Origin of the sequence: Shewanella sp. BC20 (assembly GCF_003129585.1) — a bacterium.
GTDB classification, from domain to species: Bacteria; Pseudomonadota; Gammaproteobacteria; order Enterobacterales; family Shewanellaceae; genus Shewanella; species Shewanella seohaensis.
In genome coordinates this window covers 1-57671 of sequence record NZ_NHRI01000008.1, presented here as the reverse complement: position 1 = coordinate 57671, position 57671 = coordinate 1, and the positions used below count along the sequence as shown (strand labels likewise).

The following is a 57671-nucleotide window of genomic DNA, read 5'->3' as shown; positions in this document are numbered from 1 at the left end:
ATTGTATCGCCATCACTGTCATCATCTAACCAGTTTGGTATATTATCATTATCCACATCTAAATCACGTTCAGTACGACTCTTGAATACATGGTACTCATTACCATCCAAGATCTGATCATTATCGGCATCTTGACGTGTAGAATCCATGCCAAGAGCTTGCTCTTTTATATCATCTACTCCATCCCTATCATTATCCACAAATGCTAAGGCATTATATGTGAAACTTGAGTCATTATTCCCATTTTTATCGGATATACTCAAATTATAATTTCCAGCGATGGTAGGTCTAAACATAATAGCATCACCAATTCTGCCGGAGTATTTTATAGCAATTGACTGAGTTTGTAATACATTTCCGTTATCGGTAATTATTGCCATTCTTGGATTAAATTTTGGCTCATCTTTAAATAGAACTATACTTATCGAAATATTTTTTTCTATTTGCTCCTGAGATATGTTGAATTTAAAGTCATCAATATCAATTGAGTCACTGATTGCTCCTTCTACGCTGAATGGGAATTCATTGACAAGTGTTGCTTGTGCAACGTTATTATTGAACTCTTTTTCAATAACCACTGAGAAATGATGTTTGTCTTTATTAAACGGATAATCATCCAATTCATCTGGCACCCCATCACCATCTTCATCTTTATTTTCCCATGTGCCGACAAAATCACTCGGATCTGTTGGGTCAGTTGGATCCGTTGGGTCGGTAGGATCGGTTGGTGTAGTAGGATCTGTTGGTTTATTAGTTCCTTCACCTGGCTGTAGATCTTCGTTACAACCACTTAGACTTAACGTGCTGGCGATGAGGATAGCCAGCCAAATCGATTTATACTTCATTGTCGTAGTTCCCTTAACAATCTTCCTAGTTTGAGTTTATCTTTGGTTAAATAATCGGTTTGATGTCGCGCTAATATCTAAAGGGGCTTTGCATACGCATAAGTCCTTGTGAGACCAAAGCGAGGTATATATCACCTGTCGCTAGGCCTATTGCGTTACAGGCAATTTGGTCGCTGTTTGGTTGATATAATGGTGAAGTCACTATGCTTTTTATTACATAGTTGGCGAATGGCACTATGAGTTTTTGACACCAACGAACTTCAATTTGTAATAAGTTGGCATCTTGGATATTTAGGTTTCGATCCTGGCTAATATTCACAACTTTTGGGTTGCGATACATCAAGTTATTATTCGGTATTTCATATACGTATCCATTGGGATATTTACTCCTAACTTTGAATTTATCAAAGACTGCTCGGTCAGGGCTTAAGATGCGTATTTCGCTTTGGATTGCGGTAGCGGCTTTTGCAATGACAACCGCTTTCATAATATCGGCCATATCAGTGCCATGGGCATAGAGTGGCATCATGCCTTCAGCTAAGCCTTTGCGGATCTCTACTATATTGCCGTTATACAAGGTTCCAGCACGGACGGCCTTTATCGTGGCAGCGTCTAATGTGCTTTTGGCGGAATAGATAAATCCCCATTGAGCGATTAGCATCATTGCTACCAGTATGATAGGCATCAAGAAGGGCAGACTAAGGTTGAATTCAACCATGGACTGGCCTCGTTGTTTATGTCTGAGCCACTTCATTGCACTTCCTGTGGCTCTGGAGAGCGATCATTACTCTGCAGACTGTTAAGGGCATCGAGTAATGCATTGATTTGTCGCCCAGCGGGAGTGCTGTTATCCCCCTGACGTTTTGCTGAAGCTAATACTTGGGTAGCTTGTTTTAGCCTAACTAAGCTTATGTTGTACCAGGCTTTTTGGTTTTCAGGTTCGAGTTGCAAACAGCGCATATAGGCTTCTATTGCAGCGTCATGGCGGCTTGTTCTTGTATAAATATTCCCCAATCTAAACCATGCTGGGGCGTAATTCGGGACGCTGTTGAGTACTTCTAAATACAAACTTTCTGCTTGGTCTAACATTGCCATTTTATAGGCTTGCTCAGCTTCAGCCTGTATAGCCACGATTTGTGTATTGTTCTTCGTTTCTTGTTGCTCTGTGGTCGAGGCACATCCTGTGAGATTGCTAAGACCCATAAAGCAAAGTAACAAGATCAGTTTAGGTGCCATGTTAGAGCCGCTCCCTTGGTGATGTTTTTTAATGTTGTTGTGCCAGCAAGAAGCTCAAGTACCTTAGTGGCACCTAAACACGCACTGGCTCTATAGGGCTTGAGATGGGACTCAATCTTGATGACGATGTCATGCTTATCCAAGTAGACAATGTCCAATGGGTAAGACATGCCGAATGTATGAACAGAATTACAAGGTGAAATCAGTAGGCCTTGCGCAGGTGTCAATTGCTGTCGTCCTAATAAGCCGCGTAGACGAAGCCATGGCGTATCGGCGATAAAAACATGAATATTTTCACCAGTTTCCGTTTTTAGTGTGGCATGGGGCATTTTATAACTCATACATAAACTTCATCGCGATTGGGAAGGCTAAAATCATAAATGTGACTGGGAAAATGAACACAATCAGTGGAAAAACGAGTTTTACTGGTGCTTCTAAAGCTTTTTTCTCGGCTCGCTGAAATCTTTCTACTCGCCGTTGATCCGATTGAATTCTGAGCGTGTGTCCAAGGCTTGCCCCCGTTTTTTCCGCTTGGGCGAGTGCGCTGACTAGACTATTGATTTCAGTTACTTGGATTCGATTAGCCATATTGCGGAATGATTGAGCGCGCGACATGCCTGCACGCATGTCGCGGATAACTTTTTCAAATTCAATTCTTAGTGGCCCCGCTGGACCACGTTCAACGGCTTGGCTAAGTGCGCCAGTCATGTTCAATCCAGCTTCAATCGACATTGTTAAGTAGTCGAGATACACAGGGAGTGCTTTGACAATTTGGCCTTGACGCTTTTTACGCAGATCGTTGAGTGTCAACACTGGCAAAAAGTAGCCCAAAAGAGCCGAAAGAAGGATGTACTTGATACTCATACTGTCGAGTAGTAAGCAGCATATGAAGGTCAAACTAACAGAAAATAGTGTGCTTATGATTCTAATCGCAAAATATTGTTCTGCCGTTATCATGTAAGACAGGCCAGATAACTGTAATTTTTTGGCGACGCGCTCGAGGTAATCTACGCTAAGATTCTCACTGATATAAAACGCAAATAAGCGCACGAGCGGCCACAATAATTTGAGACCGGGTGATAGGGGATCCATAAACTCGCGGTTGTCGGCAGGCACTCTTCGGTAAATGCGGATGCAACTGACGGCCAAAAAGACCACCGAGAGAGTAAAGACGCATATAATGAGATTGATCATGCTGTATTGCCTCCTTATACATCAATGGCGACAATTTTGCGGATAGACATGTATCCGCTAATGAGCATGATTGTGATAAGAGCGATAAGTGCCCATCCCATTGGTTCGGTTAGGATTCTGCCCATGGATTCTGGCTCCATGTGATAAAGCACTATGCCGATGAAAACTGGCAGGAGCGTCATCACAACGCCCTGCATTTTTCCCTGCGAAGTCAACGCATCGATTTTCCCTTCCATTTCAATCTTACGTCTCAAGGTTGCCGATAGTCTGAGTAATACTTCTGCGAGATTTCCGCCAACTTCCCTTGATATTTGCATCCCTGCGACCACCAATTGAAACTCATCTTCTGGGATGCGCTTGAGCATGTTATCTAAGGCTTGGTTGAACTCGACCCCAAGTCGCTGCTCCCGAAGGAATAGTTGAAACTCCTGGCGTATGGGCGCTTCCATTTCTTCAGCCATAAATTCAATCGCGGTACTTACGTTAGAGCCTGACTGCATCGATGAGGCGATCATGTTAAGTCCGTCGGGCAGTTGATGAACAAACTTTCGGCGGCGACGTTTATGGAGAAACCGATAAGCAAATCGCGGGATTATAGCCAGTAAAATGCTGATTAATATGCCAATTACCCAAGAGCCTAAGAAGATTTTTAGCAGTATCGGCACCGATATAAGGGTGAGCATGTTGAGCAGAAATAATTGACGAGGTTCGATAAATAAGAACATGTCAAACAGGTTTGCTCTGGCAGATGTCGTAAAGGTCTCTTGGTATCTATGGCCGAGTTTTTCCGACAGATGTTTCAAAGACCATACTAGGAGGGTGACAGCTAGAAAGACGAGGGCTGCGGCAATGAATGCGCTATTCATATCGAGTTTCCTTGTCAAATATATCCAGTTGGACTTTTACACCTTGTCGACGTAGTTGCTCGTAGAACTCTGGCATAGTGCCAGTTGCGGTGTAGTAGCCTTGGACTTTCCCTTGTTCATTAAATCCGGTTTGTTCAAACTTAAAGATCTCTGATAGTTGCACTATCGAGCCTTCTAAGCCTGTGACTTCGCATATGCTGGTGATACGTCTGGATCCATCGGAAAAGCGAGATTGTTGAACTATGATGTTGACCGCAGAAGTAATCTGTTCTCGGATAGCGAGCACGGGTAAATCCATCCCTGCCATCATGACCATAACCTCTAGGCGGGAGATACAGTCTCTTGGTGAGTTTGAGTGAGCCGTCGTGAGTGAACCATCATGGCCTGTATTCATTGCTTGCAACATGTCCAACGCTTCGCCGCCGCGGCACTCACCGATCACTACTCTGTCTGGGCGCATCCGTAAGCAGTTTTTGACTAGATCTCGAATTAATACCGCGCCTTTACCTTCTTGGTTCGGAGGGCGAGCTTCTAGCGAGACTAAGTTAGGTTGATACAGTTGAAGTTCGGCGGCATCTTCTACAGTAACAATGCGTTCGTTATCTGGGATGAAGTTTGATAGTACGTTGAGTAATGTGGTTTTTCCCGAGCCTGTTCCGCCGGAGATAACAATGTTGCGCTTCTGCTTTACCGCCATTTCGAGAAAACTCGCCATAGCGCTGTTCATTGAGCCAAATTTTACGAGATCGTCACAGCTTAAGCGCCGTTGCATAAATTTTCGTATGGTAATGCAGGGGCCTTTTAAGGCTAAAGGGGGAATAACTGCGTTGACTCGGGAGCCATCTTTCAAACGAGCATCCACCATAGGAGAGCTTTCATCGATTCGTCTTCCTATTGGGGTTACGATGCGTTCAATTGCGCCCAGCACGGCTTGGTCATCGGAAAAGGCAATGTCAGACAAATAGAGCTTGCCTGCTTTTTCGTAAAAGATTTGATCGTGGCTATTCACCATGATTTCGCTGACGTCAGGGTCGGCAATCAATGCCTCTAATGGACCTAAGCCTATTGTTTCATCAAGGACTTCTTTAACTAACGAACTGACTTCGATATCAGCGGGTAATCTAAAATCGGCGATAATTTGGTTGATGAGAGATTCACTTTGAGTGCGTAATTCGGTATCACTCATCTCGTTAACGTTCACCCGACGCAGATCCATCAGCTTGAGTAGTTCAGTATGTACCTTACGGCGCCATTCGTTTCTAATCCTGATCTTGTTAACCAGTTCATGGTCGATTGCCGATGTTTGCTCTACTGCTGCCTGAGTGGTTACTGAAGCTGGTGCACTCTGCTCGTGAGGAATGTTAATTCTGGCGTGAACGTGGCTTGCGGTGGCGTCATGCGATGCTGAGTGCGCCTCATATTGCGGATCGCTGGTATGTACCCTTAGTTGATAATCTCCTACCTGTATTGTGTCGTTAGTGGTAATCGGTCCATAGGATTTATATTTTTTGTCGTTAACTCTAAGCCCCGTAATGCTTTTATTATCTTCAATGAAAATACCATCTCTATCTTGCCTTAAGGTGGCATGATGTTTAGAAATTTTAAGTCCACGGAGAACAATGAGTTGGCTAGGATCTTTTCCTATTTGACACTCGGAATGAATGCATTGGAATTCTCCTACTTTGGTCCCCTTGGTTGTGCTGACGATGACGCTAAACATGCTTGTCTCCTAATCCTATCCCTAATCTAAGATGTAAAACGCTTCAAGCTTGGTTGCGTCCTCAGCCATCTCTAATCCTTTGGCGAGTTGTTTTTTGTGGCTTTCTTCTTCAGGGAAAACGATAGTAGGGGTGACGAATATGACTAACTCCGTTTTTTTGTCTTTAAAATCTCGAGACTTAAATAATTCGCCTAGAATTGGAATGTCGCCTAGTAAGGGGAACTTATTAACTATTTTGGACATTTCACTATTCACTAAGCCGGAAATAACAATAGTTTCATTATTTCTGACGTTAATGACTGATTCGGTACGTCGGGTCAGCATGCCTGGGATGCCATCGATTGACATTGAAGGATCGATTGAGCTGACTTCGGCCATGACTTTAGAAACGATATTTTGCTCGTCATCGACTAGCGGTTCTATGTCGAGTTTTATGCCGTATTCTTTAAACTCGACATCGACAGCACCAAGACCATTCACACTGCGTATCGGGAATTCGCCACCGGCTAGAAAAGTTGCTGATTCTCCACTGCGAGTGGTGAGGTTTGGCTCAGCCAACATTCTGGCATCACCCTTCTCCGAGAGTAGTTGGATTTGTGAGCCTATCCCTGTAACGATTCCAAAGTAGCTCCAGCCTCGAGTATCCAGTACGCCGATACTCTCGGTAATTGCTTCGCTGATAGCACCAGAATACTGACCCGGAGAGGCAACACTAAAAATGGGGTTTGCACTAAAAGCTTTGGCTGCACCATAAGCGGGGCCTGACATGGCGCTTTCCCACTTCACACCAATATTGTTTAGGGTTGATTTGTTGAACTCAACGATCTTTACCTGCATTTTGACCATTGGGGCTAATGTCTTAGCAAACTTTAGATATTTGACTAAAGACACGATATTAGGGCTTGCCTCAATTATTTTTTCTAACTGCTCTTTTTGTTCGAGATCCGCTTCGCCTTGAACGACTATGAGTCCGTCAGACTCTGTGACTGTGAGTGATGGGAACGCAGCTAACATGGTTTTGACGGTCTGAATGGTGCGTGATGCATTGTCTTGGGTGACGACTACGCTCAACTTGATAAGTTTGCCGTTTTTTTGCCATAGCTGCAGGTCTGACTCTCCCGCCGTTTCGCCAATGAGTAAGACTCCTTTATTGTCTACAACTTTAGCGCTGATGATTTTGCCATTACCCACTACGATACGGTCTACATCTGTTGCTTTATAAAGTTCAACGGCTCCCACATAGAGTTTCAGTGGGGTGTTGTTGTGTGCATAGCAAATGTAGGGAGCCGAAACTAATACCCAAAAAAGGATAAATATCTTTTTAATATTCATAGCGCGGTTTTATGCTCTTGTTGGCTGAATTGTTTATAGTGAGTCTGTGGGAGGGGATATTCCTGAATGGTGGTAGTGATGCCACCTCCACCAGTAATGACTTCAACTTCTTGATTAAATGAATTGATTGTATTTTGAAATAATTGCCCTTCATGTAGAGAGACAAATTCAAGGGGGCGATCTTCATTTTGATTACGCAATAATGTCACGAAGCTACCTTTTAGTTTTGCAAGGGAAACTCTTGCTGCATCTTCAACGGATAGCGCTAAAGTCACAGTGTTATAGGCATTTGGATTATCGTAAAGGGTATCTACTAATTCGGGATTGACATCAATACTTTGTCTTCCGGTTGCTAGTACGGTGACATTTTCTAATAGGATATGTAATTTATTACGTTCTTCACTTGAGGATTCATCTTTGTAAGAGAGCAGTAAATCGATGTGATCAGATGGAACCAACATGCCCGCATTTGAATTAATATCGTCAATATTGATAGTGACGGCTCTTTCCCCGTCTTTTAGCATATCGGAAAATTGTGAAATTCGTTGTCCGGGGAGATAGGTCTTTAATAGTGGGCGACCAGGTGACATTGGCTCGAGTAATATTTGTCCCTCAATTTCACCAAATTGACTTGGATGAATAGCCTCTAATGGTAAAGTGTCAGCTTGAATGCTACGAACAGACATATTTTGCTGCGAAATAATATCACCTTTACGTAACTCTTGTGTTGCGACAACGACATCTGCCATTTCAGTGTTATCTTTGGATAGTTCAGCTCTCAATTCTTGTTCTTTAACGATGAAATAGTTCTTCGTTGCCCAAGCGCTAACACCACCCAGAATGAGTGCAATAAGGAGTAAAATCCAATTAAAGTCTAACGATTTAAGTTTCATTAAAATACCTGAGTTTAATTAGGGAGTGCAGATAATGACTTGGCATAAGCAAAGGCGGTATACCACTCTCGAAGTGCCTCAATGCATATTTCCATGATGTTCTTTTGATTTTCTAAAGGAACCAACAAGGCGGCAACTAAAGCTCCGCAAACAACTAAGTATTCAATGCTGGCTTGACCTTGAGTAAAGGTTTGAAACTGTTTCATTTATTGTCTTTCCATGACTTGATTTGCAATTATATAGGTCACGTCATTTTCTTTGTTGAAACTTATGTCTACAACATCAGTTCCCTTGCTGAGTTGTAGTGCTGCGGTACCTATTGATGCCTCTAGTAGTCCAATATTTTCAATCCAACCTTGTTGCAGAAAGTAATTTCGATAGAAGTAATAGTTGGTGCTCACACTTTGTTTGCTAGCAATAGTGAGAGTGCGTCCATTTTTGTAAATATCATTAGAATGAATGTCTGAAATCACATCGCTATTCATTAGGGTCGGAAAGCTATTTTTCCTTGCCTGATGCAGTGACTGTTCATCCATATCTTTTGTGATACCAACATAAGCAATTACACCATCAAAATTGTTCTGTATTCTCACTGTAAGTAGATAAGGCGGTTGGAGGCTGTTAATAATGTAATCGCCGTTGAACATTCTGGCATCGAAGCGAAAACTGTTATTTTTCCAGAGATTCTTAAAATAACTCGCAGTCATCATTTGGCTTTGCTTATCTGTCATTAACCATGTTTTCATGGGATAACCATTATGTGTCATGTTATCTGCGACAATTTCAACTTTAGCCGTATCAGGAAATTGGATCTCTGGCCAATCAGAAGATTGTGCCATGCCAGAAAATAGTAACGTGGTAAGGAACAAGTATTTCATGCACTATCCTCCACAGTTAGCTGTGCCATATGTGCACAGTCTGTTTTGAGGCAAAATATTAGGTTCAACATACCCAAACTTAAGTTTACTGGGACTAAGCTCTTTGCCGAATGGTATTATCTCAAGTGCTTTCTGGGCAGCTTGTATTAATCCCATATCCATCGTTTTGGTTAGTACTAAGCGTTCTACGCGATTTTTGACATGATGAGGACCTGCAGCATTCCAACCTGAAGCGAGTAGGGCGCTACTGCCCTGAACTTTTAGATCTAACTTATCAAATGGTGCTAAATAGAAATTTTCCATTTGATGGTTAACTTTTGTGCGATAAAACTGGTCTGTTTCAAGGTCGAATCCCGTATAGGACAATAGGCCTACTGCTTTCTCAACAGCGCTACCGACATTACCGGGCAATTCCTGACCACGATTTGATTGGGTCACTCTATCGAGCTCATTGCTATTTTGAGGCGTTTCACTATGTGATTTAATCGCTATTTGTTGAGCGTCATCTTGTTTTACTTGGTGCTTGAGCATTGGGTGTACTTGTTTTGACCAGTCCCATGCTTGCTTATTCGTGCTGCTTAGTTTGATGCCATCCTGTTGATAAAGTCGCCATGGGATTTGCTTGGCGAGATCGATTTCGGTCTTTTTTGCCAGATAGAGATCCGAGCGATTTGGTAGGCGACTGGGTGCACTTTCTTTCCAGACAGTACGTTCCCAAGCAGTATAGTGTGATGCTTGCTCAACTCTATGTTGGACCCCAGTGAGCTTTGCCATAAATGGCAAAAGTAGCAATAGCGGAACAGCAACATAGGTTAAGCCGATAACTGATTCAACAAGGGCTTGCCCTGTTTGCTTGTGACGTACAGTCATTTACAAAGCCCTCGTTAATGCCAGCACAACACTACGCTCAGTACTTGTTGAATCGGTTAATCGAGTTTGCCAAAAGGGGTTATATAGGTTGCCATATTCATGTCGGTTATCCGAGCGACTCCAAGAGCTTGATGTGAGCATTAAATCTCTTGGACGAGAATAATAAACCTGCGCAGTTGAGAGGGCATTTAAACGCTTGCCGAGCATTTTCTCATTTAATGCTGGGTTAGTGTTTTGCTCTCCAGCTTTTACCGAGCTTGTGGTGCCAACATCTTTCTGTGGTTTAGAAACAACAATAGCGATATTGCTAGTTTGGTCTCTTTCTTTGGCAGAGTTAGATAAGCCAAAGAATGGTTGGATACCGCTATATCCACCATTAGTTTCCTCATCCTCTTCTGCATAGCCAGATGAAGTTCGGTTCCTATCGCGACTATAGCCCCATGATTTATTATCGCCAGATTTGCTGATACTTGTTTGTCTGTTTGAGCGAGTTGAAGCCCAGCCTAGTGGCATTTCTGTTGGACGGCACCATTTCCTCCCGAATAATCCACAACCCCTCGTCCTCATATGGGTGGCTATAGTATCCATTGCGGTCCAAGTTTCAGCTTTATTTTTTCCATTAGAAATTAAATCGCTTCCACCCGCTTTTTGCGTATTCCACTTAACAAATAATAGGTTTTTTGTCCATAGGCCGTTTAGCTCATAGGTTCGTTTACGACTGAAACTATCCCTAGAATCAAGAGTAACATTTATAAAATCATTATATTGTGTTCTGTTACTTTGATTATTTCTTGCATGACGTTCTTGGAAACCTACCCAGAGATCTTTTATATCTCCTAGCATTTGTGGATTTTGCATAAGATCTAGCTGCGCTTTAGGATCATTGGCTTTAACAATGTCACTTGCTGTAGACATTGTGGAGACTAAACCGGCATAGTGGATAATTTGCTGCGACTGGCTTAATACATTTAAAATAATATCTTCGGTATTGACCATGAATTTTATGAAAGGTTGAACCCCTGTATTTACTGCCTTAATTACTTTGTCTACTGCCGCAATAGCCTGACCAATATATGGGACACTACAGAAATAATCGCAGGCTGTTTCTGAAAATTGCTCTGTCATATTAAACCAAGATGACAGGCCAACAAGTTGTGCGATTGCAACTTGATTCGCAACTGCAGCTCTATTGGTATAGGCCTTATAATTAAAATCGCGAGCTGCAATTGTAGCAACGCTATAAGCTGTATTATCTGCGGTATTTTGTAGCTTGGTACTTTTGAGGTTCAATTGAGCGGAATTGAAGCTAAACAGCACTACCATAATCGCAAATGACATGAGAATGAGGGACAGTACCATGGCTTGTCCCTTTTGTTGAATCAGCATCTATCACAGTTCCTTTGCTAGTGCATATTCCCTATAAAACTAAAAATTAATCTTTACCACCACCGCCACCACTCGATGCGCCGCCACTAGCGCTATTTGCACCTTGGTCGTAGTTGCCTAGGTTATATTGTTTATTCGCTACACCAGCTCCTGCAGTTGCAGAGTCTTTTGCATCGCTGATTTGTTGACTAGCAGAATTTCCAGACATTTCCGCTGACAAACCCGCTACTTGATTACGGATGGTTTGTCCAAAGAAGCTGTAAACGCCAATTGCAGCTACTGCGATTAAAGCCACTATGATGATATATTCGGTCATGCCTTGACCATATTGTCTTTTTAAGATCATGATTTAAAATCCTTTTTAATCTTGAATATAAGCCGAAAACCCATAGGAATAAACAATGGCAAGAAGAGTATTTATGTACTCTTCTTGCTGTTATCGTTTATTTAGTGCCAGCAGCACTGCTATTGGCCGCTTTATCGTAGTTACCTAAGTTATATTTTTGATTCGCTACACCCGCTCCTGCAGTTGCAGAGTCTTTTGCATCGCTGATTTGTTGACTGGCAGAATTTCCAGACATTTCCGCTGACAAACCCGCTACTTGGTTACGAATGGTTTGACCAAAGAAGCTATATACGCCAATTGCGGCTACCGCAATTAAAGCAACGATAATGATATATTCGGTCATGCCCTGACCACGGGATTTTCTTTTTAACATAATCACTCCATTGATGAATTAATATACGGCGTATATTTTTCCCTGCGTAACAAATGAACACAATCAACCATAAGTATTAAGTTATTTCAATTTGTTTCAAGTGTATTTTTGATAGCTACATGGTGTTTTATGAATCATGATTAAATGAGAGGTTTACTTCGTTTGTAGTACTTAAGTTGAGCTGTAAAATTTGTTTTTATTATTGTTGAGAGTATTTGTTGTAGGGGGATTTAGATATTTTAGCAGTAATATGTGCTCAATAGCCCTAATGTTAGTCTCATTATATTTATATGAATTGTCATTCATAAGTATTAACTTGCTATGTGTTTCTTATGGGCCATTCCGTTTAGTGTTACTTTTCGCAGCAGTATTTCTATGGAGAGTAAATATAGATGCGTGTTTCTAAGCGGAGTTATTTAGTGGGGTTATTGGCTATGTCGACGAGCCTAATGCCTTTGTCGTTAATGGCGGCGGATGAGGGGTTATTTACGCCTTTTCCTACGGCGAAATTAAAGGATGAATTGACGCGCCATTATGCCGAATATCCCTTTATTATCAGCGCGGGTGAACAAAGGTCTGACTATCGTTTAAAGCCTATCTTCGGTCAGGTCCATCAGCAAAAATACAAATTAGCGCCCGAATATAGCCCTGCACATATTCTCGACAATTACCGTGAGCAGATTAAAAAGCTTGGTGGCGAAGTCCTATTCGAGTGTCTGCTTGAGGCCTGTGGTGATTCTCGCCTATTGGAAGAGCAAATTGCGCTGTTGGATGGCGTTATTGGTGTTGAAAGTGGTTACTTGTTTGCTCGAGTGAAGAATGAGCAAAAAGAGTTTTATACTGCCATACAAGCCGCAAATCTGAAGAGTTCTGCGGGTATTCATATTACGACGCTCGAGGTGATCCCCGAGCCGCTAGATTTAGTCACAGTTAATGCTGCATTTTTGCAGCAGGCGCCTAAGCAAATCGAGTTTAAAGATAATCAAAAGAAGGATAAGAACGGCGCAGAGGATCATCCGCTTATCAGCCGCCTAAAGGGAAGCTATATCCAGGACTTTAAACGCCAAGGCTTTGCCAGCACAGTATTTGTGTCTTCAATGGATGCAAGCAATAAGCCTGTGCTGGTGGAGCGTGCGGGTAAGTTGACTCAAAATGGCTATTCAATACCAAAGGAATATTCGGGTTACGAGGTGTTCACTAACTACAAGGTGGCATTGACTAAACTCGGATTCGAGACGCAATTTGAGTGTCAGGGAAAGGCCTGTGGTAGGGAGGATAGGTTTATCAAAGCCATCGATTCTCTAGTGAACATTGGTAACGAAGACAGCCAGTTTTATGCTTGGTATACCTTAACGCGCCCCGAGGGGAATGTGCATGTGAGCACTTATACCATTGGTTATATCGGCGGGTTATGGACCGACCTGCGGGTGTTAGAGGAGACTGAGCTTAAGGATGATCGCGTGGGGATAAATCTTGAGGCGCTAACCGACCAAATCGAAGCCAAGGGGCATGTTGCCTTAGAAGGGCTGCTATTCGAGTACGATAGCGACAAGTTGTTGCCCGAGGCGCAGCCCGTTGTCGAGGTGCTTGCCAGTTACTTAAAGGCAAATCCTAAGCGTGCATTTTATGTGGTGGGTCATACCGATGACAAAGGTAATCAAGCCTATAACCAAGGTCTATCCCAACGCCGCGCGGTGGCGATTGTGAAGTTATTGACCACGAGTCATGGTATTCAAACTCAACAATTGGAAGCCGTAGGCATAGGTGAACATGCTCCCGTTGCTAGCAACAGTGATGAGGCGGGGCAGCAGCAGAATCGCCGTGTGGAGTTAGTACTAAGATCGGATACTAAGTAAGCCCAATCGTTTGACTCAATATAAATAAAAATGGCGTCAGCTCTTGTCGAGTTGGCGCCATTTTTGTTTACCTGTGATAGCTCAGCCGACGTCTCTGCCAAGCGATATTCAGGCTAAGGCTAAGATAGTGCCGGGAAGGAGAGCGAACTGCCAATTCCTAATGGCAGGCCTAAGGCCCAATAAGCGAGTAAGAAACCGCTCCAAAGCAGCAGAAAACTGATTGAAAACGGCAGCATCAGCGCCACTAAGGTGCCAATGCCTGATTCCTTAACGTATTTTTGGCAAAACACCACAATCAACGGAAAGTAAGGCATCAACGGGGTAATGATATTGGTCGACGAGTCGCCAACGCGGTAAGCGGCCTGAGTCAAATCTGGCGATACGCCCAGCTCCATTAACATCGGCACCATGATGGCTCCAATCAAGGCCCATTTGGCCGATGCCGAGCCGACTAATAGATTGACGAACGCGGTGAGAAACACAATCCCGACTAATGTTACGCCCATAGGAAGGGCCAATTCTTTCAGCGCCAACGCGCCTTTAATCGCCATTAATGCGCCTAAATTGGATTGACCAAAGGCATAAATAAACTGGGCGCAGAAGAAGGCCATGACGATGTAATAACCCATGCCACTCATGGACTTACTCATGCCTTGAATAATGGCTCTGTGGTTATTCGCCGTGCCCGCAACGTAACCATAAACTATGCCAGGTACGAGGAAGAACACAAAAATAATCGCCACAATGGAGCGCATTAAGGGAGCCGAGGCACTGGTTAGCGCGCCATCGGTACCACGCCAGGCAGAGTTGTCACCATAGGCGGTAAACACCAGCCCTAAGGCGCATAACAACATGGCACCCATCGCGAATTTGAGACCACGGCGCTCATGGGGCGCCAGCTCATCAAGCGTTGGCAGCGTACTGGGATCGCCATTCACCGCCGTGTTTTTTAGGCGCGGCTCAATCACTTTATCCGTTAAGAACCAGCCAACTAAGATAATTAACACGGCAGAAGCCGACGTAAAAAATATATTATTCAGTGGGTTAATCGTTAATGTGGCGGCCGCTGGGTCGGCGGATAATCTGGCCGCGGCCTGAGTTAAGCCCGCTAACATAGGGTCAAGGCTCGATGGCACACCCACGGTCGCAGAAAAACCGCCTGATACGCCAGCAAAAGCGGCGGCAATACCGGCTAGGGGATGACGACCCGCTGCATAGAAGATCACCGCGCCGAGTGGGATAACCAGTACATAACCCGCATCAACCGCGACATGGCTGAGGATACCTACGGCGATCAATACCGGGGTGAGTAACATCTTGGGTGTCACCGATAAAATCGAGCGCAGGCCAGCATTAATAAAGCCAGTATGCTCAGCAACGCCAAGCCCCAGCATAGCAACCAGCACGACACCGAGCGGCGGGAAAGTCACAAAAGTGGAGACTATGTTCGAGGTAAATGCAGTCAGTGCGCCGCCTTCGAGCATATTCACGACTTGAATGGGGTTGCCAGTACGAGGGTCGATTTCATCAAAACTGACACCCGATAATCCCCAAGAGATCAGCCAGACTAGGCCAAGAAACATCGCAAATAACACCGCCGGATCGGGCAGTTTATTGCCGACGACTTCAACTCCATTGAGAAATCGCTGGAATCCAGTGACAGGTTTATGGTTTTCCATTTGGGTGCCGCTTCCTAAAAAATGATGATTGTTATCTGTGATTATAAAAACGCAGCATTAATTTAAGCTTGGTTTAACTAATCGATAAGAAATAAAACACATAAAAATCTATCGCAGTGACTTTAGTACGGCTGGTTCTTAGCCATAAAATCAACAGGCAAATAAAAAGCGCTGGTTCATCGCTGAACCCGCGCTTTTTTACTCAACAATGTATTTGATTACATTATCTAAATGAATCCGCTACCCGCTTATGCCTTTGGGCCAGCGTTACGGATGGCATCTGACACTTGGTACTTAGCGAAGTTCTTAGTGAAGGCTTCGGCCAGTTTTTGGGCGTATTCGGCGTAGAGTGCCTTATCGCTCCAAGTGTTCACTGGGTTGAGTAGGTTTGTGTCTACACCGGGTACCGCGACAGGCACGGCCAGATTAAGTGTCTCTAAGTGTACGGTTTCGACGTTTTTCAGCTCACCGCTGACAATCGCATCGACAATGGCGCGCGTCGTTGGGATATCGAAACGTTTACCAATACCGTGTGGGCCGCCAGTCCAGCCAGTGTTAACTAAGTACACTTGGCTACCGAATGACTCGATACGCTTCATCAGCAGCTCTGCATACACGCCCGCAGGACGTGGGAAGAAAGGTGCGCCGAAGCAAGTAGAGAAGGTTGACTGAATCGCCGAGGTTGAACCGATTTCAGTCGAACCGACTTTAGCGGTGTAACCAGAGAGGAAGTGGTAAGCCGCTTGCTCTTTGCTCAGGATAGAAACCGGTGGTAATACGCCAGACACGTCGCAGGTTAAGAACACTACTGCGTGCGGCTCGGCGCCACGGTTGTCTTCTTTACGCTGAGCGATATGCTCGAGAGGGTAAGCCGCGCGGGTGTTTTCCGTCAGGCTGCTGTCTTTGTAGTTAGGTACGCGGTGTTCGTCCATTACCACGTTTTCCAGCACAGTACCGAAGCGAATCGCATCCCAAATCACTGGCTCGTTCTTTTGGCTCAGGTCGATACACTTGGCGTAGCAGCCGCCTTCGATGTTGAATACGCCGCCTGGTGCCCAGCCGTGCTCATCGTCACCGATCAGGAAGCGTTTTGGATCCGCAGACAGGGTGGTTTTACCCGTGCCTGACAGACCGAAGAATAGGGTAGTGTCGCCATCTTTACCTACGTTTGCCGAGCAGTGCATTGGCAATACGCCTTGGGCTGGCAGCAGGAAGTTTTGTACAGAGAACATCGACTTCTTCATTTCGCCAGCGTATTTCAGGCCCGCTAGCAACACTTTGCGCTCGGCAAAGTTCAAGATCACCGCCGCATCTGAATTGGTACCATCACGCTCAGGAACACAGACGAAGTCTGGCGCGTTAATGATTTGCCATACAGGCTTGTCTTGACGGTTAAATTCTTCTGGGATGATAAAAAGGTTGCGGGCGAACAGTTGGTGCCAAGCGTATTGAGTCGTCACACGCACTGGCTGGTAATGTTCTGGGTCTGCACCGACTTCGAGGTCAGATACAAACAACTCTTTATCGGCGAGGAATGCTTCTACACGCGCCCATAATCCTTCAAAAGCACCGGGTTCAAATGCTTGGTTGACGGGTCCCCATTCGATGTCAGCCGCTGAACTGGGTTCTTTTACAATGAAGCGATCGCCAGGAGAGCGACCTGTGCGGGTACCAGTTTTAGCAACCAGCGCGCCGTTTGCAGTCAATTCACCTTCGCCGCGTAGCAGGGCAAATTCGACCAGTTGTGCTGTTGAGGGGTTGTAGTGAACGCGGTTTAATCCATCCGCCATAGTGAGGTCTCCATTGACTTGTATTTGTAAGGTTATTTTTTTATCGATCGTCTGCCGATTTTGTTTTTATTTATCGCGCTAGTCGTGCTAGGCGACAAAGTGTGCCGATTGTATCCTATCCGTGGGTAAAGTGTGAGCTGGATCATTGAGGCGGTACAAAAAAGGGCACCCTAAGGTGCCCTTTTAACAGTCAATTTTGACTTACTGCTGGGTATTTGAGCCAGTGCCGTTGGCATAAATGGCTGCGATATCAATGCCATCGAATACGTATTTCGCATTGCAGTATTCACAGCCCATTTCGACCTTACCGTCTTCGGCCAGAATGGCTTCGACTTCGGCTTGATCAATCGTTTTGATCGCGGCTGCGCTGCGATCACGTGAGCAAGTGCATTTAAAGCTGACTTCGATAGGATCGAATAGACGGACTTCTTCTTGGTGATATAGGCGGTGCAAGATGTCCTGCGCATCTAAGGTGAATAACTCTTCCGCCTTGATGGTCGCGGTCAGCTGACACAAATGCTCGAAGTCGGCATTGTGGTCTTCTTGGCTTGGCAATACTTGCAGGAACATACCCGCAGCTTGTTTACCGTCGGCAAATAACCACAGTGCAGTAGGTAATTGCTCTGACTGGTTAAAGTAGTCTTCAACACAGGCGGCTAAGGTTGGTTTGTCGAGGGCGACCACGCCTTGGTAACGCTCACCTTCATCCGGTGTTAAGGTGATAACCATATAACCTTGGCCAAACAGATCGGCAAGGCTTGCATCGTCGGCTAACTCACCTTCCCAGCGCGCAATACCGCGTAATTGCTGTTGGTTATTGCCATTGATCACCGCCAGTGATACTGGGCCGTTACCCTGCAGCTGCACGCTGATATCGCCACTGAATTTTAAGGTGGCGGTTAACAGCGACGTTGCCGCCAGCAATTCACCCAGCAGGATTTGCAACACGGATGGGTAAGCGTGTGAGCCAATCACCTGTTGATAGCTGTCTTGTAACTGTACGAGTTCACCACGCACATCGGCATCGTCGAACAGGTAGCGGTTTAAAATATCTTGTATCATTTTGTATCTCACTGTTAGGTAACTTTTACGTAATTCTTAGCATTCTTTAAAACGGATAAGTTGGCGTCGTTGCTTTTTATCCGGTTTATGGTCGGGCGCAGGATTATTGAGAATATTCAATCGTCTTGCTTCGGCATTTACCGCACGCTTGGCCACACTGGCGGCCGTTTCTTCGTACAATTCCTGCGCAATCGTCGCGCTTTGGCGCATTTCAGATAATTTTTTTATGACGATCTCTTTATCGTCATATCCCTGTCGTATCTTAAGGACGGCACCTATCTCGGCATTCTTACTAGATTTGGTGCGAGCACCGTTGTAATGTACTTTGCCGCCGTTGATCATTTCTTTGGCAATGGCACGGGTTTTATAAAAACGTGCGGCCCATAACCACTTATCGAGTCGAACGCTGCCACTGTCGCCTGAACTTTGCGTCATAGTGTCTCCAAGATAAAAGCTCGATGAGCTCACATGCTGAGCAATAAAATGCCTAAGTCGCATTGCGATGATGTTAAAGGGTGGTGCGCTTCACACCCTTTTGAGGCGGGCAAAGTTAGCATAAATGGCCAATTTTCGCCAATTGCAATACTGTTATGGGCTTGTTGCCAAATGCGGCCTAGGTTAGCATGTGGCGAACATTATAAATTTTATAATCAGAACAGAGACCTGTATTGAGGGTCCACATAAATATGGATTTATTAGATAAAGTTATCGCTAAAGCTGTAGGTATCCCGCATAAGCCATTGAGTCAGGTTGTTTTCTGGTTTGGTTTTATTCTGAGTTTACTCTTAGCCGCGCAAATTACATGGAAACTCGTACCTAGTACCTCATCCCCAACGGCTTGGTCGCCAACGGCTGTCACGACGACGGGCAAAGGCGCTGGGCAAGTTGATCTTGCGGGATTACAGCAGCTTGCACTGTTTGGTAGGGCCGATGCCAAATCGGATAAACCCAAAGTGGAAGTGGTTGAGACTGTGACCGATGCGCCTAAAACTTCCCTCTCTATTCAATTAACGGGTGTGGTGGCTTCAACCGCCGATCAAAAAGGCCTCGCGATTATCGAGTCCAGCGGTAGCCAAGAAACCTACAGCCTAGGCGATAAGATCAAAGGCACTTCGGCGTCGTTAAAAGAAGTCTATGCCGACCGGATTATCATCACCAACGCGGGCCGTTACGAGACCTTAATGCTCGATGGTCTGGTTTACACCAGCCAAAGCCCCGCGAATCAGCAATTACAAAAGGCTAAGACTGAAAAGGCCGAAGTGGTTAGCCGCGTTGATCAACGCAAAAATACTGAAATTTCCCAAGAGCTGGCCGAATCCCGCAGCGAACTCTTAGCCGACCCCAGCAAAATTACCGATTACATCGCGATTTCTCCCGTTAGACAGGGCGAAAACGTCGTGGGCTACCGTTTAAACCCGGGTAAAGATGTGAACCTCTTTAAGCAAGCGGGCTTTAAACCCAACGACCTTGCTAAATCGATTAATGGATACGATCTGACAGTAATGAGTCAGGCGTTAGAAATGATGAGCCAATTACCTGAATTAACTGAAGTTTCCATCATGGTTGAGCGGGAAGGACAATTGGTTGAAATCATGTTTAGTTTGCCGCAATAACACGCGTTAGAGGAAAGTAAAATAATGAATAACAAACGGATTCGACGCAAACTGATTGCTGGAGTTGTGGCTGGCGCCACTATGCTGACCTCGCAATTTGTTTGGTCTGAACAATATGCGGCCAACTTTAAAGGCACTGATATCCAAGAATTTATCAACATCGTTGGTAAAAACATGAATAAAACCATCATTGTTGACCCGACCATTCGCGGCAAGATCAACGTGCGCAGTTATGATCTGCTCAACGATGAGCAGTATTACCAATTCTTCCTTAACGTGCTGCAAGTCTACGGTTATGCCATCGTCGAGATGGAAAACAACGTCATCAAGGTCATTAAAGACAAAGATGCGAAAACCGCAGCGATTCGTGTTGCCAACGACAACGACCCAGGTTTAGGTGATGAAATGGTCACCCGCATCGTGGCGCTGTATAACACCGAAGCCAAACAGTTAGCGCCGTTGTTACGTCAGCTAAACGATAACGCTGGTGGCGGTAACGTAGTGAACTACGACCCATCGAACGTACTGATGCTGTCAGGCCGCGCCGCTGTAGTGAACAAGTTAGTCGAAATCGTTCGTCGTGTAGATAAACAAGGTGATACCTCGGTACAAGTGGTGCCGCTCGAATACGCCTCAGCCGGTGAAATGGTGCGAATTATCGATACCCTTTACCGCGCGACAGCTAACCAAGCGCAGCTCCCAGGGCAAGCACCTAAGGTTGTTGCCGACGAGCGCATTAACGCCGTCGTGGTCAGTGGTGATGAAAAGAGCCGCCAACGCGTGGTTGAGCTTATCCATCGCCTCGATGCCGAGCAGGCTAGCACGGGTAACACTAAAGTACGTTATTTACGTTATGCCAAGGCTGAAGACTTGGTTGAAGTGCTGACCGGATTTGCGCAAAAGCTTGAGGGTGAAAAAGATCCAAGCGCCCAAGCTGGCGGTAAACGTCGCAATGAAATCAATATTATGGCTCACACTGATACTAACGCCTTAGTGATCAGCGCCGAGCCAGATCAAATGCGCACTATCGAGAGCGTGATTAACCAACTCGATATTCGCCGCGCTCAAGTATTAGTCGAAGCCATTATCGTGGAAGTTGCCGAAGGCGATAGCGTCGGCTTTGGGGTGCAATGGGCAGCTAAAGCGGGAGGCGGTACTCAGTTCAATAACTTAGGTCCAACCATTGGCGAGATTGGCGCCGGTATTTGGCAGGCCCAAGATAAAGAAGGTACCTACATTACCAACCCGAGCACTGGTCAGGTGATCGGCCAAAACCCTTCAACTAAGGGTGATGTAACCTTACTTGCTCAGGCCTTAGGTAAAGTGAACGGTATGGCCTGGGGCGTTGCCATGGGTGACTTTGGCGCATTAGTACAAGCTGTGTCGGCCGATACCAACTCGAACGTACTGGCAACGCCTTCGATTACGACTCTAGATAACCAAGAGGCCTCGTTTATCGTCGGTGATGAAGTGCCGATTCTGACCGGTTCTACCGCCAGCTCAAACAACAGTAACCCATTCCAAACCGTTGAACGTAAAGAGGTTGGGGTAAAGTTAAAAGTGGTTCCTCAGATCAACGAAGGCAACGCGGTTAAGCTCGCCATTGAGCAAGAAGTTTCAGGTGTAAACGGTAACACGGGTGTGGATATCTCCTTCGCGACTCGCCGTTTAACGACCACTGTGATGGCCGACTCAGGGCAAATCGTGGTGCTCGGTGGTTTGATTAACGAAGAAGTTCAAGAAAGTGTCCAGAAAGTGCCATTCCTCGGTGATATTCCGGTGCTCGGACATTTATTCAAGTCTTCTTCCAGTAAGAAGACCAAAAAGAACCTGATGATCTTCATCAAGCCCACCATTATCCGTGATGGTGTGACTATGGAAGGTATCGCAGGCCGTAAATACAACTATTTCAGAGCATTACAACTTGAGCAGCAAGAACGCGGCGTGAACCTGATGCCAAATACTCAAGTGCCAATTCTGGAAGAATGGAATCAATCTGAATACCTGCCGCCCGAAGTGAACGACATTTTAGATCGTTACAAAGAAGGCAAAGGGTTAGATACCCAGATGCGTAAAACGGACTCGACCCTCAAGTCGCTGGATGAAAACAAGAACAAAGACAAAACACAATGAGTGAAATACAAGTAACCCAAGTCGAGGATTTAAGCCTAGTTTCTAACGAACTAGGGCTTGAAGCCGAAGGTGATGAGGTATTTCGCTCCAGCAGCAAAGAGCGTTTACCCTTTGCCTTTGCCCATCGCCATGAGGTGATTTTAGCCTATGGCGATGATGGCGCCTTGAACCTGTTTTACACCGCCAAAACCCCATTAGCGGCCATGCTCGAAGCGCGCCGCTACTCGGGCGCGGATTTGCCGCTGGTCTTGCTCGAGCCGGGCAAGTTTGAGGCGAAATTAACCCAGGCCTATCAAGCCAACTCCTCCGAAGCGCAGCAGCTGATGGAAGATATTGGCAACGAGATGGATTTATTCACTCTCGCCGAAGAACTGCCGCAAACCGAAGATCTGCTCGAAGGCGATGATGATGCGCCTATTATCAAGCTGATTAACGCCTTGTTATCTGAAGCGATTAAAGAAGAAGCCTCGGATATCCATATCGAAACCTACGAGAAGCAGTTGGTCGTGCGTTTCCGTATCGACGGTGTGTTGAAGGAAGTGCTTAAACCGAATCGTAAGCTGTCATCCCTGTTGGTATCGCGGATTAAGGTCATGGCGCGTCTCGATATCGCCGAGAAACGTGTACCACAGGACGGCCGTATTTCGCTGCGGATTGCGGGTCGTGCGGTGGACGTGCGGGTATCGACCATGCCATCAAGCCATGGCGAGCGGGTGGTGCTGCGTCTGTTAGATAAAAATGCTGGCAATTTGGACTTAAAACAACTGGGGATGACCGACAGTATCCGTGCCCAGTTCGATGAGCTTATCCGTCGTCCACACGGCATTATTCTGGTGACAGGCCCTACAGGTTCGGGTAAGAGTACCACGCTGTACGCGGGTCTTACCGAGATTAACTCTAAAGATACCAATATCTTAACCGTTGAAGACCCGATCGAATACGAGTTAGAAGGTATAGGTCAAACCCAAGTGAACACTAAGGCGGACATGACCTTCGCCCGTGGTCTGCGTGCGATTCTGCGTCAAGACCCGGATGTGGTAATGATCGGGGAAATCCGTGACCTAGAAACCGCCCAAATTGCGGTGCAGGCGTCTTTGACTGGTCACTTAGTGATTTCCACCCTGCATACCAACACGGCCTCGGGCGCGATTACCCGTTTGCAGGACATGGGCGTAGAGCCTTTCTTGGTCTCATCGAGTTTGCTCGGGGTATTAGCCCAGCGCTTAATCCGTACACTTTGTCCAAAATGTAAAACAGAGCATGTGCCCGATGAGCGCGAGCGCGAGCTGCTTGGTATTACTGCAGATGATCAGCGCCATATTTACCGCGCCAATGGCTGTAAGGCCTGCGGTAACAGCGGCTACCGTGGTCGTACGGGTATCCATGAGCTGTTGCTGGTCGATGATAATGTGCGCGAGCTTATTCATGGTGGACGTGGCGAACTGGCGATTGAGAAATATATCCGCCAGTCGGTGCCAAGCATCCGCCACGATGGTATGAGCAAGGTGCTCTCAGGTATCACCACTCTGGAAGAAGTCCTAAGGGTGACCCGCGAGGAGTAAGCTATGCCAGCATTTGAATATAAGGCGCTGGACGCCAAGGGAAAACAGCTTAAAGGCGTGATCGAGGCGGATACCGCTAGACATGCCCGTAGTCAGCTGCGTGACCAACGCTTGATGCCGCTGGACATTCTGCCGGTCACCGAAAAGGAGGCCAAGGCGAAAGGTGCGGGATTCTCGCCCTTTAAACGCGGGATTTCGGTGGCGGAATTAGCGCTGATCACCCGTCAAATCGCCACACTGGTCGCGGCGGGTTTACCGATTGAGGAATGTCTCAAGGCGGTGGGCCAGCAATGTGAGAAGGCGCGCTTAGCCAGCATGATCATGGCAGTGCGCTCCCGCGTGGTGGAAGGCTATAGTCTGGCCGACTCTCTTGCCGAATTTCCGCATATTTTCGATGACTTGTACCGCGCTATGGTGGCTTCGGGTGAAAAATCGGGTCACTTGGAAGTAGTACTAAACCGCTTAGCCGACTACACCGAACGTCGTCAGCAGCTTAAGTCGAAACTGCAACAGGCGATGATTTATCCCATTATGCTAACGATAGTGGCCATTGGGGTGGTATCAGTGTTATTGGCTGCCGTGGTGCCAAAAGTGGTTGGCCAATTTGAGCATATGGGCGCTGAGTTACCGGCGACGACCCGTTTTTTAATTGCCGCCTCAGACTTTGTCCAACACTATGGCCTGTTTGTTATCTTGGCGATCGGTATTCTGCTGGTAGTTTTCCAGCGTCTACTCAAGTCACCGATTTTCAAGATGAAATACCATACGTTTTTGCTGAAAATGCCGGTGATTGGCCGAGTGAGTAAAGGATTAAATACCGCGCGGTTTGCGCGAACCTTAAGTATTTTATCTGCCAGTTCGGTGCCTTTGTTAGATGGGATGCGCATTGCCAGCGAAGTATTGCAAAATGTGCGGGTGCGAGCGGCTGTGGATGATGCCACGGCGCGCGTACGGGAAGGAACTAGCCTAGGTGCAGCGTTGACTAACACTAAGCTATTCCCAGCGATGATGTTATATATGATCGCCTCGGGGGAGAAGAGTGGTCAGCTCGAGGAAATGCTTGAGCGTGCTGCGGATAACCAAGATAGGGAATTTGAGAGTAATGTTACACTGGCGCTGGGCGTGTTCGAGCCCATGTTGGTGGTGAGCATGGCGGGGGTTGTACTCTTTATCGTGATGGCCATTCTGCAACCTATTTTGGCACTGAACAATTTGATTAGTGGCTAGTTTTTAATTTATGGATTATTGCCTCTTTGGACTCAGAGATGGCGCAGGTTTTTCTAGGAGATGTAGTCGATGCAAATGAACAAAAAGCACAAGGGTTTTACCTTACTCGAAGTGATGGTGGTAATCGTTATCCTCGGTATTTTGGCGTCTATGGTGGTGCCAAACCTGATGGGCAACAAAGATAAAGCCGACCAACAGAAAGCGGTATCTGACATAGTGGCGCTCGAAAACGCCTTAGATATGTACAAGTTAGATAACGGTGTTTATCCAACGACTGAACAAGGTTTAGAAGCCTTAGTGCAAAAACCAACCATTTCACCTGAGCCACGTAACTACCGTGAAGAAGGTTATGTGAAGCGTTTACCACAGGATCCATGGCGCAATAACTACTTACTGTTAAGTCCAGGCGAAAACAGCAAGTTAGATATCTTTAGTGCAGGCCCAGATGGTCAGCCAGGTACCGAAGACGATATCGGTAACTGGAACTTACAGAACTTCCAATAAGATGTTAACGCTGCGTCACGCCGGCTTCACCTTGATGGAGGTGATGCTGGTGATTTTGTTAATGGGACTCACCGCGGCGGCGGTGACTATGTCTATTGGCAATTCAGGCCCACAACAGGCGCTGGAAAAAAATGCGCAGCAATTTATTGCCGCCACAGAGCTAGTGCTGGATGAAACCGTATTGAGCGGTCAATTTATCGGTATCGTGGTGGAAAAAACCAGCTATCAGTTTGTTTATTATAAAGATGGTAAATGGAATCCATTGGAGAAGGACAGGATTCTGTCTGAAAAACAAATGGAACCCGGCGTGGTGCTGAATCTGGTGCTCGACGGTTTACCCCTAGTGCAGGAGGATGAGAAGGACGAGTCGTGGTTCGACGAGCCCTTAATCGAGCCTTCTGCGGAAGATAAGAAAAAGCACCCAGAGCCGCAGATTTTGCTGTTTCCGAGTGGTGAAATGAGCGCCTTCGAGCTGAGCTTTATGACCAAGACCGACAAGGGGCCACTCGATGTGTTAGTGGTTGGCGATGCCCTTGGCCGCTTAACCCTAGGGCGACCCGATGAAATACGCTAAGGGTATGACACTACTCGAAGTCATTGTGGCCTTGGCGGTATTTGCCATCGCCGCCGTCTCTATCACCAAAAGCTTAGGTGAACAGATGGCGAATATGCCGATTCTGGAGTCGCGCACTCTTGCTCAATGGGTGGCGGACAATCAAATGGTCGACGCTAGGCTCGATCCGCAATTTCCCGAATTAGGCAAAAAAGAAGGGCAGGTTGAACTCGCGGGTAAGGATTGGTACTGGCGTAAAGAAGTGGTGAAAACTACGGATGATAACTTTCGCATGATCCGCATTAGTGTCAGTGAAGATGAGCGTTATCAGCGTATTGCAGCACAAGTGAGCAGTTATGTCCTTAAAACAAACTAAGGCTCATAAGGGATTTACCCTGCTGGAAATGCTGATCGCGATTGCGATTTTTGCCATGTTAGGTTTAGCCGCCAATGCGGTATTAAGCACTGTGCTGACCAACGATGAAGTGACCCGTAACTTCTCGGTGCGTTTAAAGGCATTGCAGCAAGGCTTTGGCGCCATTGAGCGCGACCTTGGGCAGATGGTGGCGCGGACACCCAGATTACTCGAAGGCGGCCGTGGTACCACAGTATTCCAAACGGGTAACGATATTTTAGATTCGGAATCAGAGGCCTTAGTGTTCTACCGCTTAGGCTGGCTCAACCCCGACGGCATATTGCCCCGTGGCAGCATACAGTCGGTTGCCTACGTGGTGCGCGAAGGAAAATTAGAGCGTTGGTACTTTCCGTATCCCGAACCCGAGTTTGGCGCCGAGCCAATGAAGACTGTGATTATCGATAAGGTGCTCTCGGTCGAGTATTCCTTCTTTATGGAGGACAAATGGGAGCGTAAGGTCGAAGCGACCAAGTTACCCAAAGCCATCGCAATGGAAATTGAGATTGAAGGCTTAGGCAAAATTCAACGTAAGTTTATGTTGCCCTTGGGCGCGGCGGCGCCAGAAAAGTCCAATGATGAGGACAACAAGAACGATAACGCCGATGATAATAAAGACGACAACGGCGACCAAGATAATAACGGTGATGGCTCGGGTAACGGCGAAGAAGATCCCGGTAAAGGTGACCCTGGCAATGAGGATGGCGCATGATAAAGCGAAGTCCGACTAAACAACGTGGCGTCGCGCTGATTGTGGTGTTGTTGATCGTGGCCATGGTGGTGATTATCGCCACCAATATAACCAGCCGAAATCAGTTGTCGATGCGCCGCACTCTAAACTTAGCCCAGTACGATCAGGCCTATTGGTACGCGATTTCCGCCGAAGAACTGGCGAAAAAGATCCTTAAACAGGACTTAGACGATTCGGAAGGCCGGGTACACAAGCAACAATATTGGGCCATGAGCGACGTGGTATTCCCGGCGGAATATGGTGAGATTGCAGGCAAGATCACCGATATGCGTTCGTGTTTTAACTTAAATGCTTTGTCTGTCACCACAAAAGATGTGGAAAACGGTCAACCTAAATTGCCGTTAGCGGCAAAGCAATACAAAGCGTTATTAGTGAGTTTAGGGATGGATGATTTTACCGCGGATCATCTGACCCAAACCTTAAAGGATTATATCGACGAGGACACGGTCGCGAGCCCATATGGCGCCGAAGATGCCGAGTACGAGGCACGAAATGTGCCATATCGCGCCGCAAATACCCTGATGAATCACAGGAATGAGTTGCGGGCGGTGATAGGTTATACCCAAGATATTTATCTGAAATTATTGCCTTATATTTGCGTCATTCCAGGGAATGACAGACAACTGTTAAACGTGAACACCATAGAGGTTGAGCAAGCAGCGCTGCTGGCGGCCATGCTGGATAATCAGATTTCGGTTGGCGAGGCTGAAAGCATTATCAACCAACGCCCCGGCGATGGTTTTGCCAAGATCGATGATTTTTATGAATCCTCCTCAATGGGGTCGATTAAATGGGAAGATGCGATGAAGTCCAGTTTTGTGGTGGACAGTCAGTACTTCCTCCTCGCCTCGGGCGCAAAGGTCGACAACGCCATTTTTAGAATGGAGAGCGTGCTCAAAAAGAGCAGCGGTAACAAAATGGATGTGCTCACCCGTCAGTTTGGTGGACAAAAATAATAGCAAACAAGCTCAATCTTTTAAGATGGAAGCTGGTGGAGAAAAACTGTGAGTGAACGGCTATTTATTCGCTTAGGCAGAACCGCAGAGCAGGCATGCTCTTGGCTGGTTTGGTCCGAACAAGAACAAGAAATTATCGCCTCTGGTGAACTTGCCAACGCCCAAGGTTTATCAACCTTAACCGAGCGCGCGGGAAATCGGCCTATCGATGTATTGGTGCCAGCCTCCGCCATGACGCTCACCAGCGTGAATCTGCCCGAAAAAGGCCAACGCCAGGCCTTAAAAGCCCTGCCTTTTATGCTGGAAGAAACCATCGCCGATGATGTGGATGCGATGCACTTTACCGTTGGCCCACGTAATGGCGATGCCCTCAGCGTGGTAGCCGTTGCCCATGAGCAAATGCAAACTTGGCTTAGCTGTTTGGCCGAAGCGGGTTTAAAAGTGAAGCGTATCGTGCCCGATTGCCTCGCCTTGCCATTACAGGAATGCCAATGGGCGGCAATGCGTTTTGGTAACGAGTTATTACTGCGTACAGGATTAGGAACCGGCCATAGCCTGCCTTTACCTTGGCTGCCTGTCGCGATGAAGCAACTGACGGCACAGGCCGACGAAGTGTCGGTCGCCAGTTACACTGAGATGGAACTGGACGGCGTTGAGCTTAAGCCACAGCCGCTCGATTTACCTATGTTGGTGCTAGCGCGCGGTATTTTACATGCGCCCATCAACTTACTCACGGGTGTGTATACGCCGAAGCGCGAATACAGTAAGCATCTGTTGCAATGGAAAAATGCCGCAATCGTATTAGGCGTTGCCATTGTCTTGTCCTTAGTGAATAAGGGCTTAACTATTCATCAGGTGAATGGCCAGATTGCCGATCTGAAGGCGCAGAGTGAAGCCATTTATCAACAAGTGGTGCCGGGGAACTCACGCATTGTGAATTTACGTTCGCAGATGGAAAGCCAACTGCGTTCACTCCAAGGCCAAGGCAGTGGCGCTGAGTTTTTTGCAATGCTCGATGGTTTACAGGACGCCTTTAAACAAGTGCCCGAGCTGAAACCAAACACCCTAAGATTTGAGAGCGCCCGTAATGAAATCCGTATGCAAGTTACGGCCAAGAATTACGCGCAAATTGAGAAGTTTAAAGAGATTGTCGGCCGTCGTTTCCAAATGGATGGCGGTACGATGAACAGCGGTGAAGATCAGGTCACCAGTACCTTAACCTTGAGGAGCAAATAAGATGGATAATTTGCGGACTTGGTGGCAAGGGCTTGCATCGCGCGAGCAGCAAATCGTCGGATTCGGCGCCGTTTTCTTAGTGATCGGCGTGTTTTATTGGGGTATCTGGACACCGATTGCCAATGCCGAAGCCAATGCACTGCGCAACTTAACGGCGCAGCAGCAGACCCTGACCTATGTAAAGCAAACGGCGAATAAAATCGCAGGCTTAAAACAAAGCGGCGCTAAACCGACAATGTCAGGCAGCTTAAGCTCGGTCGTTAACCAAACAGCGGGCACTTACGGATTAGTGATCACTCGTATGCAGCCCCAGGGCGATAAAATCCAAGTGTGGATGGATGATGTGCCATTCGATGCCTTACTCAATTATTTGAGTGACTTAGTGCAGAAAAAAGGCCTATCACTTGAGAGTGTTGATTTGGCAGAGGCCGACGCGGCTGGCTATGTCAAAGTAAGACGTATCCAACTAGCGCAATAGGTTAAGGTGTAGCTGTGAGTTTGATAAAAAAAATCATTATAGGTGTACTGGTTTATTTAGTGTTTTTACTGGCGCTATTTCCCGCCAGTGTCGCTGTGCGCCTCGCACCACTGCCTGCAAATGTGGGGATTTCTGGCGTGAGTGGCAGTATTTGGTCTGGCAGCATCGAAACCTTAAATCTGCAGCAACGCCAATTGGAACAAGTTCGCTGGGAGCTGAGCCCTTGGGCGTTGTTTTTGGGTAAAGTGAAGCTGGATTTTCAAGTGGGTAGCCGTGCAACTCCAGTGAGTGCCAAAGGGTTAATCACTTGGTCTATGGGCGGTATCAGCGCTCAAGGATTGCGTTTTGAAGCGCCCGATAGCTTCTTGATTGGCAATGCTAAGCTGCCATTTAGAACCGAAATTAACGGTGAAGTCAGCCTGTTGGTGGAAACCCTAGAGCAAGGTAAACCTTGGTGCGAGCAGTTATCGGGTAAGCTGTTTTTAAATCAAACCAATGTGAAGAACCAATTCGGCAATTATCCACTGGGTAATATCGAGCTGGGGCTAAGTTGTGTTGAGGGTAAAGCCCAGCTTGCTACCGATGAGAGTAAAAACCAGTTGGGGATTATCGGCACGCTACAGCTAGACGAAGGCAATATGGTTAAGGTTGCCGCTAAGATTAAAGAAACCAACGAACAGCCAGAAGATATGCGTAAATCCCTCGGGATGCTCGGCAAACGTGGCAGCGATGGTTACTTCCCTGTGGTTTATCAAGGCCGTATTCCAGGGCTTTAATCTTAGATAAGCTTGTGCATGATTCGATAAAGGCACCTTAGGGTGCCTTTTGTATCTTAAGGGATTAACCCGCCAGATCGGCAAACAGCAGGCGATAGTCGCTAATAGCAGGAAAATCATTGAAGGTTTTAGCCGGTTTTTGGCTATCGGGATTGCTGATCCCGAGCTGATGCCCCACGCCCGCTAAGCGCGCCGCATTCAAAATCGGCTCGCTATCATCGATAAACAGGCAGCGCTCTGGCACTAGGGCGAATTTTTCAAATAGCGTTTGCCAAAATTGTGGGTGTTCCTTGGGATAACCCGTTTCATGGCTTGAAATCATCGCATCTAAGCCGCTAGCCAGTTCAGTGTGTTCCAGCTTAAGCGCAAGACTCTTAGGGTGGGCATTGGTGACTAAGATGCGTTTTTTCCCTGCGGCGGCGAGGGCATCGAGAAAAGGCATACTGTCTTGGCGCAGCTGAATACGGTCAACTAAGTTGCGGTGAAGCCCCATAATGTCGAGCTGCAGCTCGGACTGCCAATAATCGAGGCAATACCAATCTAACGTGCCCGCGACTCTGCCGTAGGCTTGTTCCACCAGTTGTTGTGCCTGGCTCTGGCTTAATCCCCGCTGCTTGCTCAGTTCCTGCGGCACCAGACTCAACCAAAAATGGTTATCAAAGTGCAGGTCGAGCAGGGTGCCATCCATATCGAGCAGTACAGTATCAATCTTCTTCCAGTCAAACATGGGATGTCCTGTGTGGTTAGGTCTGCTTAGCGTCAAGATGTATATCAGCCTATCTTGTCAGCATGACACTTTGTGCTAGGCTTGATTAATTCGTTTTTGTCTAAAAATGAGACACTTGGATATGGATATCTGCTCATTCGCCTTACTTACCCAAGCTCCGAATATCACTAGTTTACAGCAAGAACTCACGACTTTGTTGCAGCATGAGTGGTTGCCACACATTAACCAACGTGATTATCACGCGGGCTCGCAGGGTGGTTGGGATGTGCTGGCTCTACGCTGCGCCGAGGAATACCGAGTCGCGCACCCTATTTTGCAGGCTTTTTCCATTAGTGCTGCAACAGATTGGGATAACTTACCCTCATTGGAATCGAGCCCCGCGCTGCTGCAGTTTATTCAATCCCTTGCTTGCCGGGTTAAATCGGTACGTTTAATGCGTTTACACGCTGGCGCCGAAATCAAACCCCATAGGGATCAAGGCTTATCCCTAGAGCAAGGCGAAGCAAGATTGCATCTTCCCATTCAAACTCATGCCCAACTGTATTTTTATGTGGACGATAAGCGCGTGCCTATGCAAGCGGGGGAGCTGTGGTATATCAATGCCGACCAAATCCATTGGGTCGCGAACAAAGGCGTGGAGGCCAGAATTAATTTGGTGATCGATTGTGAAGTCAACTCGTGGTTAAAGGAGCTTATCCATGATGCAAAGATCAAAGCCTAATGCAGGGCAGCGCGAGGCGTTTCTAAGATTAAAGCAGTTTGCACAGGCGCTGTTGCAATCTCACTCTGCGGGGGAGGCAAAGCGGCTTATCGATCCAATGCTGACGCAGTTATGCCAATTGACAGGGTTAGAGCTGCATCCGGCGTTGTTTCTCGATACAGAGGCCAGTATGACTCCTTTTGGCAAGGCGGTATCACCAACAACTGCAGCGCAATGTGCAGAAGACCCCGAGCGTAGCAGAGTGTTTATTCAGGGTATTCATCAAGTGATACAGGACAAACTTAAAGCCAACTCGAACCAACCTGTGCGCATACTCTATGCCGGAACAGGGCCTTTTGCTTGGTTAATCTTGGCCTTATTACCGCTATTTACGGCAAAGCAAGTGCGAGTAACCTTACTCGACATTCATCGAGCGTCATTGGAGAGTGTTGAAACGCTGCTGACGTATTTCGGCGTAGCGGATCGTGTCGATGTGCTTATTTGTGCTGACGCTACGCGTTGGCGGCCATCATCAACACAAGCCTTTGATCTGATTATTTCTGAAACCATGAAACACCTGCTGCAACAGGAACCGCAGGTACAGATTTTTAGCCAGCTACAGCATTTTTTAGCAGAGGATGGATGTTTGATCCCTGAGTCGATTGAGTTGGATGCGTGGCTTGAGTTAAAAGATCGGCCGCCAGTTTATTTGGGCCCTTTATTCTGCCTCGATTTAGCCCATGCCCGCTTGCTCGCTCAAGGTGACAGGAGTGGGTTGGCGGGGAGCTTATTGTTACCTCATTATGAGCCTCAACCCATAAGCCTAAAACTGACGACAAAAATCAGGGTCTATGGCGAACATCAATTACTTGAAAACCAATCACAATTAACCCTATCCCAATATAAAAAATCCCTGTGGCTTAAACCTCTTAGCAGAGTGGACTTTAGCTACGAGCTGGGAACATATCCCGATTTTATCTTCCAATATCAGCAGCAGAAATTGGCGCTTGTTGGCAGTGAGGATTTGAGTTGTTTGGGCATTTATCACTTGCAGCGACTATGGCAAAAAATTCAGTTGCAAAAGCGTGGACAGGGCAATGAGGTTACTAAGGGAGAATGGAACCTAGATAAAGCGCTGCTGGATCTGTGCGGTATAGGATTAGAACCTGGGATGAAGGCGCTCTATCAATATGATAAACAAACTGATTTTATCGCCTTCGTTCAAAGGCAAACTAAGCTGACTACGGCGGATATCGTTGGCATCAATCAGCGATTGCGTGCCTTATCCCAAGCTGAGCCAGAAAGCGGCAATATCGAATTAGCTTATGGTAACGCTTTACCTCAAGTGCTTACCGATGCCCAACTCGCCTTTTGGCAACGGGAAGGTTATTTAGTCATCCCGCAAGTGTTGTCAAAAGCGCAATGTGCAGTGAGTCGAGCAGTGATTTGGCAACAGCTTGGCGCGAATGAAAATGATCCCTCAACTTGGTACCAGTCCCATGAGTTGATGCAGAAAATCATGCTGCAGTTATTTCGTCATCCCACCCTCGATGCTAATCGGCAAACACCTCTTATCCGCCAAGCCTTTGAACAATTATGGCAGCGTACCGATTTAGTGATGACGACTGACAGAGTGAGTTTTAATCCTCCTGAAACGCCCACTTGGCTGTTTCCTGGTCCCAATATGCATTGGGATATGCCACTGCAACTACCCGTGCCCTTTGGAACGCAAGGATTGATTTATCTGACGGATACCCCTGCCGAACAGGGGGCATTTTGCTGTGTTCCAGGGTTTCACCTCAAAATAGAAACCTGGCTACAGGAGCAAAACAAGACTGATATTGAGTTGCAGCAACAGCGTTGGGAGGAGTGGTCCATTAAACCCATTGCCGCAAACGCAGGGGATTTAATCATTTGGCACCACGCCTTGCCACATGGACCAACACCCAATCGAGGCGTGTTACCCCGCATGGTGCAGTACATTAACTTCTACCCAATGGCCAGCTAATGATTGATATTCATGAACAGCAGCAACGCTATTGGCAATTGCTGCATCAGCCTGAATCATTGTTTTTACTGCATCAAGCGCAGGATGTTGAACATTTTGTTGCCTTGATGGCGGATTTCCTCAATTGGCCCGAGCTAAATTTAGAGCAGATGCTGGCATTTATTGCCTTGCAGCAACAAGGTTTCATTCCGGATTTAGTACGCTTCAGCCAAGTTTGGTTTCCTTCTCGATATCATTCTCAAACCAAAACAATAAGTTGGGTTCCTGTCTTTCAGCGGTTATCAAAACCTTTCTTGGAGGACGATATCAGCGATGCTCGTCGTGGTTTACTGGCCAGTTTTATCCAACCTCAAACTTTGCTCGAACCCTTATTATCCCAACGTGAAAGTTTGCCCGCGATCAATCCTAATTTGATGATTTTCCATTGGTCTCGTTGTGGGTCAACACTGGTTTCTAGCAGTTTTTCCCTACTCAAAACTTGCCGAGTGTTATCCGAATCTATGCTCTGCAGCGATGTGATGCACCATGATGCTTGGCCTTCGACCTTAACACCGCTGCTGGTTGATTTATGTTTAAGGCTACAAGGGCGCTTGAGGCCTGATGAGCGTGAGCTAGTGATCAAGTGGAATGCGTGGGATTTAGCCTGTTGGCCCATGTTGCTCGAACTTTATCCTAATAGTCGAGTGTTTTGCCTGATGCGCCACCCCAGAGATATTTTGGCTTCGCATCAACGAGAGGCTGGGATGCATATGGCGGGGCGGGTGAAGGCTGTATTTCCCTATCCGTTACCGCTTACTGAGCCAAATTTAGACGCATTTCGAATGGGTGTGTTGCATGGTTTTGCCCAGCAAACTGCTGCACTTTATCAATCAAGTCGTTGCATCTTAATGGATTATCAACAATTAAATGCGCTGGAACCCAGCACACTTTCGACCATTCTAGACTGGTCGTTAGCCGCAGAAGATATCGAGCATTGGCAACAGCACTGGCGCTTTGATGTTAAGCGACAAGGACAATTGTTTACGCCCATGGTACCCGCGCAATCTATCCCATTAAATGAATCACAAACTCTCTCATGGCAGCAGTTATTGAATGCTTATGAGCAACTGTTGCAACCTTTAGATCGAGATAAAACTATGATGCTAGCTGAGTTAAATCCATTAACTGGCTTGAGTATTAAGCCTGCCAACGCAAACGATAACCTATTTATGGCAGAGCTTTTTTATTCGACTAAAACCTTCTTCTATGAGCTTGGTTTACCCCTTGATATCGCACAGAACATGTTGGAGCAACAATATCGGCTGCAACAAGTCTCCTATCGGGAACAATATCCAAATGCCATCAGCTACATTTTGTTTTATCAGCAACAAGCGGTCGGCAAACTGATGCTAGATATTAATGAGCAGAGAGTTCATCTTGTTGATTTTATTATTACGCCAAGCATGCGAGATCGCGGTTTAGGCTCTGCGGTATTAGAGGCGGTCAAGCTTGAGGCGACACAACGTCAGTTGCCTGTTCATTTATCAGTAGAGAGTGAAAATACTCAGGCTAAATCACTCTATTTACGGCATGGATTTCAGTTTCAAAGCCGTTCCGAAACCTATGAGTCAATGCTATGGCCTTAAACGTTGGCTGATAATTTACACAAAATTATTTCTGCCTAATTGTGTTTGCCGATTTTTCAGATATGTTTAGTTGTAACTAAGTTGTATTGGTTGTGTTGCATAATAACCTCCCCAATGTGTGATGCGGATGATGTTGTAATCAGCAGAAGGAACTCGCTGTCGATTAATTGTCGTGAGTAATTAAACCATTAAAAGACGTTACATAGACAAAATCGTTATTTAAGGAGAAATACAATGTCAGATCCATTTATTGGTCAAATCTCTATGTTCGCCGGCAACTTTGCTCCTCGTGGGTGGGCATTTTGCGAAGGACAATTGCTTGCTATCTCATCCAACACCGCCTTGTTTTCGATTCTTGGCACTACTTATGGCGGCGATGGAAGAACGACCTTTGCATTGCCAGATTTGCGTGGTCGTGCACCTATTGGTGCCGGTTCTGGCCCTGGATTGACACCGATACCTCAAGGGCAAAAGTCAGGCACTGAATCAGTTCATCTGACTGTTAACGAGTTGCCGGTACATGCACCTCAGGTAACCGTTGAAGTTGCTGTGCCAGCAGTGGCTGCCAGTACCAATGTGACTGCCGCCCCATCTGACACTAGTGTGCTTGGCCCTGTCACTGGTGGTGGTCGCCCTGGTACTTTGTACAGCGCTGATGCAGCTGATACAAGGCTCAAACCTTTTAATGCCAATGTCACGGTCACTCCAATGGGAGCTGGCGCCGCTGTGCCCATTCGCAATCCTTACTTGGGGATGAACTATATTATTTGTACCCAAGGGGTATTTCCTTCTCGTAATTAATCTGTGGTTTTATTGGTTGGGCGCAAAGGATTTGCGCCCACCTTATGTCCTTGTTGTTGGAGATTGTCATGCACAGGAATTCGTTCCCAGATGTGGTTCATCAGGCTTTGGAAAATATGAAACGCACAACTCAACGTAGCTATCTATTGATCTTTTTTTTAATGTTCATGGCAGTTACGTCTGTTAGTGTCAGGGCGGCTGTGCCTGCTGATGAAAACTACGATGATAATCCAGGGGCAAGCTTTAATAACCAAAACACTTTTACTCTTGATGGCGTGAAATACACCATAACAGGCTCCGGAACCTATTCTCATATCACCAGCAACAATGCGGGATCTTCACCCTTAGGAAATAATGGAAGTGATTACTTTTTGTTGTTTGATTCCGGCGGCGTCTATAACGTCTCTAGCGTAAAGATCGAAGCCTCGGATGGCAGCTATTTTCGCCTTAGTGGCATTAGTGTTGACGCGCTTGCAGATAACACAGTCAATATAACACCCTACAACGGCGCGACTGCCGGTACGGCGGTTACGCTTAACAGCAATAATAATTTTGTAATACAGACCCTTAACCTTTCCAGCAACACTAATTTCCAATACATAACCAGCGTAGTTATTTCTGGGAGTAATTTAGGTCTTAGCTTGGATGATTTGAATTTCGAGCCTGCGGTATTGCCTGTACCGGTCGTCTCTGACTCACGCATCAGTATTGCTGGTGCATCGGGAACTGGTGGCGCTTTCAAAATTGGCGATACAGTCACAGCAACGTGGAACAATACTGCCGGTGGTGATAACAATTCTGGAATTACCGGAGTCACAGTAGATTTTTCCCAGTTTGGCGGCGGCTCAGCAGTGACTGCCTCCAACAGTTCTGAAACCTGGACGGCCACTTACGTAATCTCGGCAGGGGTTATTGATAATACTAATCGCAATGTCAGTGTTACGGCAACAAACTCATCGGGTAGTACAACTACTGCTGATACAACCAGCGCCACAGTTGATAATATTGCGCCGACAGTGACTGATGCGAGAATCAATATTTCCGGTGCTTCAGGTACCAGTAGTACTTACAAGATCGGCGACACAGTCACGGCAACCTGGAATAACACCGCTGGCGGCGATAACAACACTGATACTATAAGCTCCGTCACGGTAGATTTTTCGCAATTTGGCGGTGGAGCGGCAGTGGCTGCGAGCAACAGTGCAGGTACCTGGACAGCTAACTACACAATTACCGCTGGCGCAATTGATACGACCAATCGAAATGTGTCAGTGACCGCCACAGACAATGCTGGCAATGCAACAACTACGACAGATACGACTAACGCAACGGTTGATTCCGTAGCGCCTATTTTGACCGATGGCAACATCAGTATTTCAGGTGCCAGTGGAACAGCGGGTGCCTACAAAATTGGCGATACAGTCACCGCCACTTGGAACAACACTGCAGGCGGCGATAACAATAGCGACACTATCAGCGGCGTGACTGTAGATTTCTCCCAGTTCGGTGGCGGTGCCGCTGTGGCGGCAACCAATAGCGCCAATAGCTGGAGCGCAGCCTACACTATAGTGGCCGGTGCTATAGACACCACCAACCGCAATGTGTCTGTGACCGCGACTGACAACGCCGCCAATACCAAAACAACCGCTGATACCACCAATGCAACGTTAGATAATATTGCGCCTACAGTCAGCAGTATCGCTCCGAGTGGTTCGCCTGCCACCAATGCAGCAAGCATGGATTTTGCAGTGAGTTTCAGTGAATCAGTCACCAATCTTTCCACTGATGATTTTACGCTGGTAACAACAGGGACTGCTGCCGGTTCTATCGCCAGCGTGTCGGCGGCAACTGGCTCCAGCATTACGGTGACCGTCAACTCCATCACGGGCACTGGCACACTCAAATTGAACCTCAATGGTTCTACCAATGTGGCTGATGACGCAGGTAATGGTGTTGCGGCCTACAGCAGCGGTAGCACCCATAGCGTGGATCGCGATGCCCCTGCGGCGCCGAGTACGCCGGATCTTGATGATGCCTCTGATACGGGGGCATCTAATACCGACAATATCACCAGCGACAACACCCCGACCTTTAATGGCACTGCCGAGGCCAATGCAACGGTTACGGTAATTTCATCCATCAGCGGTACTCTTGGCACTACCACCGCGGATGGCTCGGGTAACTGGACCTATACCGCTAGCGCTATGGCTAATGGCGTACACAATATGACCGCGACCGCAACGGATGCTGCGGGTAATACCAGTGTTGCATCCTCTGCGCTAGCGGTTACCATCGATGGCCCGGTTACAGTAACCACCAACGCCGATTCAGGGGCTGATGCGACTATCGACGGCAGCTTGGCAGTTGATATTGCCGACGGCAGTGGTCTCTCGCTGCGAGAAGCTATGGCTTATGTAACGGCGAACGGTAAGATTGATTTTGCGGCTGGATTGAGCGGTACCACCATCACCTTGGGGGCTCCCTTATCGGTACCTTCTAACATTACTTTAGATGCCGATGCGCTGGGCACAGCAACGATCACTGGGAGTACTTTCACCCCGTCAGGCAGCCTCACGATAACCAATGGTAGCGGTGACAGCTTGACATTGGAGAGTGAATTGACTGGAGCGAACAGCTTAACTAAAACGGGTGCAGGTCGTTTAATTCTAACGAACACCAATAACTCCACTAGCTACAGTGGTGGCGTCACTGTAATGACTGGTGAGTTGTCGATTGGTAGTGACGATGTTTTCTCCTCGGGAACCCTGACCCTGAATGGCGGTACCCTAACGAATAATTCAGCCAGTTTTACGTTGGATAACGACATAGTTCTGGGAGCTAGCGGTGGGACAGTGCAAGTCGTCGGTGCAGGGCAAACAGTGACGTTGTCGGGGGGTATCAGTGGTACTGGCGCCCTGAGTAAAACCAGTGGCGGTACTTTAACCCTGAGTGGAAGCAATAGCTTTTCCGGCGGGCTGTCGATTTCCGGCACCAATGGGGTGACAGCAAATGACTCATCCAATCTGGGTGCGGGGGCGGTAACCTTTAACACCACCAGTTTGCTAACCCTCACTGGTACAGCCCAGACAATCACCAATGCCATAGTGCTGGCGAATGACGCGACCATCAGTAATGCCAATGCCATGACCATCAGTGGTGTTATCAGCGGTACAGGTGCACTCACCAAGGCCGGAGCTGGGACATTGACCTTGAGTGGTTCCAATACCGCAACTGGTGCGGTGTCTATCTCTGCTGGTGGCCTAGCGTTGGCGGGGGGGAGTGCGCTGGTAGATTCAGTAGCGGTATCGGTCGGTGCTGGCGCCAACCTAATACTCCCAAGCGGTAGTGAAACCATAGGTTCCATTGCGGGGGCGGGTAATCTGGTGTTAACTGGTGGCACCCTGACCACAGGGGCTAACAATAGCAGCACCAGTTTATCGGGTGTGATTAGTGGTGCAGGTAACTTAACGAAAGCGGGGACAGGCACTCTTACTCTAAGCGGTTTCAGTACCTTTACCGGTGCAACTCAGGTCTCAGCGGGTACTCTGTTGATTACTGGTAATCTCTCCAGTAGCTCGGGTGTGAGTGTTGCTTCTGGTGCAACTTTGTCGGGTACAGGTACTGTCGCTGCTGTCAGTGTTGCTAATGGAGGCTATCTTTCCCCCGGTAATGCTGGCCCTGGTTTGATAAGTATTGCCGGTAATTTATTGCTTAATTCGGGCGGAAACTTGCTGCTGGATATCACAGGCACCACTGCTGCGACTCAGTATGACCAATTAAATGTTAACGGTACGGTCACCCTTACAGGCGCGACTATTTCTGCAACTCACAGCTATGTGGCAGCCAATGGCGATACCTATGAGGTGATTACTAACGACGGTGCCGATGCAATTACGGGAACCTTTTCGGGTATTGCTGAGGGGGAATCTTTTGTTGCGGGTGGCAACTCCAGCAATCTGCTTGTGAGCTATGTGGCTGGCTCAGGCAACGATTTGAGTTTAACTAACAATTTACTTCCAGGCTCACCAACTGGTGTGAGTGCGGTGGCTGGCGTTTCTTCCGCAACGATTACCTTTAGTAGCCCTACCGTTACTGGTGGGTCTGCAATCACTGAATATTCCGTTACATCATCACCAGGTGGGATAGTTCAAGCAGGCGCAAGCTCTCCGATTACTGTGCCAAATTTAGTTAATGGCACTGAATACACCTTCACTGTCACTGCTAAAAACAGCTCAGGTATAGGTAATGCATCTAGCCCATCTAATCCTGTGACACCAAGGGGTACTCAGACCATTACCTTTGACGATCCAGGCACGCAGAACTTTGGTACCTCGCCAACGCTTACAGCAATGACCAGTGCGCTCGGCCTGACCCCGACCTTTACCTCTTCTACGGCAGGTGTTTGTACTATTACCAGTGGTGGAAACCTGACATTTGTGACTGTGGGTATTTGTACTATCAATGCAGATCAGTCTGGTAACGCCAGTTATTTACCTGCGACCCAAGTTAGTCGTTCCTTTACAGTGAATGCTGTTGTTCCTGGGGCGCCAGTCATTGGCACGGCGACAGCCGGTGATGCTCAAGCCTCGGTGAGTTTTACCGCTCCAGGATTTAGTGGTGGTACAGCAATTACGGGATATACCTTAGTCTCTACTCCTGGTGGTATTACCGCATCTGGTGCTTCTTCACCCATCACTATTACGGGATTAACCAATGGGATCTCCTATTCCTTTACTGTCGTAGCCGCAAACTCTGTGGGAACGGGAGGGGCTTCAGCAGCAAGTAACGTTGTGAAACCTAATGGCGCTCCAATTATTACCTCTACGGCTATCACTAACGCAACACAAGATATCGTTTATAGCTATACATTTGTGGCAAGGGATAGCGATGTTGGTGGTAGCATAATGTTAAGTGCTGTCACGCTACCAAGCTGGCTCAGCTTTAACTCGTCGACTGGCGTCCTGAGTGGCACCCCAAGTAACGCCAATCTGGGCAGTCATGCTGTGGTGCTACGCGCAACTGACGTGGATGGCCTGACGGCAGAGCAGAGTTTTATGATTGTGGTGACCAAAGTGAATGGTGCTCCGGTGATTACGTCAACCGCACTCACTAGCGCCACTCAAGATGCGGTCTATAGCTACACCTTGGTGGCAACAGACAGCGATGTAGGCGACAGTCTCACGTTAAGCGCAGTCACACTGCCAAGCTGGCTGAGCTTCAATGCGGCGACTGGCGTCCTGAGTGGCACCCCAAGTAACGCCAATCTGGGCAGTCATGCTGTGGTGCTACGCGCAACTGATGTGGATGGCCTGACGGCAGAGCAGAGTTTTATGATTGTGGTGACCAAAGTGAATGGTGCTCCGGTGATTACGTCAACCGCACTCACTAGCGCCACTCAAGATGCGGCCTATAGCTACACCTTAGTAGCGACGGACAGCGATGTAGGCGACAGCCTCACCTTAAGCGCAGTCACACTGCCAAGCTGGCTGAGCTTCAATGCGGCGACGGGCGTGCTGAGTGGTACCCCGACTAATGCTAACGTCGGCAGCCATGCGGTGGTGCTACGCGCCACGGACGGAGATGGTCTGACGATTGACCAGAGCTTTACGATTGTGGTGGCAAACGTTAACGATGCACCAGTTGCTACCAATCAGACAGTGACGCTAGAGGAAGACAGTTCGCTGATGATCACGCTTGCCGCTGAGGATGTCGATAATGATCCTCTGACCTATGAGATCACCGCGCAACCTGCCTCTGGTACCTTAGAGCAACATGGTAGTGTCTGGCTCTATACGCCTGAGAAGGATTTTAATGGTACTGATTCTGTTAGCTTTATCGCTAAAGATGCAGAGTTAAGCTCAGAGCCTGCGACTGTCACCATTACGGTTACGCCAGTGAACGATGATCCTCAAGCTGTCGATGACAGCTATAACTTAACCAGTACCCCCAATGACACCTATTCGCTGGCGGTGTTGGCAAACGATGTGGATGTCGATGGTGACACCTTAACCATTGATGGTGCTGCTGCGGATATTGGTAGTGTGCAAATCACCTCGGATGGACTCAGTTTTACCGCGCCCGAGGCTTATGTGGGGCCTGTTGCACTGCGTTATACCATTAACGATGGCAACAAAGGCCGAGCAACCGCCAAAGTGAATGTGCTGATTGAAGGCGCTGACTCAGCGAATCAACCTGTGATCACCCTACCTGATGATGTGGAGGTGAATGCGACTGGCCTGTTTACGCGGGTGAAACTCGGTTTTGCCAAGGCGGTTGACCGTAATGGGCACCCATTACCTGTGTCGCTGGTGAATAAGAGCTTGTTCTTCGCCCCTGGCAACTACTTAGCCTATTGGCAGGCAGTCGACGGCGAGGGGAATAAGGCGATTAAAGCGCAGAAGGTCAAAGTCAATCCATTGATTTCACTGAGCAAAGATCAAGTTGTAGGTGAAGGGAATCAAGTGACTGTGAGTGTTCACCTCAATGGTGAGGCGCCAAACTATCCATTGAGTATTCCATACACAGTATCCGGTTCAGCCGATAGCAGCGACCATGATTTGGTTGATGGTGTTGTCGAGATAACCTCGGGTCAAATGGCAGAAATCCACTTTACTACTCTGAACGATGGTGTGACCGAAGGGAATGAAGAGGTGCTTATCAGCCTAGATTCAAGCCTGAATCTTGGTAGTAAGCAGCAGACTCAAGTGGTGATTACCGAAGCCAATATTGCACCACAGGTCAGTTTAGCGGTGACTCAAGCTGGCCAGCAGCAAGTCATTGTCGCGCAAAATGGCGGTGATGTGCATATTCGTGCCTCCGCCTCCGATGCCAATGAGCAAGATACATTGACGCTGACGTGGGCAAGCGGCACGTTAAGCTTGCAAGCGGATGCGACAGGTATGACATTCTCTCCAGCCGCGGTGTCACCGGGGATTTATCCTGTGAGCCTAACGGTGACCGATGATGGTTCGCCTGTGCTGTCGAGTACCGAAACAGTGTACATCGTAGTGCGTCCAAGTTTAGCCGCATTGACGAGTGCCGATACGGATGGCGATTTAATTCCCGATGATCAAGAAGGCTATAGCGACAGCGATCGTGATGGCATCCCAGATTATTTGGATGCAAATAACGACTGTAATGTGATGCCTGAAGGTGAATTGCAGCCAGTCTACTTCTTGGCCGAAGGGCAGGCGGGCGTCTGTTTACGTTTGGGGAATATTGCCCTAAGCCGTGGACAGAGCGGCGTGCAGCTACAGCCAGAAGCCGTAGCAGAAGATGCTTTAGCCGCAAATGTGGGTGGTATTTTCGACTTTATCGCGACGGGCCTACCACAACTGGGCCAAAGCTATAGCTTAGTATTGCCACAACGCTCACCTGTTCCTGCGAATGCCGTCTACCGCAAGTTTAATGCGCAAGCTGGCTGGCGAGACTTTGTTATTGATGCAAACAACACTGTTGCCAGTACCGAGGGTGAACGTGGTTTCTGCCCGCCACCTGGGGATAGCCGTTGGACGCTGGGATTAACTGAAGGCCATTGGTGTGTGCAGTTGACCATCGAAGATGGCGGCCCTAACGATGATGATGGTGTGGCTAACCGTACTATTGTCGACCCAAGTGGCGTTGCTGTGATGCTCAATGGTAACCACTTACCTGTCGCCAATCCCGACTCGGCAGCAATTGCTTGGAACCAGAGTATCGATGTGAACGTGCTTGCCAATGATACGGATAGCGATGGGGATAGTTTGAGCGTCAATCAAGTGATTAGTGAGTTTGGCACTGTCACAGTGTTAGCTGACCAACGGATCAGTTACACACCGGCGGCAGATTTTATCGGCACCGATGTGTTGGTATATAGCATTACCGATGGCAAAGGTGGTACGGCAAGTAGTGAGCTGACGATTGTGGTGAATGGCAACACTGCACCTGTGACTGTCGATGACAGCGCCGCCACCGATGATCGCACCAGCCTGCTTATCGATGTGCTGAGTAATGACACCGATGTGGATGGTAATACGTTGACCTTGCTTAGTGCGACGGCTCAACAAGGCACTGTGACTATCGAGGCGAATAAACTGCGCTATATCCCTAAAACAGGATTCGATGGTGTGGATACCGTGACCTATAGGATTAGCGACGGCCAAGGTGGTGAAGCGACGGGGCAAGTGCTTATCACAGTGAAAGCCTATCAAGAGGTCATTATCGATAATAAGTCAGGAGGAGGTAGTATGACCTTATGGGCGTTGGCATTTATTTTGGTATGCGCGATGTTGCGTCGCCGTGAGTTACAGCGATTGGCCTTAGGCTGCCTGTTATTGCTCAGTGTGACGCAACAGGCGCAGGCAACAGACTGGTATGTTGAGGGTTTTATTGGCCAAGCTCAGGCCGATAAAACACTGCCTGAGTTGAATACCCAAGTGGGAGAGGGACAGCTCCTCAATGTCGATGACTCGGATACTGCTTTTGGGGTGAGTCTGGGTTATCAATGGACGCCGACCGTAGCGTTAGAACTGGGCTATGCCGATTTTGGTGAAGGAAGTGCGAGAATTAAGGGCGCAACGCTAACGCCGGAGCAATACCATGAGTTGGTGAAAGCCGTCACTCCAGTCCTTGCCGATGGGGTTACGTTGGGCTTGAGATTTACCTTGCTGCAGCATCAAGGCTGGCGCTTTGAGGTGCCCGTTGGCTTGTTCCATTGGCAAGCCGATATCAGCAGTACCATGGGCAATACCACGATCAAGACCGACTTAGATGGCACAGATTGGTATGCGGGAGTGCGTTTCAGTTACCAATTTAGTGATGCTTGGTCTGTAGGCTTAGGTTATCAATACATTGATATTGAACCGAATGACCTATTGAGCTATCAACTCAATCTGCGTTATCAGTTTTAGTTTATGTCGACATTAAAAGGGGCTTAGCCCCTTTTTTGTTGGTGAATTTTCGCGATAAAAAGCGGAAAGTTTTAACCGCTTCTCCTTTGTCGTGGCTGAGTATGTGATTTAAATCCCATGGCTTGGATGGTGGTCTTTGGAATAGCCGCACTAAATTCAGGTTGTAGATTAAAGACAGGATAGTAAGATTGTCACTTATCCTAGTTAGTTTGTTGCTATTTTTATCCAGGGGCAGTTATGTCGCAGCGGCACCATAAGCCGGAAATCTTACATACCGAAGTTGTCGCTAAGAGCCGCTTGTTTCAAATTGAACAGGTCCATCTTAAATTCTCTAACGGTGTCGAGCGCCAGTATGAGCGGATGAAAGGTGGTAGTCGTGGCGCTGTGATGGTGGTGCCCATTCATCAAGGTAACATGCTGTTAGCCCGTGAGTATGCTGCTGGCACCGACAATTACGAGCTAGGTTTTCCTAAGGGATTAATAGACCCAGGTGAGCAAGCTATCGAAGCGGCCAATCGAGAATTGCAGGAAGAAATCGGTTTTGGGGCGCGTAAGCTGACACTGTTGAAAGAACTTAGCCTTGCGCCGGGTTATTTCTCTAGCAAGATGCAAATTTTCATAGCAGAAGATTTATATGAAAGCCGCCTCGAAGGCGATGAGCCAGAACCCATAGGTGTCGTGCCTTGGGCGTTGGCCGAGTGGGAAGCGTTACTCGATAATAGCGATTTTTCCGAATCTCGTAGTGTGAGCGCATTGTTTTTAGCGCAGAAACACCTACAACTTAAATAATCTTTTTCGTTAAAGCGTTCAGCAACTGAGTGCTTGTAAATCATTCGCGAAGTTTGCGATTGGAGTGGTTATGAAGCCAGAAGAGTTAATCGACGAGGTGATTGCGATAGCAACGGATGCGGGTCGCACTATTCGTGAGATTTACCTCAAGGGTAATTTTGAGCGAGAAACCAAGTCTGATAATACCCCTGTCACCTCGGCGGACCTAGCGGCGAATAAGCTGATCTGTGAACGCTTAGCCGCATTGACGCCCGATATTCCTATCCTGTCTGAAGAGGCTGCCGATATTCCCCTAAGCGTGCGTGAATGCTGGAAACGTTATTGGTTAGTCGACCCTCTTGATGGCACGGGGGAGTTTATTGCCGGTAGTGGTGACTTTTCGGTGATCATCGCGCTGGTGGAACACAATCGTCCTGTCATGGGTGTGGTGTATGTGCCGATGACGCAGGTGTGTTACTACGCCATCGCGGGATTAGGTGCCTATAAACGGACCGATAAGCAAGAAGTGCGTATTAGCAGTCGGCAAATTGAGCACCGTGAGCAAGTTTCCCTAAGGTTAGCGGTGAGTCGTCGTCAGGACCCTCAATCTGTGTTGACCCTGTTCAATCAGCCTAAGCACTGTGAGCTGGTGGTCATGGGCGGTGCGGCCTTAAAGAGTTGTCTGGTTGCCGAAGGACGCGCCGATTGTTATGTGCGAGTCGGGCCGACAGGTGAGTGGGACACCGGCGCCGCGCAGATTATTATTGAGGAAGCGGGTGGCCAGCTAATGGATACCGAGCTGCAGCCTTTAACCTATAACGAGCGTGAAACGCTTGAAAATCCTAACTTTATTGTTGTTGGTGCGCCCAATTTAGAGTGGGATAAAATTTTAATTGGTGAATAGTTTTACATGCAGTCTATCCGTCCAGTATCAAAGTCAGAGTTAGCCGATGTTTTTCAACTTGAGCAGGCTATCTTTGGCGATCATTGTTATCCCGATTTTTTCTTCCGCCAAGGGTTTGATTGTTGGCCTGAGCAGTTTCTGGTTGCCCTAGATGATGGCGGGGAGCTTTTAGGCTATTTGCTCTGCGCTCAAAGTAGCGACCCTGCCTGTATGTGGATTCTATCCGTGGCGGTGAGTGAGCAAGCCCGCGGCCAAGGCATTGGTAAACAATTAATCCAACAATGTTTAACCCAACTACCACCTCAGGTGAAGCGGGTGGATTTAACCGTCGATCCCCATAATCCTGCCCATGGTTTATATCAGCGTTTAGGATTTGTCGATACCGACTTCGAAACGGACTATTTTGGCGATGGGGCTGATAGGGTCGTGATGAGTTATCACTGCCGCTAGGTAAAAGTTCAATGTCGAAACGGTGTCCTCGATTGAGGGCGCCGTTTTTTTATGCGCTAAAAGTTAAATTTATACCAAGGTTCCCATCGAGCGAATACCTCAAAATTAGCCCTTCTTCCCTCATTTTTATGCCTTTTATTTCATGCTGTACGCAAAATAAATTTATTTTGAACGTTGTTTTTTATTTTTGAGGCTGTTAATCTCACTGCATTCAACAGGGAGTGAGACCTATGGCGAGACGCAAAGAACATAGTCATGATGAGATTCGTGCTATGGCAGTAGAGGCGGCAATGGCATTGCTGCAACAGCAAGGGACACAAGAACTGAGTTTACGCAAGATTGCTAGCCAGATTGGCTATGTGCCGAGTACCTTAATCAATATCTTTGGTAGCTATAACTACCTTCTGTTAGCCGTTTCTGAGGCAACGTTGCAGGCACTGATGCATGAGCTTTCCGAGGTAAATGCAGAAAATAGTCGCAATCAAATCATCAGCATGGCGCAAAAATACGCTGAGTTTGCCCATGCACAGCGCCAATGTTTTAAGTTGGTATTTGAACTGCAGTTACTCGACTGTGAACCTTTGCCCGAATCCCAAGGCCAACTTATCGCGGGTTTATTCCGTTTAATTGAACGTGAGTTAGCCCTGTTGTTCCCCAATAAGACTACAGAGCAGCAACTCCAAATGAGCCGAGTACTCTGGGGCGGCATTCACGGCCTCACCGCCTTATCACTGGATAATAAATTGTTTGCCGATACGGCATCTTTACCCGCTTTGTTAGAAAGTCATGTGACAGGGTATTTACAGGGAATGGGTTATCAGAGGGAAGCATCATGCTGCTAACAAAACGTTTTTTACCGTATTTTGCTACCCAATGTCTGGGGGCGCTTAACGACAATATCTATAAAAATGTGTTGTTGCTGCTGGTTACCTTCAGCCAAGTCAACGATTTACCAATTAGTGTCGATATGTTTGTCAATTTGGCGGCGGGGGTCTTTATTCTGCCGTTTTTCCTGTTTTCGGCCCATGCAGGCGTGGTGGCCGACAATATGGATAAGGCCAAACTTATCCGTCGCTTAAAACTGCTCGAAGTCATCATTATGTTCAGCGCCGCTGCGGCCATCGTGAGCGAAAATTACATGATGATGTTATTACTGTTGTTTTTAACTGGTAGTCAGTCAGCCTATTTTGGGCCAGTCAAATATTCCCTATTACCTCAAGCCTTAAAAGAGGATGAGTTAGTGACGGGCAACGCCTGGGTTGAGATGGGGACGTTTCTGTCTATCTTGATTGGTACCTTGAGTGCCGGGATTTTAGTGTCTGAAAATAATGCCACCCTATGGTCGGCCATCACGGTCGCGAGTCTTGCCTTGGCGGGGTATTTATCTAGCCGCGCGATCCCTGCTTTACCGCCGCAGGGCACAGTAGAAAAAATCCAATTTCGGCCATTATCAGGCACTTGGCGCACCATAAAGAAGGCGCGTCAAACGCCTTCTATTTGGATGGCTATCCTCGCCATTAGCTGGTTCTGGTTCTTGGGGGCCACATATCTGACCCAATTCCCTAACTTTGCCAAGTTGCATTTGCACTCAGGCGCGACTGTAGTGTCGCTGTTGCTGGGGATGTTCTCTATCGGGATTGCGGTGGGCTCCTTTGTCTGTGAGCGTTTTTCCTTTGGCCATGTGGAGTTAGGCTTGTTGCCCTTTGGGGTGCTTGGGTTAACTGTGTTTGGTGTGGACTTACTTTGGGCGATTCCTCCCGCACCTGCGGATGCGCAGTTTGTCTATGGCTTACAGACCTTTATTGCCGAGCCGAAGCATTATCGAGTGATGCTGGACTTCTTTATGATTGGTGTCAGCGGTGGTCTATTTATCGTGCCTCTGTATGCCTTTATTCAAGCGCGCTCCGCTAAGGGTGAATGTGCGCAAGCGATTGCCGCGAATAACATTATGAACTCGCTGTTTATGGTGGCGTCGGCGTTGTTGTCTATGCTGTTACTCGGTGTGGCTGGCTGGAGTATTCCACAGTTATTCTTACTGCTGGCGGTGATGAACTTTGTGGTTGCGCTTTACGTGTATTCGCAGGTGCCTGAGTTTACACAACGATTTATCAGTTACTTACTCAGCCATGTGATGTATCGGGTGACTGTGACTGGGCGAGAAAAGATCCCTAAGGAAGGTGCAGGGATTATCGTCTGTAACCATGTGAGCTATGTGGATGCGTTGATCATTATGGGGGCCTCGACCCGGCCGATTCGTTTCGTGATGGATAAATCCATCAGTGAAATCCCAGTGCTGAAATACCTGTTCCGCCATGCTGGGGTGATCCCGATTTGTTCGCCGCGTCAGAGTGAGGCCACTTACAATCAAGCTTTTGAATCGATTCATGAGGCGTTAGCGAATGGCGAATTGGTATGTATCTTCCCCGAAGGCCGCTTAACCCCCGATGGTGAACTTGGTGAGTTCCGTCCCGGTATCGATAAAATCTTGGCCCGCGATCCCGTGCCCGTGATCCCTATGGCGCTCAATGGCCTGTGGGGCTCTTACTTTAGTCATAAGGATGGCCATGCATTGACCACAATGCCGAAACGCTTTTGGTCCAAGGTATCGGTGAGCTTAACGGATGTGGTGGATGGACAAAATGCTGATCGACACTCGCTCAGGGATAGTGTCGCGAATCTACTCAATAAGTCCTAACTTAACGAGATAGATAAAGAAAACCGTGGCAGTTAGCACACGGTTTTCTTGTTTTTAGCCTTTTGAGTGTTGGCTATTCAACGGATTGTTATTCCGCTGATAGTGTCTCGCTGATAGTTATCCAGCCACTCATGCGTGGCTTGGTGACTCCCTCTAAACAGAATATTGCCGGCTTTTTTCTGCAACTGGTATTCGTACATGGGGTCGTAATACTTGTGCAGTAGCAGACTTATCCAGGCCAAATGTTGTGAGGTTTGGTTTTGATTAAGTTGCTGAGACAGTGCTTGTTGCATGATGTCTTGCAGCTCTTGATATTGCTTACCGCCAAGACGTTTGCGAATGCTGCCAAGACTCTGTAATAGGTAGTGGCTAAAGGCTTCGAAACCTGCCTCTAAGCCGAGACGCTCGATAAATCCTCGGTGCATTTTATGAACGTATTCATCGAGTAAGCGAGTGAGCCTGATGTCATCGTCTTCTTCGAGTACCACAATATCGGCTGTCTGCATGGCGCTATAAAAGCTTTGCGGCAGCGCCGAGCGGCCAATCAAAAAGCTTTCATCCTCGAGCAACAAGCAGGCGTGATTGCCTAATTGATGGTGCAACAGGGCAATGGCGAGCCGATTTTCAAAGTTAATTTGCGTCGGTTGTGGGTCGATGTTTTTTCCAAAGCTCGAGCCTCTGTGATTTGCTATGCCTTCGAGATCGATTGCTTCTTTACGTCGTTTTAAAAAATCGGTTTTACCGCTTCCCGTCATACCGCTCAGGCTTAGCAAGGGTTGCAGACTTGGCGCCGCCTCAATCACACCAATTAAATATTGGCGCATGCCTTTGTAGCCGCCCTGGACATAAGGCACAGTAACGCCTGCTTCTTGCAACCATTGCTGAGTTAACTGTGAGCGTAGCCCGCCACGAAAGCAGTAAAGATAAGCTTGGGGGTGGGCCGATAAAAAGTTTAACCAAGCATCAATACGCTGCTGTTTTACCACGCCATGTACGAGGGAATGACCTAGGGCTATCGCGGCTTGCTGTCCTTGCTCTTTGTAGCAAGTGCCGACCTTTTCCCTTTCCTTATCAACCATTAAAGGCAGATTTACCGAGGAAGGAAAAGCGCCGCGGTCAAACTCGATTGGCGCTCTTAAGTCGATTAATGGCTGCCCAGCGATAAAAATATCGTGGTATTGCTGGGCGGGGATGAGCTTAGTTGTCATTAACACAGCACCACATTGGCGGTGGAGGTGGGCGTTTCTAGCGAACCAATGCAGATAGGCTCAATCTGATGGGCATTAAGCAGTGCCACCAGTTCCGCTTCGGCTTCATTCGACACCGCCACTAACAAGCCTCCACTGGTTTGCGGGTCACACAAAATGGCTTTTTGGTGATCGGTAAGTGCGGGCAAGTGTTCGCCATAACTGTCGAAGTTACGATGGGTACCACCGGGTATACAGCCTTGCGCTAGATAGTCGAGAGCGCGGGGCAAGAGTGGTACCGAATCGAGGTCAAGTTTAGCGGTGAGTTTAGCGCCTTGGCATACTTCCAGTAGGTGGCCTGCAAGCCCAAAACCTGTGACATCGGTGAGGGCGTTCACGCCTTTAATCTTTGCGATTTTGGCGCCTATGCTATTGAGCTGGCACATGGCATTGACTGCAATTTGGCTATCTTCATCTTTGAGCTTCTTCTGCTTTTGTGCCGTGGTGAGAATGCCAATACCGATGGGTTTAGTGAGATACAAGCGATCGCCTGCTTTTGCGGTATCGTTTTGTTTTAAATCCGTCAGGGCGATTTGCCCTGTGACCGCAAGGCCAAAGATTGGCTCAGGCGCATCGATACTGTGACCACCGGCCAGCATTATCCCTGCTTCCATACAGGCTTGACGGCCGCCATCGACTACTTGCTGCGCGATCTCGGCGGGGAGTTTGTTCACTGGCCAGCCTAAAATCGCAATCGCCATCATGGGCGTGCCACCCATGGCATAGATATCGCTAATGGCATTGGTGGCAGCGATACGGCCGAAGGTAAAGGGGTCATCTACGATAGGCATAAAAAAGTCGGTGGTGCTGATAATGCCGATTTCATCATTGAGCTTATAAACGGCGGCATCATCACGGCTTTGATTGCCAACCAACAGGTTAGGATCGGTGAATACAGGCAGCTGCGAGGCAAGAATCGTGGTCAGTACTTTAGGGGAAATTTTACAGCCGCAGCCGGCACCATGACTATATTCTGTGAGTTTAATGCTATCGGCGGAAGATACAGCGGAATTCGACATGAGCCCTACATCCTGTAAAAAGTGATTGAGGCATCATCATAATAGGATACGGCCACCATGCAAGGCGGCCGTATGATTTTTACCGAGAATTGTGGTCTAGCTATAACTTGCCGTGAGGCTCTTCCAGCTTTTTTGCTGAGTCAGGAATCGTGTCTTCAATTCTTCGACTTGCAGTAACAACTGTTGATCGACCAGTTGCTTACGCTTTGCTTCTAATAGCGCCTTTTTCGCCTGATAGTATTCGAGTAAATGTTCCTTCATTAACTCGTATTCCTGTTGGATTTTCTCAATCACTTCATCGGCATTGGGCAGATGGATCACTTTATTTTTGGCATTCAGCAGTTGCATCTGTAAGCGTGCGCTCTCAATCCGTTCCTGTGGACTGGTGCGTAAGTCTTTGGCTAAGCCAACCCAAGATAACGCCTTAATCAACCACTTAGTCGGATCGTAATGCCACCACTTAATGCCGTTACGGTAATCGTTTTCGAAGATATGGTGGAAATTATGGTAACCCTCACCGTAGGTCAACATCGCCAGAAAACCGTTGTCACGGGCGGTGTTTTTATCGGTATAAGGTTGGCTACCCCACACGTGGGCGAGGGAGTTAATGAAGAAGGTGCAGTGATGCACAACGACTAAGCGCAGTAATCCTGCCATCAGCAACATCCCTGCGATATTGCCAGTGAACCAGCCGAGTAGCGCGGGCAAACCAATGTTCATCAGAATGACGAGGGCGAGATAGTGCTTGTGTTGCCACATCACGATACGGTCGTTCTGCAAATCACGCACGTTTTGGTAGTCATGGTAGCGCTGGGCTTGGTATTCACGCAGCATCCAACCGATATGGCTGTACCAGAAACCCATGTTAGCCGAGTAGGGGTCTTTATCATTGTCATCGACATGCTTATGGTGCACACGATGATCGGATGCCCAATGTAATGCACTGTTTTGTAATGCTAATGCACCGCCAAGCGCGTAGAGGAAACGTACCGCAGGGTGAGCTTTATAGGCCTTGTGCGACCAGAGTCTATGGTAACCCGCTGTGATCGACAGACCACTTGCAAAGGCTAACACCACAAAAGCAATCCATTCGCTGGCGCCGAAACCCTGGGTTAGGCCATACCAAGGAACGAGGATAACTGCACTGAGGAAGGTGAGGCTAAAGAGGATGACATTTAGCCAGATGATAGGGGGTTTATTCATTATAGTTTCCAATATCCGCATTTGAGCGTACAACTGTAAGCTAATTTAGCCTAGCAATCTTGTTTGGTCAAGATGGGTGGGGCTGTGTTTCAGACGCAAAAGCGGTATTATCGCGTCATTACATTCAGTTAGCGGATTGAAGAATGGGTATTCGTGCACAGCAAAAAGAGAAAACTCGGCGGGCATTGGTCGATGCGGCGTTTAACCAGCTCAGTGCTGAGCGAAGTTTCTCTAGCTTAAGCTTGCGAGAGGTGGCGAGGGAAGCCAACATTGCGCCCACATCCTTTTATCGTCATTTTAAGGATATGAATGAGCTCGGGTTGACCATGGTCGACGAAGGCGGGCTAACCCTAAGACAGATGATGCGAAAGGGGCGGCAACGTGCCGAAGCCGGGGGCAGCGTGATCCGCATTTCTGTGGATACCTTTATGGAAGTACTTGATTCTAATCCAAACGTTTTCAGAATCTTACTACATGAGCGTTCAGGGACTTCGGCGGCCTTCCGTGCGGCGGTAGCCCGTGAGATTGAACATTTTATCTCTGAACTGGCCCATTACACCGAAGCGACAGCGGGCCGTACGCCTATGCTGGCCAGAGCACAGGCTGAAGCGCTCGTGACCTTAGTGTTTAACGCCGGAGCGTCGGCACTCGATATGAAGCGTGCCGATCGTAAAGTGCTTGCCGATCAACTGGTGATGCAATTACGTATGGTGGCGAAGGGCGCCGAAGCCTTACAACATAAGGTTGAGCATCGTTAAGTGAAATTGTGATTTAGCCTAAAAATAAAGGAGCCAATGGCTCCTTTATTTTTAGGTACATAGAGTCGCTTAACGACGCTCAAGCAGTACACCTGTTTCCATATGATCGGTATAAGGGAACTGATCAAACAGGGCAAAACGGGTGACTTTATGGGTCTGATTTAATTGCTGCAAATTGTCTTTCAAGGTGTCGGGATTACAAGAGATATACAGGATCCGCTCATAACCTTGCACTAACTCCAACGTCGCAGGGTCGATACCTGCTCGTGGTGGGTCGACAAAAATGGTGTTGCAGACATAGCTATCCAGGTCTATGCCTTCTAAGCGTCTAAAGCTGCGCTTTTTCGCCATCGCATCGCTAAATTCTTCCGCCGACATACGGATAATCTGCAGATTATCGATATTGTTGACTTCAATATTGTACTGGGCAGCATCGACTGAAGGTTTAGCCAACTCGGTCGCGAGCACGCGATTAAAGTTTTGTGCCAGCGCGATGGAGAAGTTGCCATTACCACAGTAAAGTTCGAGTAAATCGCCTTGGCTGTGTTGAGTCACGTCGATAGCCCACTCCAACATCTTGATCGCTACTTTGGCATTTGGCTGGGTAAAGCTGTTTTCGATTTGTTTGTAATGGAAAACTTTGTCATTTACTTGCAGTGACTCAACCACAAAGTCTTTATCTAAATCGATTTTCTGTTTGCGCGCACGACCAATGATATTGACCTTAAATTGGCTGCTCAATCTGGCTTTAAGTGCAGCGGCTTCGCTGCGCCATTGATCATCAAGCTGTCTGTGATACAGCAGTGACACTAAAATCTCACCACTGAGCGTTGATAAAAAATCAACCTGAAAGAGTTTATGGCGTAAGCTGTGGTTCGGTTTTAACTCGGCGATCAGAGCCGCCATCATCTGATTGATTAAGGCACTCGCGGGTAAGTATTGATCGCAACGAACTTTGTCGTTCAATACTTTATCGAACATGTAATAGTATAAATCGTCGCCCTCGTGCCATACGCGAAACTCGGCACGCATCCGATAGTGGGCAGGTTCTGAGGCAAACACTTCAACACTCGGTGTCTCAAATTGGGCAAAGGCCTGCTCTAGCTTGATACGCTTTGCCGTTAGTTGCGCATCATAGGTCGTGGGATCCATTGCTGCTAAGTTCATTGTCGATTCACCGTGGCTGTAAATTGGGGCGCAAATTTTATACTAGGTGACACGAATGTCCAGCATCTTGGTTTTGCGGTTTGAGCAAAGCTGTGGGAAAATCCGCCCGCGCATGGGGCAACGAATTAACTGGAGACGGGCTTGTCGCAACCAATATTAGTATTCGATTCTGGCATCGGCGGTCTATCCGTATTAGCCGAAATTCGCAAACTGCTCCCACATCACGATTACTGCTATTTATTCGATAATGCCAGATTGCCCTATGGCGAATTGGAAGAGCAGGAACTTATCTCGGGTTGTGTTGCGCTCATCGACCAAGTTGTCGAGCGTACCCACGCTGCCATTGTTGTCGTAGCTTGCAATACCGCGAGTACTGTTGTGCTGCCCGCGCTGCGTGCCACTCTATCTATTCCTGTGGTGGGTGTTGTCCCCGCCATTAAACCCGCGGCGCAGTTATCTAAAAGTAAGCGTATCGGTTTGCTGGCCACTCCTGGTACGGTCAAGCGCCACTATACCTACGAACTCATCAGCCAATTTGCCGATGATTGCCACGTTGAGCTGTTCGGATCTTCCGAATTAGTGCTGATGGCCGAACAGAAGATTGCCACGGGCCAATTAGATATGGCGCGGTTAACACAGGTGCTATCACCAATAGTCGAAGCGGACTTAGATGTTTTGGTGCTTGGATGTACTCACTTCCCCATGCTGCGTGATGAACTGCAACAGGTATTAGGCCAAGGTGTCACCTTGCTCGATTCTGGAGAGGCTATCGCCAAGCGAGTCAAAACCTTGTTGGCTGAGACTAAGAGTGATGAGCAAGTTCAGGAAGAAGACGCGCACAGTAATTTACTTATGCAGGCGTTTTATACTAAAGCAGAAATCCGTGAGGGATTAGCGACTACGTTAGTCGATTGTGGCTTTTCAACCCTAGAGCGAATCACCACAATCAACTCAAACGGATAAATTAACGCGGATTATTCATCGGTACCTGTACGGTCGGCAGCTTCCGAATCTTGAGTCTTCGCTTCTCTAACCTTCAAGGTTCTTTCTTGGAAGTTATAATCGTTCAACTTGACCATCGCCTTTTGAGCACCAGCCTCGGACATTTCCACAAAGCCGAACCCTTTACGACGTCCCGTTTTACGATCACGTACTAATCGTACTGAGTTGACGGGGCCGAACTCACCAAACAGAACCTTTACTTCACCCTCATGGACACGATAAGGCAAGTTACCTACATAGAGTGTCATAGTTGGGCCAACATATTGCTCATCTGCACCTTGAGCTTGGTTTGTCTCAGGGACAAATTTAAAAACGAGAGTAGTAATGATAACGCCAGCAACAAAAGCGATGTACGCAGGTAATGTAGTTGCAAACTGAGATAGCGCGATTGCGCCGAGAATGGCAATAACCAAAACAATAAGAAATGACTTTTGCATATAAATGCTCTCTGAATGAAATAGAAAATGATAAATAACTGTTAACAGCAAGTCATATGGTAATGAATTATTTACCTTTACACTAGACCGCTGCCGAAAAATTGAGCGTGATTTATCATTTCTCAGATAAAAATTCGCTTTTAAATCGAATAACAAAGCAGAAATAGATAAAAAATAGACATGATGTTTAAAATATCAGCGTACGATTTGAAGAAGCGAAAAAAGCCCTTGCGTAAAAAGTTCTGCTGCCTATAATGCGCATCCACTGACACGGCAGACCGCGATACGCAGTTTCAAGTGCCAGTTCACCGAGTGATTTACTCCTCGATGAGCGAAAAGAAAGTTGCAAAAACTACTTGACGCAAAAACGGGAATGCGTAAAATACGCAGCCCTGACACGCTGAAATCACTTGCGATAAGGCGATGGTCAACGCTCTTTAACAATTTATCAAGCAAATCTGTGTGGACACTCACAGGTGTTGAGTTAATCGAAATTACTCTGCCGTTTGGCGAGTAATCAAAGAATTAAATCAATGAATGAGTGTTCATAGCAATATGTACAACGACTTATTAAGTTAAGTCGATTCAGAATTCATTGAGTCGAATCTTCGGATTCACAAAACTTTTAATTGAAGAGTTTGATCATGGCTCAGATTGAACGCTGGCGGCAGGCCTAACACATGCAAGTCGAGCGGCAGCACAAGGGAGTTTACTCCTGAGGTGGCGAGCGGCGGACGGGTGAGTA

At 47.5% G+C, this 57671-nt stretch carries 50 protein-coding genes and 1 rRNA gene (1 of these 51 running past the window's edge); 26 read left to right on the top strand and 25 right to left on the bottom strand.

Annotated features, from left to right (window positions below):
- The 15 genes from CBX96_RS10090 to CBX96_RS10015 form a co-directional block, all read right to left on the bottom strand.
- Positions 1-845, bottom strand: partial view of a hypothetical protein gene (locus CBX96_RS10090; protein ID WP_181382185.1) — the 5' end (the start) only. It extends 3265 nt beyond the left edge of the window; 845 of the gene's 4110 nt are visible here — the first part of the coding sequence; the start codon lies at positions 843-845; the stop codon falls past the left edge of the window.
- A gap of 70 nt (positions 846-915) precedes the next feature.
- Positions 916-1599, bottom strand: coding sequence for a TadE/TadG family type IV pilus assembly protein (locus CBX96_RS10080; RefSeq protein WP_258294433.1), 684 nt, complete (start codon positions 1597-1599; stop codon positions 916-918).
- A complete protein-coding gene (locus CBX96_RS10075; protein WP_109286592.1) occupies positions 1596-2081 on the bottom strand; it encodes a tetratricopeptide repeat protein in 486 nt (161 codons plus the stop codon). The genes CBX96_RS10080 and CBX96_RS10075 overlap by 4 nt, the downstream gene beginning before the upstream one ends.
- Positions 2066-2422, bottom strand: coding sequence for a DUF192 domain-containing protein (locus tag CBX96_RS10070; protein WP_258294432.1), 357 nt, complete (start codon positions 2420-2422; stop codon positions 2066-2068). The genes CBX96_RS10075 and CBX96_RS10070 overlap by 16 nt, the downstream gene beginning before the upstream one ends.
- Positions 2412-3275: a type II secretion system F family protein gene (locus tag CBX96_RS10065; RefSeq protein ID WP_109286590.1), complete on the bottom strand. Its 864-nt coding sequence runs from the start codon at positions 3273-3275 to the stop codon at positions 2412-2414. The genes CBX96_RS10070 and CBX96_RS10065 overlap by 11 nt, the downstream gene beginning before the upstream one ends.
- A gap of 14 nt (positions 3276-3289) precedes the next feature.
- Positions 3290-4141 (bottom strand): type II secretion system F family protein, encoded by an 852-nt coding sequence (locus CBX96_RS10060; protein WP_109286589.1) that lies wholly within the window; start codon positions 4139-4141, stop codon positions 3290-3292.
- Entirely contained in the window at positions 4134-5861 is a 1728-nt protein-coding gene (locus CBX96_RS10055; RefSeq protein ID WP_109286588.1) for an ATPase, T2SS/T4P/T4SS family, read from the bottom strand. The genes CBX96_RS10060 and CBX96_RS10055 overlap by 8 nt, the downstream gene beginning before the upstream one ends.
- Positions 5862-5882: 21 nt before the next feature.
- Entirely contained in the window at positions 5883-7193 is a 1311-nt protein-coding gene (locus tag CBX96_RS10050) for a type II and III secretion system protein family protein (protein ID WP_109286587.1), read from the bottom strand.
- Complete coding sequence (cpaB, locus tag CBX96_RS10045) at positions 7190-8086, bottom strand: Flp pilus assembly protein CpaB (RefSeq protein WP_109286586.1); 897 nt, start codon at positions 8084-8086, stop codon at positions 7190-7192. The genes CBX96_RS10050 and cpaB overlap by 4 nt, the downstream gene beginning before the upstream one ends.
- Positions 8087-8100: 14 nt before the next feature.
- A complete protein-coding gene (locus tag CBX96_RS10040) occupies positions 8101-8292 on the bottom strand; it encodes a hypothetical protein (RefSeq protein ID WP_109286585.1) in 192 nt (63 codons plus the stop codon).
- Positions 8293-8964: a hypothetical protein gene (locus CBX96_RS10035; RefSeq protein ID WP_109286584.1), complete on the bottom strand. Its 672-nt coding sequence runs from the start codon at positions 8962-8964 to the stop codon at positions 8293-8295.
- 3 nt (positions 8965-8967) lie between these two features.
- Entirely contained in the window at positions 8968-9834 is an 867-nt protein-coding gene (locus CBX96_RS10030) for a hypothetical protein (RefSeq protein WP_109286583.1), read from the bottom strand.
- Complete coding sequence (locus CBX96_RS10025) at positions 9835-11220, bottom strand: Tad domain-containing protein (protein ID WP_109286582.1); 1386 nt, start codon at positions 11218-11220, stop codon at positions 9835-9837.
- Between the two features lie 46 nt (positions 11221-11266).
- Positions 11267-11566 (bottom strand): Flp family type IVb pilin, encoded by a 300-nt coding sequence (locus CBX96_RS10020; RefSeq protein WP_109286581.1) that lies wholly within the window; start codon positions 11564-11566, stop codon positions 11267-11269.
- 97 nt (positions 11567-11663) lie between these two features.
- A complete protein-coding gene (locus CBX96_RS10015) occupies positions 11664-11939 on the bottom strand; it encodes a Flp family type IVb pilin (RefSeq protein WP_109286580.1) in 276 nt (91 codons plus the stop codon).
- A gap of 392 nt (positions 11940-12331) precedes the next feature.
- Here CBX96_RS10015 and CBX96_RS10010 point away from each other — a divergent pair, with 392 nt between their 5' ends.
- On the top strand, positions 12332-13795 hold the full coding sequence (locus CBX96_RS10010) for an OmpA family protein (RefSeq protein ID WP_109286579.1): 1464 nt from the start codon (positions 12332-12334) through the stop codon (positions 13793-13795).
- A 119-nt stretch (positions 13796-13914) separates the two neighbouring features.
- Here CBX96_RS10010 and CBX96_RS10005 read toward each other — a convergent pair whose 3' ends face one another.
- The 4 genes from CBX96_RS10005 to hslR form a co-directional block, all read right to left on the bottom strand.
- On the bottom strand, positions 13915-15474 hold the full coding sequence (locus tag CBX96_RS10005; RefSeq protein WP_089066673.1) for an AbgT family transporter: 1560 nt from the start codon (positions 15472-15474) through the stop codon (positions 13915-13917).
- Positions 15475-15722: 248 nt separating this feature from the next.
- Positions 15723-17264, bottom strand: a complete 1542-nt coding sequence (locus CBX96_RS10000) for a phosphoenolpyruvate carboxykinase (RefSeq protein ID WP_023266235.1) — start codon at positions 17262-17264, stop codon at positions 15723-15725.
- 201 nt (positions 17265-17465) lie between these two features.
- Positions 17466-18326, bottom strand: a complete 861-nt coding sequence (gene hslO / locus CBX96_RS09995) for an Hsp33 family molecular chaperone HslO (protein WP_109286578.1) — start codon at positions 18324-18326, stop codon at positions 17466-17468.
- A 36-nt stretch (positions 18327-18362) separates the two neighbouring features.
- Complete coding sequence (gene hslR / locus CBX96_RS09990; RefSeq protein ID WP_011715421.1) at positions 18363-18761, bottom strand: ribosome-associated heat shock protein Hsp15; 399 nt, start codon at positions 18759-18761, stop codon at positions 18363-18365.
- A gap of 251 nt (positions 18762-19012) precedes the next feature.
- Between hslR and gspC the strand changes: the two genes are divergently transcribed.
- The 12 genes from gspC (at position 19013) to CBX96_RS09925 (ending at position 30527) form a co-directional block, all read left to right on the top strand.
- Complete coding sequence (gspC, locus tag CBX96_RS09980) at positions 19013-19939, top strand: type II secretion system protein GspC (protein ID WP_109286576.1); 927 nt, start codon at positions 19013-19015, stop codon at positions 19937-19939.
- Positions 19940-19963: 24 nt separating this feature from the next.
- Entirely contained in the window at positions 19964-22072 is a 2109-nt protein-coding gene (gspD, locus tag CBX96_RS09975; protein WP_109286575.1) for a type II secretion system secretin GspD, read from the top strand.
- On the top strand, positions 22069-23634 hold the full coding sequence (gene gspE / locus CBX96_RS09970; RefSeq protein WP_109286574.1) for a type II secretion system ATPase GspE: 1566 nt from the start codon (positions 22069-22071) through the stop codon (positions 23632-23634). The genes gspD and gspE overlap by 4 nt, the downstream gene beginning before the upstream one ends.
- Before the next feature lie 3 nt (positions 23635-23637).
- On the top strand, positions 23638-24861 hold the full coding sequence (gene gspF / locus CBX96_RS09965) for a type II secretion system inner membrane protein GspF (protein ID WP_109286573.1): 1224 nt from the start codon (positions 23638-23640) through the stop codon (positions 24859-24861).
- 69 nt (positions 24862-24930) lie between these two features.
- Positions 24931-25365, top strand: a complete 435-nt coding sequence (gene gspG, locus CBX96_RS09960) for a type II secretion system major pseudopilin GspG (RefSeq protein ID WP_011715426.1) — start codon at positions 24931-24933, stop codon at positions 25363-25365.
- Between the two features lies 1 nt (position 25366).
- Entirely contained in the window at positions 25367-25939 is a 573-nt protein-coding gene (gene gspH, locus CBX96_RS09955) for a type II secretion system minor pseudopilin GspH (RefSeq protein ID WP_089066681.1), read from the top strand.
- Positions 25926-26294, top strand: a complete 369-nt coding sequence (gene gspI, locus CBX96_RS09950; protein WP_011715428.1) for a type II secretion system minor pseudopilin GspI — start codon at positions 25926-25928, stop codon at positions 26292-26294. Before gspH ends, gspI begins: the two co-directional genes overlap by 14 nt.
- Positions 26275-27042, top strand: coding sequence for a type II secretion system minor pseudopilin GspJ (gene gspJ, locus CBX96_RS09945; protein ID WP_089066682.1), 768 nt, complete (start codon positions 26275-26277; stop codon positions 27040-27042). Before gspI ends, gspJ begins: the two co-directional genes overlap by 20 nt.
- Positions 27039-28037, top strand: coding sequence for a type II secretion system minor pseudopilin GspK (gene gspK, locus CBX96_RS09940; protein WP_109286572.1), 999 nt, complete (start codon positions 27039-27041; stop codon positions 28035-28037). Before gspJ ends, gspK begins: the two co-directional genes overlap by 4 nt.
- Before the next feature lie 48 nt (positions 28038-28085).
- Positions 28086-29273, top strand: a complete 1188-nt coding sequence (gene gspL / locus CBX96_RS09935; RefSeq protein WP_011624782.1) for a type II secretion system protein GspL — start codon at positions 28086-28088, stop codon at positions 29271-29273.
- Between the two features lies 1 nt (position 29274).
- Positions 29275-29751: a type II secretion system protein M gene (locus CBX96_RS09930; protein ID WP_011620998.1), complete on the top strand. Its 477-nt coding sequence runs from the start codon at positions 29275-29277 to the stop codon at positions 29749-29751.
- Positions 29752-29765: 14 nt separating this feature from the next.
- Positions 29766-30527, top strand: a complete 762-nt coding sequence (locus CBX96_RS09925) for a type II secretion system protein N (protein ID WP_011624783.1) — start codon at positions 29766-29768, stop codon at positions 30525-30527.
- Positions 30528-30591: 64 nt separating this feature from the next.
- Here the strand turns inward: CBX96_RS09925 and yrfG are convergent, their stop codons facing one another.
- On the bottom strand, positions 30592-31254 hold the full coding sequence (yrfG, locus tag CBX96_RS09920; protein ID WP_023266223.1) for a GMP/IMP nucleotidase: 663 nt from the start codon (positions 31252-31254) through the stop codon (positions 30592-30594).
- A gap of 121 nt (positions 31255-31375) precedes the next feature.
- Here yrfG and CBX96_RS09915 point away from each other — a divergent pair, with 121 nt between their 5' ends.
- The 10 genes from CBX96_RS09915 (at position 31376) to CBX96_RS09865 (ending at position 50093) form a co-directional block, all read left to right on the top strand.
- Positions 31376-31975 carry an aspartyl/asparaginyl beta-hydroxylase domain-containing protein gene (locus CBX96_RS09915; RefSeq protein ID WP_181382184.1) on the top strand — a complete coding sequence of 200 codons (600 nt, stop codon included), beginning with the start codon at positions 31376-31378 and terminating at the stop codon, positions 31973-31975.
- The gene (locus tag CBX96_RS09910) at positions 31953-33962 is read left to right on the top strand and encodes a phytanoyl-CoA dioxygenase family protein (RefSeq protein WP_109286570.1); all 2010 of its coding nucleotides are present in this window, start codon (positions 31953-31955) and stop codon (positions 33960-33962) included. The genes CBX96_RS09915 and CBX96_RS09910 overlap by 23 nt, the downstream gene beginning before the upstream one ends.
- Positions 33962-35587, top strand: coding sequence for a GNAT family N-acetyltransferase (locus CBX96_RS09905; protein WP_258294423.1), 1626 nt, complete (start codon positions 33962-33964; stop codon positions 35585-35587). The genes CBX96_RS09910 and CBX96_RS09905 overlap by 1 nt, the downstream gene beginning before the upstream one ends.
- 234 nt (positions 35588-35821) lie before the next feature.
- Complete coding sequence (locus tag CBX96_RS09895) at positions 35822-36388, top strand: phage tail protein (protein WP_109286569.1); 567 nt, start codon at positions 35822-35824, stop codon at positions 36386-36388.
- A 641-nt stretch (positions 36389-37029) separates the two neighbouring features.
- Entirely contained in the window at positions 37030-45276 is an 8247-nt protein-coding gene (locus CBX96_RS09890; protein ID WP_258294422.1) for an Ig-like domain-containing protein, read from the top strand.
- A 237-nt stretch (positions 45277-45513) separates the two neighbouring features.
- Positions 45514-46065, top strand: coding sequence for an ADP compounds hydrolase NudE (nudE, locus tag CBX96_RS09885; RefSeq protein ID WP_109286568.1), 552 nt, complete (start codon positions 45514-45516; stop codon positions 46063-46065).
- A 70-nt stretch (positions 46066-46135) separates the two neighbouring features.
- Positions 46136-46948, top strand: coding sequence for a 3'(2'),5'-bisphosphate nucleotidase CysQ (cysQ, locus tag CBX96_RS09880; RefSeq protein ID WP_109286567.1), 813 nt, complete (start codon positions 46136-46138; stop codon positions 46946-46948).
- A 6-nt stretch (positions 46949-46954) separates the two neighbouring features.
- Positions 46955-47398, top strand: a complete 444-nt coding sequence (locus tag CBX96_RS09875) for a GNAT family N-acetyltransferase (RefSeq protein WP_109286566.1) — start codon at positions 46955-46957, stop codon at positions 47396-47398.
- 230 nt (positions 47399-47628) lie between these two features.
- Entirely contained in the window at positions 47629-48240 is a 612-nt protein-coding gene (locus tag CBX96_RS09870; RefSeq protein WP_109286565.1) for a TetR/AcrR family transcriptional regulator, read from the top strand.
- Positions 48231-50093: an MFS transporter gene (locus CBX96_RS09865; protein ID WP_109286564.1), complete on the top strand. Its 1863-nt coding sequence runs from the start codon at positions 48231-48233 to the stop codon at positions 50091-50093. Before CBX96_RS09870 ends, CBX96_RS09865 begins: the two co-directional genes overlap by 10 nt.
- Before the next feature lie 77 nt (positions 50094-50170).
- Here CBX96_RS09865 and mnmH read toward each other — a convergent pair whose 3' ends face one another.
- The 3 genes from mnmH to CBX96_RS09850 form a co-directional block, all read right to left on the bottom strand.
- Positions 50171-51301 carry a tRNA 2-selenouridine(34) synthase MnmH gene (gene mnmH, locus CBX96_RS09860; RefSeq protein ID WP_109286563.1) on the bottom strand — a complete coding sequence of 377 codons (1131 nt, stop codon included), beginning with the start codon at positions 51299-51301 and terminating at the stop codon, positions 50171-50173.
- Positions 51301-52359, bottom strand: coding sequence for a selenide, water dikinase SelD (gene selD, locus CBX96_RS09855; RefSeq protein WP_109286562.1), 1059 nt, complete (start codon positions 52357-52359; stop codon positions 51301-51303). The genes mnmH and selD overlap by 1 nt, the downstream gene beginning before the upstream one ends.
- 96 nt (positions 52360-52455) lie before the next feature.
- On the bottom strand, positions 52456-53562 hold the full coding sequence (locus tag CBX96_RS09850) for a fatty acid desaturase (protein ID WP_109286561.1): 1107 nt from the start codon (positions 53560-53562) through the stop codon (positions 52456-52458).
- Positions 53563-53705: 143 nt separating this feature from the next.
- Between CBX96_RS09850 and fabR the strand changes: the two genes are divergently transcribed.
- Positions 53706-54320, top strand: a complete 615-nt coding sequence (fabR, locus tag CBX96_RS09845; protein WP_011070594.1) for an HTH-type transcriptional repressor FabR — start codon at positions 53706-53708, stop codon at positions 54318-54320.
- A gap of 69 nt (positions 54321-54389) precedes the next feature.
- Here fabR and trmA read toward each other — a convergent pair whose 3' ends face one another.
- The gene (gene trmA, locus CBX96_RS09840) at positions 54390-55487 is read right to left on the bottom strand and encodes a tRNA (uridine(54)-C5)-methyltransferase TrmA (RefSeq protein WP_109286560.1); all 1098 of its coding nucleotides are present in this window, start codon (positions 55485-55487) and stop codon (positions 54390-54392) included.
- Positions 55488-55628: 141 nt separating this feature from the next.
- Between trmA and murI the strand changes: the two genes are divergently transcribed.
- Positions 55629-56450 carry a glutamate racemase gene (gene murI, locus CBX96_RS09835; RefSeq protein ID WP_109286559.1) on the top strand — a complete coding sequence of 274 codons (822 nt, stop codon included), beginning with the start codon at positions 55629-55631 and terminating at the stop codon, positions 56448-56450.
- An 11-nt stretch (positions 56451-56461) separates the two neighbouring features.
- Here the strand turns inward: murI and CBX96_RS09830 are convergent, their stop codons facing one another.
- Entirely contained in the window at positions 56462-56926 is a 465-nt protein-coding gene (locus tag CBX96_RS09830; RefSeq protein WP_109286558.1) for an RNA-binding protein, read from the bottom strand.
- 626 nt (positions 56927-57552) lie between these two features.
- Between CBX96_RS09830 and CBX96_RS09825 the strand changes: the two genes are divergently transcribed.
- Positions 57553-57671: ribosomal RNA gene (locus CBX96_RS09825) — 16S ribosomal RNA — on the top strand; the annotation flags it as partial.

What these genes read in the sequence shown, in the direction of transcription:
- CBX96_RS10080 (WP_258294433.1), bottom strand. Translation starts at nt 1,599, where the DNA reads ATGAAGTGGCTCAGACATAAACAACGAGGCCAGTCCATGGTTGAATTC.
- CBX96_RS10075 (WP_109286592.1), bottom strand. Translation starts at nt 2,081, where the DNA reads ATGGCACCTAAACTGATCTTGTTACTTTGCTTTATGGGTCTTAGCAAT.
- CBX96_RS10070 (WP_258294432.1), bottom strand. Translation starts at nt 2,422, where the DNA reads ATGAGTTATAAAATGCCCCATGCCACACTAAAAACGGAAACTGGTGAA.
- CBX96_RS10065 (WP_109286590.1), bottom strand. Translation starts at nt 3,275, where the DNA reads ATGATCAATCTCATTATATGCGTCTTTACTCTCTCGGTGGTCTTTTTG.
- CBX96_RS10060 (WP_109286589.1), bottom strand. Translation starts at nt 4,141, where the DNA reads ATGAATAGCGCATTCATTGCCGCAGCCCTCGTCTTTCTAGCTGTCACC.
- CBX96_RS10055 (WP_109286588.1), bottom strand. Translation starts at nt 5,861, where the DNA reads ATGTTTAGCGTCATCGTCAGCACAACCAAGGGGACCAAAGTAGGAGAA.
- CBX96_RS10050 (WP_109286587.1), bottom strand. Translation starts at nt 7,193, where the DNA reads ATGAATATTAAAAAGATATTTATCCTTTTTTGGGTATTAGTTTCGGCT.
- cpaB (WP_109286586.1), bottom strand. Translation starts at nt 8,086, where the DNA reads ATGAAACTTAAATCGTTAGACTTTAATTGGATTTTACTCCTTATTGCA.
- CBX96_RS10040 (WP_109286585.1), bottom strand. Translation starts at nt 8,292, where the DNA reads ATGAAACAGTTTCAAACCTTTACTCAAGGTCAAGCCAGCATTGAATAC.
- CBX96_RS10035 (WP_109286584.1), bottom strand. Translation starts at nt 8,964, where the DNA reads ATGAAATACTTGTTCCTTACCACGTTACTATTTTCTGGCATGGCACAA.
- CBX96_RS10030 (WP_109286583.1), bottom strand. Translation starts at nt 9,834, where the DNA reads ATGACTGTACGTCACAAGCAAACAGGGCAAGCCCTTGTTGAATCAGTT.
- CBX96_RS10025 (WP_109286582.1), bottom strand. Translation starts at nt 11,220, where the DNA reads ATGCTGATTCAACAAAAGGGACAAGCCATGGTACTGTCCCTCATTCTC.
- CBX96_RS10020 (WP_109286581.1), bottom strand. Translation starts at nt 11,566, where the DNA reads ATGATCTTAAAAAGACAATATGGTCAAGGCATGACCGAATATATCATC.
- CBX96_RS10015 (WP_109286580.1), bottom strand. Translation starts at nt 11,939, where the DNA reads ATGTTAAAAAGAAAATCCCGTGGTCAGGGCATGACCGAATATATCATT.
- CBX96_RS10010 (WP_109286579.1), top strand. Translation starts at nt 12,332, where the DNA reads ATGCGTGTTTCTAAGCGGAGTTATTTAGTGGGGTTATTGGCTATGTCG.
- CBX96_RS10005 (WP_089066673.1), bottom strand. Translation starts at nt 15,474, where the DNA reads ATGGAAAACCATAAACCTGTCACTGGATTCCAGCGATTTCTCAATGGA.
- CBX96_RS10000 (WP_023266235.1), bottom strand. Translation starts at nt 17,264, where the DNA reads ATGGCGGATGGATTAAACCGCGTTCACTACAACCCCTCAACAGCACAA.
- hslO (WP_109286578.1), bottom strand. Translation starts at nt 18,326, where the DNA reads ATGATACAAGATATTTTAAACCGCTACCTGTTCGACGATGCCGATGTG.
- hslR (WP_011715421.1), bottom strand. Translation starts at nt 18,761, where the DNA reads ATGACGCAAAGTTCAGGCGACAGTGGCAGCGTTCGACTCGATAAGTGG.
- gspC (WP_109286576.1), top strand. Translation starts at nt 19,013, where the DNA reads ATGGATTTATTAGATAAAGTTATCGCTAAAGCTGTAGGTATCCCGCAT.
- gspD (WP_109286575.1), top strand. Translation starts at nt 19,964, where the DNA reads ATGAATAACAAACGGATTCGACGCAAACTGATTGCTGGAGTTGTGGCT.
- gspE (WP_109286574.1), top strand. Translation starts at nt 22,069, where the DNA reads ATGAGTGAAATACAAGTAACCCAAGTCGAGGATTTAAGCCTAGTTTCT.
- gspF (WP_109286573.1), top strand. Translation starts at nt 23,638, where the DNA reads ATGCCAGCATTTGAATATAAGGCGCTGGACGCCAAGGGAAAACAGCTT.
- gspG (WP_011715426.1), top strand. Translation starts at nt 24,931, where the DNA reads ATGCAAATGAACAAAAAGCACAAGGGTTTTACCTTACTCGAAGTGATG.
- gspH (WP_089066681.1), top strand. Translation starts at nt 25,367, where the DNA reads ATGTTAACGCTGCGTCACGCCGGCTTCACCTTGATGGAGGTGATGCTG.
- gspI (WP_011715428.1), top strand. Translation starts at nt 25,926, where the DNA reads ATGAAATACGCTAAGGGTATGACACTACTCGAAGTCATTGTGGCCTTG.
- gspJ (WP_089066682.1), top strand. Translation starts at nt 26,275, where the DNA reads ATGTCCTTAAAACAAACTAAGGCTCATAAGGGATTTACCCTGCTGGAA.
- gspK (WP_109286572.1), top strand. Translation starts at nt 27,039, where the DNA reads ATGATAAAGCGAAGTCCGACTAAACAACGTGGCGTCGCGCTGATTGTG.
- CBX96_RS09930 (WP_011620998.1), top strand. Translation starts at nt 29,275, where the DNA reads ATGGATAATTTGCGGACTTGGTGGCAAGGGCTTGCATCGCGCGAGCAG.
- yrfG (WP_023266223.1), bottom strand. Translation starts at nt 31,254, where the DNA reads ATGTTTGACTGGAAGAAGATTGATACTGTACTGCTCGATATGGATGGC.
- CBX96_RS09915 (WP_181382184.1), top strand. Translation starts at nt 31,376, where the DNA reads ATGGATATCTGCTCATTCGCCTTACTTACCCAAGCTCCGAATATCACT.
- CBX96_RS09910 (WP_109286570.1), top strand. Translation starts at nt 31,953, where the DNA reads ATGATGCAAAGATCAAAGCCTAATGCAGGGCAGCGCGAGGCGTTTCTA.
- CBX96_RS09905 (WP_258294423.1), top strand. Translation starts at nt 33,962, where the DNA reads ATGATTGATATTCATGAACAGCAGCAACGCTATTGGCAATTGCTGCAT.
- CBX96_RS09895 (WP_109286569.1), top strand. Translation starts at nt 35,822, where the DNA reads ATGTCAGATCCATTTATTGGTCAAATCTCTATGTTCGCCGGCAACTTT.
- nudE (WP_109286568.1), top strand. Translation starts at nt 45,514, where the DNA reads ATGTCGCAGCGGCACCATAAGCCGGAAATCTTACATACCGAAGTTGTC.
- cysQ (WP_109286567.1), top strand. Translation starts at nt 46,136, where the DNA reads ATGAAGCCAGAAGAGTTAATCGACGAGGTGATTGCGATAGCAACGGAT.
- CBX96_RS09875 (WP_109286566.1), top strand. Translation starts at nt 46,955, where the DNA reads ATGCAGTCTATCCGTCCAGTATCAAAGTCAGAGTTAGCCGATGTTTTT.
- CBX96_RS09870 (WP_109286565.1), top strand. Translation starts at nt 47,629, where the DNA reads ATGGCGAGACGCAAAGAACATAGTCATGATGAGATTCGTGCTATGGCA.
- CBX96_RS09865 (WP_109286564.1), top strand. Translation starts at nt 48,231, where the DNA reads ATGCTGCTAACAAAACGTTTTTTACCGTATTTTGCTACCCAATGTCTG.
- mnmH (WP_109286563.1), bottom strand. Translation starts at nt 51,301, where the DNA reads ATGACAACTAAGCTCATCCCCGCCCAGCAATACCACGATATTTTTATC.
- selD (WP_109286562.1), bottom strand. Translation starts at nt 52,359, where the DNA reads ATGTCGAATTCCGCTGTATCTTCCGCCGATAGCATTAAACTCACAGAA.
- CBX96_RS09850 (WP_109286561.1), bottom strand. Translation starts at nt 53,562, where the DNA reads ATGAATAAACCCCCTATCATCTGGCTAAATGTCATCCTCTTTAGCCTC.
- fabR (WP_011070594.1), top strand. Translation starts at nt 53,706, where the DNA reads ATGGGTATTCGTGCACAGCAAAAAGAGAAAACTCGGCGGGCATTGGTC.
- trmA (WP_109286560.1), bottom strand. Translation starts at nt 55,487, where the DNA reads ATGAACTTAGCAGCAATGGATCCCACGACCTATGATGCGCAACTAACG.
- CBX96_RS09830 (WP_109286558.1), bottom strand. Translation starts at nt 56,926, where the DNA reads ATGCAAAAGTCATTTCTTATTGTTTTGGTTATTGCCATTCTCGGCGCA.